Annotated in this window: 45 protein-coding genes and 1 tRNA gene (2 of these 46 cut by a window edge); 24 read left to right on the forward strand and 22 right to left on the reverse strand. The window is 35.1% G+C overall.

What is annotated here, in order from left to right:
* From tuf to IRZ80_RS06655, 12 genes are all read left to right on the forward strand, one after another.
* Window positions 1–152, forward strand: partial view of an elongation factor Tu gene (gene tuf / locus IRZ80_RS06600; RefSeq protein ID WP_194640762.1) — the final stretch only. Its footprint begins 1036 nt before the window's first position; only the last 152 of its 1188 coding nucleotides appear in the window; its start codon lies off the left edge, out of view; its stop codon occupies window positions 150–152.
* A gap of 53 nt (window positions 153–205) precedes the next feature.
* Window positions 206–276 (forward strand) — tRNA-Trp (locus IRZ80_RS06605).
* A gap of 18 nt (window positions 277–294) precedes the next feature.
* On the forward strand, window positions 295–492 hold the full coding sequence (secE, locus tag IRZ80_RS06610) for a preprotein translocase subunit SecE (protein ID WP_194640763.1): 198 nt from the start codon (window positions 295–297) through the stop codon (window positions 490–492).
* A 9-nt stretch (window positions 493–501) separates the two neighbouring features.
* Window positions 502–1053 carry a transcription termination/antitermination protein NusG gene (nusG, locus tag IRZ80_RS06615; RefSeq protein ID WP_194640764.1) on the forward strand — a complete coding sequence of 184 codons (552 nt, stop codon included), beginning with the start codon at window positions 502–504 and terminating at the stop codon, window positions 1051–1053.
* A 66-nt stretch (window positions 1054–1119) separates the two neighbouring features.
* Entirely contained in the window at window positions 1120–1557 is a 438-nt protein-coding gene (gene rplK / locus IRZ80_RS06620) for a 50S ribosomal protein L11 (RefSeq protein WP_115813558.1), read from the forward strand.
* A gap of 13 nt (window positions 1558–1570) precedes the next feature.
* Complete coding sequence (rplA, locus tag IRZ80_RS06625) at window positions 1571–2260, forward strand: 50S ribosomal protein L1 (protein ID WP_194640765.1); 690 nt, start codon at window positions 1571–1573, stop codon at window positions 2258–2260.
* A gap of 22 nt (window positions 2261–2282) precedes the next feature.
* Window positions 2283–2783: a 50S ribosomal protein L10 gene (gene rplJ, locus IRZ80_RS06630; protein WP_194640766.1), complete on the forward strand. Its 501-nt coding sequence runs from the start codon at window positions 2283–2285 to the stop codon at window positions 2781–2783.
* Between the two features lie 95 nt (window positions 2784–2878).
* Window positions 2879–3250, forward strand: coding sequence for a 50S ribosomal protein L7/L12 (gene rplL, locus IRZ80_RS06635; RefSeq protein ID WP_194640767.1), 372 nt, complete (start codon window positions 2879–2881; stop codon window positions 3248–3250).
* Window positions 3251–3529: 279 nt separating this feature from the next.
* Window positions 3530–7342 carry a DNA-directed RNA polymerase subunit beta gene (gene rpoB / locus IRZ80_RS06640; protein WP_194640768.1) on the forward strand — a complete coding sequence of 1271 codons (3813 nt, stop codon included), beginning with the start codon at window positions 3530–3532 and terminating at the stop codon, window positions 7340–7342.
* Window positions 7343–7638: 296 nt separating this feature from the next.
* Window positions 7639–11946, forward strand: a complete 4308-nt coding sequence (rpoC, locus tag IRZ80_RS06645; RefSeq protein ID WP_194640769.1) for a DNA-directed RNA polymerase subunit beta' — start codon at window positions 7639–7641, stop codon at window positions 11944–11946.
* A gap of 62 nt (window positions 11947–12008) precedes the next feature.
* Window positions 12009–12320: a DUF3467 domain-containing protein gene (locus tag IRZ80_RS06650; protein WP_194640770.1), complete on the forward strand. Its 312-nt coding sequence runs from the start codon at window positions 12009–12011 to the stop codon at window positions 12318–12320.
* Between the two features lie 203 nt (window positions 12321–12523).
* Window positions 12524–12898, forward strand: coding sequence for a hypothetical protein (locus IRZ80_RS06655; RefSeq protein ID WP_194640771.1), 375 nt, complete (start codon window positions 12524–12526; stop codon window positions 12896–12898).
* A gap of 84 nt (window positions 12899–12982) precedes the next feature.
* Here IRZ80_RS06655 and IRZ80_RS06660 read toward each other — a convergent pair whose 3' ends face one another.
* Window positions 12983–14572, reverse strand: a complete 1590-nt coding sequence (locus IRZ80_RS06660) for a peptide chain release factor 3 (protein ID WP_194640772.1) — start codon at window positions 14570–14572, stop codon at window positions 12983–12985.
* A 625-nt stretch (window positions 14573–15197) separates the two neighbouring features.
* Between IRZ80_RS06660 and IRZ80_RS06665 the strand changes: the two genes are divergently transcribed.
* From IRZ80_RS06665 to IRZ80_RS06680, 4 genes are all read left to right on the forward strand, one after another.
* Window positions 15198–16631: a peptidylprolyl isomerase gene (locus tag IRZ80_RS06665; RefSeq protein WP_194640773.1), complete on the forward strand. Its 1434-nt coding sequence runs from the start codon at window positions 15198–15200 to the stop codon at window positions 16629–16631.
* Between the two features lie 79 nt (window positions 16632–16710).
* The gene (locus IRZ80_RS06670; protein WP_194640774.1) at window positions 16711–17664 is read left to right on the forward strand and encodes an AAA family ATPase; all 954 of its coding nucleotides are present in this window, start codon (window positions 16711–16713) and stop codon (window positions 17662–17664) included.
* A gap of 330 nt (window positions 17665–17994) precedes the next feature.
* Window positions 17995–20769, forward strand: a complete 2775-nt coding sequence (locus tag IRZ80_RS06675; RefSeq protein WP_194640775.1) for a bifunctional aconitate hydratase 2/2-methylisocitrate dehydratase — start codon at window positions 17995–17997, stop codon at window positions 20767–20769.
* A 126-nt stretch (window positions 20770–20895) separates the two neighbouring features.
* Complete coding sequence (locus IRZ80_RS06680; protein WP_194640776.1) at window positions 20896–23163, forward strand: aconitate hydratase; 2268 nt, start codon at window positions 20896–20898, stop codon at window positions 23161–23163.
* Window positions 23164–23692: 529 nt separating this feature from the next.
* Here IRZ80_RS06680 and IRZ80_RS06685 read toward each other — a convergent pair.
* The 3 genes from IRZ80_RS06685 to IRZ80_RS06695 all read right to left on the reverse strand — a co-directional run bounded on the left by IRZ80_RS06685 (window position 23693) and on the right by IRZ80_RS06695 (window position 26599).
* Entirely contained in the window at window positions 23693–25231 is a 1539-nt protein-coding gene (locus IRZ80_RS06685; protein WP_194640777.1) for a serine/threonine-protein kinase, read from the reverse strand.
* 152 nt (window positions 25232–25383) lie between these two features.
* Window positions 25384–25746 carry a transcriptional regulator gene (locus tag IRZ80_RS06690; RefSeq protein WP_194640778.1) on the reverse strand — a complete coding sequence of 121 codons (363 nt, stop codon included), beginning with the start codon at window positions 25744–25746 and terminating at the stop codon, window positions 25384–25386.
* A 355-nt stretch (window positions 25747–26101) separates the two neighbouring features.
* Window positions 26102–26599: a hypothetical protein gene (locus IRZ80_RS06695; protein ID WP_194640779.1), complete on the reverse strand. Its 498-nt coding sequence runs from the start codon at window positions 26597–26599 to the stop codon at window positions 26102–26104.
* 285 nt (window positions 26600–26884) lie between these two features.
* Here IRZ80_RS06695 and trhA point away from each other — a divergent pair, with 285 nt between their 5' ends.
* From trhA to IRZ80_RS06710, 3 genes are all read left to right on the forward strand, one after another.
* Complete coding sequence (gene trhA / locus IRZ80_RS06700; RefSeq protein WP_194640780.1) at window positions 26885–27517, forward strand: PAQR family membrane homeostasis protein TrhA; 633 nt, start codon at window positions 26885–26887, stop codon at window positions 27515–27517.
* Between the two features lie 214 nt (window positions 27518–27731).
* Window positions 27732–29141: a peptidoglycan endopeptidase gene (locus IRZ80_RS06705; RefSeq protein ID WP_228520826.1), complete on the forward strand. Its 1410-nt coding sequence runs from the start codon at window positions 27732–27734 to the stop codon at window positions 29139–29141.
* 340 nt (window positions 29142–29481) lie between these two features.
* Window positions 29482–30891 carry an APC family permease gene (locus IRZ80_RS06710; protein WP_194640781.1) on the forward strand — a complete coding sequence of 470 codons (1410 nt, stop codon included), beginning with the start codon at window positions 29482–29484 and terminating at the stop codon, window positions 30889–30891.
* Between the two features lie 224 nt (window positions 30892–31115).
* Here the strand turns inward: IRZ80_RS06710 and ald are convergent, their stop codons facing one another.
* The gene (gene ald / locus IRZ80_RS06715; protein WP_194640782.1) at window positions 31116–32240 is read right to left on the reverse strand and encodes an alanine dehydrogenase; all 1125 of its coding nucleotides are present in this window, start codon (window positions 32238–32240) and stop codon (window positions 31116–31118) included.
* Between the two features lie 211 nt (window positions 32241–32451).
* Between ald and IRZ80_RS06720 the strand changes: the two genes are divergently transcribed.
* Window positions 32452–32910, forward strand: coding sequence for an Lrp/AsnC family transcriptional regulator (locus tag IRZ80_RS06720; protein WP_115813425.1), 459 nt, complete (start codon window positions 32452–32454; stop codon window positions 32908–32910).
* 57 nt (window positions 32911–32967) lie between these two features.
* On the opposite strand, the gene IRZ80_RS06725 is transcribed toward IRZ80_RS06720, so the two are convergent.
* The 15 genes from IRZ80_RS06725 to IRZ80_RS06795 form a co-directional block, all read right to left on the reverse strand.
* Complete coding sequence (locus tag IRZ80_RS06725) at window positions 32968–33357, reverse strand: DUF1801 domain-containing protein (RefSeq protein WP_194640783.1); 390 nt, start codon at window positions 33355–33357, stop codon at window positions 32968–32970.
* A 320-nt stretch (window positions 33358–33677) separates the two neighbouring features.
* Entirely contained in the window at window positions 33678–35447 is a 1770-nt protein-coding gene (locus IRZ80_RS06730) for a DUF885 domain-containing protein (protein WP_194640784.1), read from the reverse strand.
* Window positions 35448–35484: 37 nt separating this feature from the next.
* Entirely contained in the window at window positions 35485–36798 is a 1314-nt protein-coding gene (locus IRZ80_RS06735) for an amidohydrolase family protein (RefSeq protein ID WP_194640785.1), read from the reverse strand.
* A 4-nt stretch (window positions 36799–36802) separates the two neighbouring features.
* Window positions 36803–39799 carry an amidohydrolase family protein gene (locus tag IRZ80_RS06740; protein WP_194640786.1) on the reverse strand — a complete coding sequence of 999 codons (2997 nt, stop codon included), beginning with the start codon at window positions 39797–39799 and terminating at the stop codon, window positions 36803–36805.
* A gap of 795 nt (window positions 39800–40594) precedes the next feature.
* On the reverse strand, window positions 40595–40957 hold the full coding sequence (locus IRZ80_RS06745) for a transcriptional regulator (RefSeq protein WP_194640787.1): 363 nt from the start codon (window positions 40955–40957) through the stop codon (window positions 40595–40597).
* Between the two features lie 381 nt (window positions 40958–41338).
* Complete coding sequence (locus IRZ80_RS06750; protein WP_194640788.1) at window positions 41339–41839, reverse strand: hypothetical protein; 501 nt, start codon at window positions 41837–41839, stop codon at window positions 41339–41341.
* 263 nt (window positions 41840–42102) lie between these two features.
* Window positions 42103–42552 (reverse strand): hypothetical protein, encoded by a 450-nt coding sequence (locus IRZ80_RS06755; RefSeq protein WP_194640789.1) that lies wholly within the window; start codon window positions 42550–42552, stop codon window positions 42103–42105.
* A gap of 434 nt (window positions 42553–42986) precedes the next feature.
* On the reverse strand, window positions 42987–43691 hold the full coding sequence (locus tag IRZ80_RS06760; RefSeq protein WP_194640790.1) for a DUF4386 domain-containing protein: 705 nt from the start codon (window positions 43689–43691) through the stop codon (window positions 42987–42989).
* Between the two features lie 184 nt (window positions 43692–43875).
* Window positions 43876–44445 (reverse strand): hypothetical protein, encoded by a 570-nt coding sequence (locus tag IRZ80_RS06765; RefSeq protein ID WP_194640791.1) that lies wholly within the window; start codon window positions 44443–44445, stop codon window positions 43876–43878.
* A 173-nt stretch (window positions 44446–44618) separates the two neighbouring features.
* Entirely contained in the window at window positions 44619–45059 is a 441-nt protein-coding gene (locus IRZ80_RS06770; RefSeq protein WP_194640792.1) for a hypothetical protein, read from the reverse strand.
* A gap of 221 nt (window positions 45060–45280) precedes the next feature.
* Window positions 45281–46147, reverse strand: coding sequence for a DUF2971 domain-containing protein (locus IRZ80_RS06775; RefSeq protein ID WP_194640793.1), 867 nt, complete (start codon window positions 46145–46147; stop codon window positions 45281–45283).
* Between the two features lie 297 nt (window positions 46148–46444).
* Window positions 46445–46690, reverse strand: coding sequence for a hypothetical protein (locus IRZ80_RS06780; protein WP_194640794.1), 246 nt, complete (start codon window positions 46688–46690; stop codon window positions 46445–46447).
* A 592-nt stretch (window positions 46691–47282) separates the two neighbouring features.
* Window positions 47283–48731 (reverse strand): glyceraldehyde-3-phosphate dehydrogenase, encoded by a 1449-nt coding sequence (locus IRZ80_RS06785; RefSeq protein ID WP_194640795.1) that lies wholly within the window; start codon window positions 48729–48731, stop codon window positions 47283–47285.
* A 195-nt stretch (window positions 48732–48926) separates the two neighbouring features.
* Window positions 48927–49169, reverse strand: a complete 243-nt coding sequence (locus tag IRZ80_RS06790; protein ID WP_194640904.1) for a hypothetical protein — start codon at window positions 49167–49169, stop codon at window positions 48927–48929.
* A gap of 132 nt (window positions 49170–49301) precedes the next feature.
* Complete coding sequence (locus IRZ80_RS06795; protein ID WP_194640796.1) at window positions 49302–50702, reverse strand: trypsin-like peptidase domain-containing protein; 1401 nt, start codon at window positions 50700–50702, stop codon at window positions 49302–49304.
* 138 nt (window positions 50703–50840) lie between these two features.
* On the opposite strand from IRZ80_RS06795, the gene dapF reads away from it, so the two are divergent.
* The 4 genes from dapF to IRZ80_RS06815 all read left to right on the forward strand — a co-directional run bounded on the left by dapF (window position 50841) and on the right by IRZ80_RS06815 (window position 54647).
* A complete protein-coding gene (gene dapF / locus IRZ80_RS06800) occupies window positions 50841–51626 on the forward strand; it encodes a diaminopimelate epimerase (protein WP_194640797.1) in 786 nt (261 codons plus the stop codon).
* Between the two features lie 192 nt (window positions 51627–51818).
* Window positions 51819–52373 carry a GNAT family N-acetyltransferase gene (locus IRZ80_RS06805; protein ID WP_194640798.1) on the forward strand — a complete coding sequence of 185 codons (555 nt, stop codon included), beginning with the start codon at window positions 51819–51821 and terminating at the stop codon, window positions 52371–52373.
* A gap of 17 nt (window positions 52374–52390) precedes the next feature.
* On the forward strand, window positions 52391–53431 hold the full coding sequence (gene mltG / locus IRZ80_RS06810) for an endolytic transglycosylase MltG (protein ID WP_194640799.1): 1041 nt from the start codon (window positions 52391–52393) through the stop codon (window positions 53429–53431).
* A 568-nt stretch (window positions 53432–53999) separates the two neighbouring features.
* Window positions 54000–54647: a peptidoglycan-binding protein LysM gene (locus IRZ80_RS06815; protein WP_194640800.1), complete on the forward strand. Its 648-nt coding sequence runs from the start codon at window positions 54000–54002 to the stop codon at window positions 54645–54647.
* 55 nt (window positions 54648–54702) lie between these two features.
* Here the strand turns inward: IRZ80_RS06815 and IRZ80_RS06820 are convergent, their stop codons facing one another.
* Together IRZ80_RS06820 and scpA are read right to left on the reverse strand one after the other, a co-directional pair.
* Entirely contained in the window at window positions 54703–55242 is a 540-nt protein-coding gene (locus tag IRZ80_RS06820; RefSeq protein WP_194640801.1) for a hypothetical protein, read from the reverse strand.
* A 483-nt stretch (window positions 55243–55725) separates the two neighbouring features.
* On the reverse strand, window positions 55726–57671 hold the 3' portion of the coding sequence (gene scpA / locus IRZ80_RS06825; RefSeq protein WP_194640802.1) for a methylmalonyl-CoA mutase. Its footprint extends 181 nt past the window's final position; 1946 of the gene's 2127 nt are visible here — the last part of the coding sequence; its start codon lies beyond the right edge, outside the window — the gene reads right to left on this strand; it ends in the stop codon at window positions 55726–55728.

Below are 57671 nucleotides of genomic sequence, written 5' to 3' on the forward strand. Positions count from 1 at the left end.
CAGAAGGTGTAGAGATGGTAATGCCAGGTGATAACTTAACTATCAATGTTACTTTATTAAGCCCAATCGCTATGAGCGTAGGTTTACGTTTCGCTATCCGTGAAGGTGGTAGAACAGTAGGTGCAGGTCAGGTAACTGAAATTGTAGCTTAATACTATATAAATTTACCAAGCCAGTGTCGTTTAGACGGCACTGGTTTATAACTACGGGCGTAGTTCAAGGGTAGAATAGCGGTCTCCAAAACCGTTGATGGGGGTTCGAATCCCTCCGCCCGTGCAAAATAAACTAATCACTATGACAAAAGTTGTTAATTACATATCGGAATCATTTGAGGAATTAAAATCAAATGTGACTTGGCCGGAATGGGCTGAGATACAGCGTCTTACTATTGTTGTAGCAGTGTTTTCCGTGGTATTTGCTTTGGCAACATGGGGAACTGATGAAGTGTGTGCAAAAACATTGGCTGTATTTTTTAACTGGATTAAAGCGTAATTTTTTGTAATGGCCGATAATAATATAAAAAAGTGGTATGTCGTTCGTGCGGTTAGCGGGCAAGAAAATAAAGTGAAAGCTTATATCGAAACAGAAATAGCTCGTTTAGGAATGAGTGATTATGTCTCGCAGGTTCTTGTGCCTACTGAAAAAGTAGTTACTGTAAAAGAAGGTAAAAAATTATCAAAAGATAAAGTTTATTTTCCAGGTTATGTTATGTTGGAAGCCAATCTTGTTGGGGAAATTCCTCATATTATTAAGTCTATCACAAGTGTTATTGGCTTTTTGGGTGAAACCAAAGGCGGTGAGCCGGTTCCATTAAGAATGTCAGAAGTGAATAGAATGTTAGGTAAAGTTGATGAGTTAGCTGTAAACACAGATACTCGTTCAATTCCTTTCAGCTTGGGTGAAACTATTAAAGTGATCGATGGTCCTTTTAATGGCTTTAATGGTACAGTTGAAAAAATAAATGAAGAAAAGCGTAAACTTGAAGTAATGGTGAAAATTTTCGGAAGAAAAACACCTTTGGAATTGAGTTTCATGCAGGTTGAAAAAGTATAATTTTTGTTACATCTATAATAACCACTGCAATCGCTTCCTATGATTGTGGTGTTAAATTTTTTAAAAATGGCTAAAGAAATTAGTAAGGTAGTTAAACTACAAGTTAAGGGAGGTGCTGCGAACCCGTCGCCACCGGTTGGACCTGCTTTAGGAGCTGCTGGGGTAAACATCATGGAGTTTTGTAAGCAGTTTAATGCTAGAACTCAGGATAAACCTGGCAAAATTTGTCCAGTGCAAATCACTGTGTACAAAGACAAATCATTTGATTTTGTTGTTAAGACTCCTCCAGCTGCAGTACAGTTAATGGAAGCAGCAAAGCTAAAGTCCGGATCAGGTGAACCAAATCGTAAAAAAGTAGCTAGCGTTACTTGGGATGTTATCAAGGCAATTGCTGAAGATAAAATGGTAGATTTAAATGCATTCACAATCGAATCTGCTATGAGCATGATTGCTGGAACAGCTAGATCTATGGGTATAACTGTATCAGGAGATTCTCCTTTTTAATTAAGAGAAAGACATGGCAAAATTGACAAAAAAGCAAAAAGAGGCTGCTTCAAAAATTGAAAAGAACAAATTATACTCTTTAAAAGATGCTGCTGCATTACTTAAAGTTGTTGCTTCTGCAAAATTTGATGAGTCTGTTGATATCGCAGTTCGTTTGGGTGTTGATCCAAGAAAAGCGAATCAAATGGTGAGAGGTGTAGTAACATTGCCTCACGGAACAGGTAAAGATGTAAAAGTATTGGCATTGGTTACTCCAGATAAAGAAGCGGAAGCTAAAGAAGCAGGAGCAGATCATGTTGGTCTTGATGATTACCTGCAAAAAATTAAAGACGGTTGGACAGATGTTGATGTAATTATCACTATGCCTGCTGTTATGGGTAAATTAGGTCCATTAGGCCGTATTTTAGGCCCTAGAGGTTTAATGCCAAACCCTAAAACAGGTACTGTAACTATGGATGTTGCAAAAGCTGTTGCAGAGGTAAAAGCTGGTAAAATTGACTTTAAAGTTGATAAAACTGGTATCGTTCATGCAGGAATTGGTAAAGTTTCTTTTGGAGCTGAGCAAATTGTTGACAACGCACACGAAATTATTCAAACATTAATCAAACTTAAACCAACTGCTGCTAAAGGTACATACATTAAAGGTATTCACCTTACAAGCACAATGAGTCCTGCTATTGCATTGGATCCAAAAGCAGTATAATTGGTAGTTAATAATTTTTAGTATGACTAGAGAAGAAAAATCAATCGCGATTGAAGATTTAACTGCACAGTTAGCTGGTACAAACATCATTTATGTATCTGATATTTCTGGATTAGACGCAGAAACAACTTCAAACTTGAGAAGAGCTTGTTTTAAAGCAGGTGTTAAATTAGAGGTAGTAAAAAACACTTTGCTTGCAAAAGCAATGGAAGCTTCAGATAATGACTATGGAGATTTACCTTCTGTTTTGGCAGGTAACAGTGCTATATTCATTGCTGATGTTGCAAATGCACCTGGAAAAATTATCAAAGATTTTAGAAAAAAATCAGCAAAACCTGTATTGAAAGGGGCTTATATCAATTCTGAAATTTACCTTGGTGATGACCAATTAGATGCATTAGCAACTATTAAATCTAAAGAAGAGCTTATCGGTGAAATCATTGGATTATTACAATCACCAGCTCAAAGAGTTATTTCTGCTTTACAAAACCAATTTGCTGGCAGCGAAGAGGCTGAAGCTTAATACTCAAAATGAGGAAATTTATTTCCTTGTTGCTTAAAATAGCGCACAATAAATAAATTATATTTTTACAAATCATTTTAAAAAAGATAGAAAAAATGGCAGATTTGAAACAATTCGCAGAGCAATTAGTTAACCTTACAGTTAAAGAAGTTAACGAATTAGCAACAATATTGAAAGATGAGTACGGTATCGAACCAGCTGCTGCAGCTGTAGTAGTTGCTGCTGGTGGTAGTGAAGGTGATGCTGTAGAAGCTCAAACAGAATTTACAGTTGTATTGAAAGAGGCTGGAGCTTCTAAATTAGCTGTTGTAAAATTAGTTAAAGAACTTACAGGTTTAGGTTTGAAAGAAGCTAAAGATGTAGTTGACGGTGCTCCAAGCAACGTTAAAGAAGGTGTAACTAAAGAAGAGGCTGAAGGTCTTAAAAAATCTTTAGAAGAAGCTGGTGCAGTTGTTGAGTTAAAATAACAAAACCCCAGTTTAAAAGTAGGTTTAGACCTTGGACAGAAACGTCCAACGGTCTAAACCATTTTTCGTATAATAAAATTATATCAAGTTTTATTATAAAATAGTTTAGAATACGAAAAAGTTTTTGATCAATACGAAGAAAGAAAATTTACAATGTTTTTTATTTGTTGGTTTTTAAAGATGTATTGATTACAAAAAGAAAGTATAGATTGTTTTATAAATTGAACAGTGTTTTTACACACAAAAATTACTTTTTTTTAATCAAAATTTTGTCCATTGATGATAACAAATCAGACTGAAAGATTGAATTTTGCCTCAACCAAAAACATACCTCAATATCCAGATTTCTTAGATGTTCAGGTTAAATCGTTTAAAGATTTTTTTCAATTAGAAACTAAATCAGACGAAAGAGGCGACGAAGGGTTGTACAATACCTTCATGGAAAACTTTCCAATTACAGACACAAGAAACAACTTTGTATTAGAATTCCTTGATTACTTTGTAGATCCGCCACGTTACACCATTCAAGAATGTATAGAAAGAGGTCTTACGTATAGTGTGCCTTTAAAAGCTAGGTTAAAACTATATTGTACCGATCCTGAACACGAAGATTTTGAAACTATTGTACAAGATGTTTATCTTGGAACAATACCTTACATGACACCAAGTGGTACTTTTGTTATCAATGGAGCAGAGCGAGTTGTGGTTTCACAATTACACCGTTCTCCAGGTGTTTTCTTTGGGCAGTCATTCCATGCAAATGGAACAAAATTATATTCTGCGAGAGTTATTCCTTTTAAGGGATCTTGGATAGAATTTTCTACCGATATCAACAGCGTAATGTACGCGTATATCGATAGAAAGAAAAAATTACCTGTTACAACTTTATTCCGTGCTATTGGTTTCGAAAGAGATAAGGACATCCTTGAAATTTTTGACCTTGCTGAAGAAATTAAAGTGTCAAAAACTGGTCTTAAAAAATATATTGGTAGAAAACTTGCTGCACGTGTTTTGAACACATGGCATGAAGATTTCGTTGATGAGGATACTGGAGAGGTGGTTTCAATCGAGCGTAATGAGATTATTCTTGATCGTGATACTATTATCGACAAAGATAATGTTGAAGAAATCATCGATTCAAACGTTAAATCTATTTTGTTGCACAAAGAAGATAATAACGCTGTTGATTATTCCATCATCCACAATACATTACAAAAAGATCCAACAAACTCTGAAAAAGAAGCTGTTGAGCATATCTACAGACAATTGCGTAACGCAGAACCGCCTGATGAAGAAACTGCTCGTGGTATTATTGATAAATTATTCTTCTCTGACCAACGTTATAACTTAGGTGAAGTAGGTCGTTACAGAATTAATAAAAAACTTGGTCTTGATACTCCAATGGAAAAGCAAGTGCTTACCAAAGAAGATATCATTACTATTGTTAAATATTTGATCGAATTGATCAACTCAAAAGCTGAGATTGATGATATCGACCACTTGTCAAACCGTCGTGTTAGAACAGTTGGAGAACAATTGTCTCAACAGTTTGGTGTTGGTTTGGCTCGTATGGCAAGAACCATTCGTGAGAGAATGAACGTTAGAGATAACGAGGTGTTTACACCAATTGATTTGATCAATGCTAAAACATTATCATCAGTTATCAACTCTTTCTTTGGGACAAACCAGTTATCTCAATTTATGGATCAAACGAATCCATTGGCTGAGATTACACACAAAAGAAGATTATCTGCACTTGGGCCAGGTGGACTTTCGAGAGAGAGAGCTGGATTTGAGGTTCGTGACGTTCACTATACGCACTACGGACGTTTATGTCCGATTGAAACTCCTGAGGGGCCAAACATTGGTTTGATTTCTTCTCTTGGTGTTTATGCTAAAGTAAACGGAATGGGTTTCATTGAAACACCTTACCGTAAAGTAAATAATGGTGTTGTAGATTTAGAGTCTACACCTATATATTTAAGTGCTGAAGAAGAAGAAGGAATGTTAATCGCTCAGGCGAACATTAAAATGGAAGATTCAGGTAAAATTACTGCCGAGAACGTAATTGCGCGTCAAGAAGGTGACTTTCCTGTAATTGATCCTTCTCAAGTGGATTATACAGACGTTGCGCCAAACCAGATTGCTTCGATTTCTGCATCTTTGATTCCTTTCTTGGAGCATGATGATGCGAACCGTGCATTGATGGGATCTAACATGATGCGTCAGGCCGTACCATTGATACGTCCTGAAGCTCCGATTGTTGGAACTGGTTTAGAGCGTCAAGTCGCTTCAGATTCTAGAGTATTGATTAATGCTGAAGGACATGGAGTTGTAGAATACGTTGATGCTAATATCATTACTATCAAATATGATCGTTCTGAGGAAGAAAGAATGGTAAGTTTTGATGCTGATGAAAAAACATACAACTTAATTAAATTTAGAAAAACCAATCAAGGAACAAGTATTAACCTTAAACCTATCGTAAGAAAAGGTGACAGAGTAATTCCTGGTCAAGTATTGTCTGAAGGATATGCTACTCAAAATGGAGAATTAGCTTTAGGTAGAAACCTTAAAGTTGCGTTTATGCCATGGAAAGGGTACAACTTCGAGGATGCGATTGTGATTTCTGAAAAAGTAGTTCGTGACGATATCTTTACCTCAATCCACGTAGACGATTACTCATTAGAGGTAAGAGATACTAAATTAGGTAACGAAGAGTTAACGAATGATATACCAAACGTTTCTGAAGAAGCTACTAAAGATTTGGATGAAAACGGTATGATCAGAATTGGAGCCGAGGTTAAGCCTGGTGATATTCTTATCGGTAAAATCACTCCAAAAGGAGAATCAGATCCTACTCCTGAAGAGAAATTGCTTCGTGCAATCTTTGGTGATAAAGCAGGTGATGTAAAAGATGCTTCATTGAAAGCTTCTCCTTCTTTACATGGTGTAGTTTTAGATAAAAAATTATTTGCAAGGGCGGTAAAAGACAAACGTAAACGTACTCAGGACAAAGATGCTTTAGGAGCTCTTGAAATGGAGTTCGAAGTGAAGTTTGTTGAGCTTAAGGATAGATTGATTGAGAAACTTTTTAATATCGTAAACGGAAAAACTTCTCAAGGTGTAATGAATGATTTGGGTGAAGAAGTTTTGCCAAAAGGTAAAAAATATACTCAAAAAATGCTTTATGCTGTTGAAGATTTTGCTCACTTAAGTAAAGGTCAATGGGTTGCTGATGATGCAACAAATACTATGGTTAATGATTTGATTCATAACTATAAAATCAAATTGAACGATTTACAAGGGGCTTTGCGTAGAGAGAAATTTACAATTACTGTTGGAGATGAATTGCCATCAGGAATCTTGAAATTAGCTAAAGTTTATATCGCTAAGAAACGTAAGTTGAAAGTAGGGGATAAAATGGCAGGTCGTCACGGTAACAAAGGTATTGTTGCTCGTATCGTACGTCATGAAGATATGCCTTTCTTGGAAGACGGAACACCAGTTGATATCGTGTTGAACCCGCTTGGGGTACCTTCGCGTATGAACATCGGGCAAATTTATGAGACAGTATTAGGATGGGCTGGTATGAATTTGGGTAGAAAATTTGCTACTCCAATTTTTGACGGTGCTTCTTTAGACGAGATCAATGCTTTGACTGATGAAGCTGGAGTGCCACGTTTTGGACATACTCACCTTTATGATGGAGGTACTGGAGAGCGTTTCCATCAGGCAGCAACCGTTGGAGTTATCTATATGCTGAAATTAGGACACATGGTTGATGATAAGATGCACGCACGTTCTATCGGTCCATACTCGTTAATTACACAACAGCCACTTGGAGGTAAAGCTCAATTTGGAGGTCAGCGTTTTGGAGAGATGGAGGTTTGGGCACTTGAGGCTTATGGAGCATCAAGTACGCTGCGTGAAATCTTGACTGTTAAATCTGATGATGTTATTGGTAGAGCCAAAACTTACGAAGCAATCGTAAAAGGTGAAACTATGCCGGAACCAGGATTACCTGAATCATTCAATGTATTAATGCATGAATTGAAAGGTCTTGGTCTTGACCTTCGCTTAGAAGAATAAATTATTCAAAGTAGAGACGTAGCATTGCTACGTCTCTATTTAAATTTCATAAGAGTTTTTAAGGATTTAGCCCCGTAACCCGTTCCGATTTTTTATAAAATTTCAAAAGATTTTATAACTAGCACTTCAAATTTGAGTTTGAAGTTTAGAGAAGTAATCCGAGGTAGTTTTTAAGTCGAAAGTTTAAAGGTACAAAGTCTAAAGTCATTCGTGGCTTTAAAAACTTTATGATATTTGACTTTAAGATTAAAAACAAGAATCAATTTTTAATTGCAAATAAATCAATAGTAAAAACTATGATAAATAACAGAAATAATAAAGAAAAGAATACTGTAAAAAGATTCGATAAAATTTCGATAGGATTAGCTTCTCCAGAATCTATCTTGAAAGAATCAAGAGGTGAAGTATTGAAACCTGAGACTATCAACTATAGAACTCACAAACCTGAGCGTGATGGGCTTTTCTGTGAAAGAATCTTCGGACCTGTAAAAGATTTCGAATGTGCTTGCGGAAAATATAAAAGAATACGTTACAAAGGTATCATCTGCGACCGTTGTGGTGTAGAAGTTACTGAGAAAAAAGTACGTCGTGATAGAGTTGGACATATCAACCTTGTTGTGCCAATTGCTCACATCTGGTACTTCCGTTCTCTTCCTAACAAAATTGGTTATATCCTTGGTCTTCCATCTAAGAAATTAGATATGATTATTTACTACGAAAGATACGTAGTAATCCAAGCTGGTATTGCTAAAAATGCAGATGGGGAATCAATACAAAGATTAGATTTCTTGACAGAAGAAGAATATTTGAACATTTTAGATACTCTTCCTGCTGATAATCAATATTTAGATGATTTTGATCCAAATAAATTTGTTGCCAAAATGGGAGCAGAGTGTATTATGGATTTATTAGCGCGTATTGATCTTGACGAATTATCATACGATTTAAGACATAAAGCTAATAACGAAACATCTAAACAGCGTAAAACTGAGGCGTTAAAGAGACTACAGGTTGTAGAATCTTTCCGTGAATCTACATTGAACAGAGAGAATCGTCCTGAGTGGATGATCATGAAAGTGATTCCAGTTATTCCACCAGAATTACGTCCTCTTGTGCCTCTTGATGGTGGTCGTTTTGCAACTTCGGATTTGAATGACTTATATCGTCGTGTAATCATCCGTAACAACCGTTTGAAAAGATTAATCGAGATTAAAGCTCCTGAAGTAATCCTTCGTAACGAAAAACGTATGCTGCAGGAATCTGTAGATTCACTTTTCGATAATACTCGTAAAGCTTCAGCAGTAAAAACGGAATCAAACAGACCATTAAAATCATTGTCTGATTCGTTAAAAGGTAAACAAGGACGTTTCCGTCAAAACTTACTTGGAAAACGTGTGGATTATTCTGCTCGTTCGGTAATTGTTGTTGGACCTGAGATGAAATTGTTTGAGTGCGGTCTGCCAAAAGATATGGCTGCTGAGTTATACAAACCTTTTGTCATCCGTAAATTGATAGAAAGAGGAATTGTAAAAACAGTAAAATCTGCTAAGAAAATAATTGATAAGAAAGAGCCTGTAGTTTGGGATATTCTTGAAAATGTAATCAAAGGACATCCAGTATTACTGAATCGTGCTCCTACTTTGCACAGATTAGGTATCCAAGCGTTCCAGCCAAAATTGATTGAAGGAAAAGCGATTCAATTGCACCCATTAGTATGTACGGCGTTCAACGCGGATTTTGACGGGGATCAGATGGCGGTTCACCTGCCATTAGGACCAGAGGCTATTTTGGAAGCTCAATTGTTAATGCTGGCTTCTCACAATATCTTGAACCCTGCAAATGGTGCGCCAATTACTGTACCATCTCAGGACATGGTTTTGGGTCTTTATTATATGACCAAAGAGCGTTTGTCAACACCTGAGAAGACTATTTTGGGAGAAGGAATTACATTCTATTCTGCTGAAGAGGTCAATATTGCATTGAACGAAGGAAGATTAGAATTGAATGCTCGTGTGAAAATTAGAGCAAAAGATTTTAACGAGGCTGGAGAGTTAGTGTATCAAATTATCCAGACAACCGCTGGACGTGTATTATTTAATGAAGTAGTACCTGAAGCAGCTGGATATATCAATGACGTATTGACTAAGAAAAACTTAAGAGATATTATCGGGCACGTATTGAGTTCGACTAGTGTACCTGAAACAGCAGCTTTCTTGGATGATATGAAAAACATGGGTTATAAATTTGCATTCAAAGGAGGATTATCATTCTCGCTTGGTGATATTAGAATCCCAGAACAAAAACCAAAATTGATTGCAGATGCCAGAGAGCAAGTGGAAGGTATTTCTGCTAACTATAATATGGGTCTTATTACCAATAACGAGCGTTACAACCAAGTTATTGACGTATGGACTTCAGCAAATGCTCAATTGACAGAGCTGGCAATGAAAAACATTAGAGAAGATCAGCAAGGTTTCAACTCTGTGTATATGATGCTTGACTCTGGGGCGAGGGGTTCTAAAGAACAGATTCGTCAGTTAACTGGTATGCGTGGTTTGATGGCTAAACCTAAAAAATCTACTGCTGGTGGTGGTGAAATTATTGAAAACCCGATTCTTTCTAACTTTAAAGAAGGTCTTTCGATTCTTGAGTACTTTATCTCTACTCACGGTGCTCGTAAAGGTCTTGCGGATACGGCTCTTAAAACGGCTGATGCCGGATACTTGACCAGAAGATTACATGACGTTTCTCAAGATGTTATTGTTAATCTTGAGGATTGCGGTACTCTTAGAGGTATTGAAGTTTCTGCATTGAAGAAAAATGAGGAGATCGTTGAATCATTAGGAGAAAGAATTTTAGGACGTGTTGCATTGCAGGACGTAATTAATCCATTAACAAGTGAGATTTTAGTACATGCTGGTGAGCAGATTACTGAAGCATTAGTGAAAGGTATCGAGGCTTCTCCAGTTGAGAAAGTTGAAGTACGTTCTCCATTGGTTTGTGAGGCTACTAAAGGTATCTGTGCTAAATGTTATGGTAGAAACTTGGCAACTGGTAAAATGACTCAAAGAGGAGAGGCTGTTGGTGTAATCGCTGCACAGTCAATTGGAGAGCCTGGTACACAGTTGACACTGCGTACTTTCCACGTTGGAGGGGTTGCAGGAGGTATTTCTGAAGAATCTAGTATTATCACTCGTTTTGCTGGTAAACTGGAAATTGAAGATTTAAAAACTGTAAAAGGTGAAGACGGAGAAGGTAATGCAGTTGATATTGTAGTTTCTCGTTCTACAGAGTTAAAATTAATTGACGAAAAAACAGGTATTTTATTAAGTACACATAATATTCCTTACGGTTCAAGTATTTTTGTTAATGATGGTGAATCAGTAGAAAAAGGAACTGTAATCTGTAAGTGGGATCCATATAACGGGGTTATTGTTTCTGAGTTTACGGGTAAAATTGCTTACGAAGATTTAGAGCAGGGGCAATCGTTCATGGTTGAGATCGATGAGCAGACTGGTTTCCAGGAAAAAGTAATCTCTGAGGCTAGAAATAAAAAATTAATTCCTACTTTATTGGTTTACGGTAAAGAAGGTGAATTAATCCGTTCTTATAACTTACCGGTAGGTGCCCACTTGATGGTTGAAAACGGAGAGAAAATTAAAGCTGGTAAAGTTTTAGTTAAAATTCCTCGCCGTTCTTCTAAATCTGGGGATATTACAGGAGGTTTACCTAGAATTACAGAGTTGTTAGAGGCTCGTAATCCTTCAAACCCAGCTGTAGTTTCTGAGATTGATGGTGTTGTTTCTTTCGGAAAAATTAAAAGAGGTAACCGTGAAATCGTTATTGAGTCTAAATTTGGTGACGTTAGAAAATATTTGGTTAAATTATCAAGCCAGATTTTAGTTCAGGAAAATGACTTCGTAAGAGCTGGGTCTCCATTGTCTGATGGTGCTATTACACCGGATGATATCTTGAGAATTCAAGGGCCATCTGCTGTTCAGCAGTATTTGGTAAATGAAATTCAGGAGGTATACCGTCTTCAAGGGGTAAAAATCAACGATAAGCACTTTGAAGTAGTAATACGTCAAATGATGCGTAAAGTTAGAGTTGAAGATCCAGGAGACACTTTGTTCTTAGAAGATCAATTAATTCATACTAAAGATTTTATCGTTGAAAATGATAAATTATATGGTATGAAAGTGGTTGAAGATGCTGGAGATTCAAGTGTTTTAAAACCAGGTCAGATTATAACACCGCGTCAGCTGCGTGATGAAAATTCATTATTGAAACGTACTGACAAAAATCTTGTTGCTGCACGTGACGTAATTACGGCTACTGCAACACCGGTTTTACAAGGTATTACTAGAGCTTCTCTTCAGACTAAATCATTTATTTCTGCTGCTTCTTTCCAAGAAACAACAAAAGTATTAAACGAAGCTGCTGTTGCAGGTAAAGTGGATTTATTAGAAGGATTGAAAGAGAATGTAATTGTTGGACATAGAATCCCTGCCGGTACTGGTATGAGAGAATATGATAATGCAATTGTAGGATCTAGAGAAGACTATAATGATATGATGGCAAATAAAGAAGAGTATATTTATTAATTCTTTCATCAATGTTCTCTCTCTGTGAATGCAGGGAGAGAGTGTTGAAAAATTTAAATTTTATGAGCAATCCTAACCAACAGCAAGAACAGATTAATATTGAATTGGATGAAAAAATAGCTGAAGGAATTTATTCAAATTTGGCAATAATTAACCATTCTTCATCGGAATTTGTATTAGATTTTGTTTGTATAATGCCAGGAGTTCCTAAAGCTAAAGTTAAATCAAGAATTGTTTTAACACCACAGCATGCTAAAAGACTGCTTAAGGCAATTGGTGAAAATGTTCATCGTTTTGAATTAGCTCATGGTGAAATAAAAGAAGGCGAGCAGGCTCCAATTCCATTAAATTTTGGTCCGGCAGGACAAGCCTAATTATATAAAAATGAAGACTTCAGAAATGGAGTCTTTTTTTTTGTGTTTTACATAAATGTTATGTTCTTATTAAGTTTTCCGATGTTTTATGTTATTAAACGACTATTTGAGTACTTGAACGACTATTTTTTTTTGTAGATGACTATTTATTTAGTTTTGCACCCTGAATATGTATAACAAATCATATTAGGAAGGTATTTGAGATGGGTAAAATTTTTAATGTTTTTCAAAATAACAAAAATAGTAGTTCTTTATTTATTATTGTTTTGATATCTTTTCTTTCTACAGGTTCTGTTTTTGGGCAGAAAGAAAGTTTAGAAATTCCTATTGTGGAAGTGCTGAATATTCATAATGATATTGTGATTGAAGACCCTGTGAAAGTGTCGTCTAATTCTCTCATGATGAACTCAAATGTAAATTTCATTTTGTGGTTCATGGGAACTAAGGAAGATGTGAGTAAACCTTTTTCGGATGATGGTATGTACTCTAAGAAAAGTTTTTTGACTTCGGGAAGACAGCCAAATCATTTATTGGTAAAAACGCTTTTGAAAAAAGCACTAAATATTAAATCTTGCTAGCGAGTATTTAAGGTTGAATTTAATTTGTATATATAAAAAACGCCAATTAAAAATTGGCGTTTTTTTTGTCTATTTTTTTATGATTTAATCAAATTCTGAAGTGAAAAATAGTTTTACACTTGGGTATTTGCTTTGTGTCATCTGAATGGTAAAATCAGAATCGGCAAGGAAAACCAATTGATTGTATTTGTCTTTTGCTAAAAATTTCTGTTTGATACGTTTGAATTCTTTAAATTCTTCGTTTTTAGCATCGTCTGGTTTTACCCAGCAGGCCTTGTGAACAGGAAAGTTTTCATAAGTACATTTTGCACCATATTCATGTTCTAGACGGTATTGAATAACTTCATATTGTAATGCACCAACTGTACCAATTACTTTTCGGTTATTCATTTCTAAAGTAAATAACTGGGCAACTCCTTCGTCCATTAATTGGTCAACTCCTTTATCCAGCTGTTTGGCTTTCATCGGGTCAGCATTGTTTATGTATCTAAAGTGTTCAGGAGAGAAACTTGGAATTCCTTTGAAACTCATTACTTCACCCTCGGTTAAAGTATCACCAATTTTGAAATTTCCGGTATCATGCAACCCGACAATATCACCTGGATAGGAGATATCTACGATTTCCTTTTTTTCAGCAAAAAAAGCATTTGGACTTGAGAATTTTAAATTCTTTTTTTGACGTACGTGATAATAAGGTTTGTTTCTTTCAAAAGTTCCAGAAACGATTTTTATAAAAGCTAATCGGTCTCTGTGTTTAGGATCCATATTCGCGTGGATTTTAAAAACAAATCCAGACATTTTTTCTTCTTTTGGATCTACCAATCTAGTTTCCGAATCTTTTGGTCTTGGCGATGGTGCAATGTTTACAAAGCAATCTAATAATTCTCTAACCCCAAAATTGTTTAAAGCAGATCCGAAAAAAACTGGCTGTAATTTTCCATCCAAATAATCCTGACGATCAAATTTTGGATATACTTCGTCAATTAATTCTAGTTCTTCACGCAAACGATCTGCAGGTTTAGGCCCGATTATTTTCTCTAATTCAGGACTTTGTACATCAGAGAACGCAATTGTTTCTTCAATATTTTTACGGCTGTCACCGCTAAATAAGTTAATATTCTGTTCCCAAAGATTGTAAATTCCTTGAAAGTCATATCCCATTCCGATAGGGAAGCTTAGGGGAGTAACTGTTAGTCCAAGTTTTTGTTCCACCTCGTCCATTAAGTCAAAAGCGTCTTTTCCCTCACGGTCTAATTTATTAATGAAAACAATAATTGGAATTTTTCGCATTCTGCAGACAGCAACCAGTTTTTCGGTCTGCTCTTCAACCCCTTTTGCGACGTCAATAACAACAATTACACTGTCAACTGCTGTTAAGGTTCTAAAAGTATCTTCGGCAAAATCCTTGTGGCCGGGAGTATCGAGAATGTTTATTTTTTTCTCTTTATAGTTGAAGGCTAATACGGACGTAGATACAGAAATTCCTCTCTGACGCTCAATTTCCATGAAGTCACTCGTAGCTCCTTTTTTTATTTTATTGTTTTTTACTGCACCAGCTTCTTGAATTGCTCCTCCAAAAAGCAGCAATTTTTCTGTCAGTGTGGTTTTTCCGGCATCGGGATGTGAGATAATCCCAAATGTGCGTCTTCTTTCTATTTCTTTTAAAAAACTCATATTTATATATCAATTGTCTGCAAAAGTACTATTTATATATGCTATTTAAAAAAAATATATAGTTATATGAAATGGATTAAATTTCTGGATATAATATAGATCTGAATTCGATTGTAATTGTAAATGATGGTAAGAAAGAATTATGTTTCTCTTTAATCCTGATTGAAACAATATCCTTTTTTTTAAACAAAGTTAAAGTTTAGAGTAAGAACTATTTTTTTTTTGAAATGCCAGTTGCTGATGCTTCTAAAAAATAGTAATTTGGATTAAAGTCTGCCATTGCTGTCAAATCTTTAGTTATGCTGTAGTAAGTTGTGCGTAGGTATTGGTTTGGGGAATTAAATTAGGGCTATAATTTTTTTGATTTTGCATAAATAATATAAGCAGGCTGTGGAACTTAATAATTTTTTGTTAATAGTACCGAGGAAACTTGTTTAATGCATTCGAATTGTTATTTTTGTTCGTTATATGTTGAGATAATTGTAAGTTTTTTGCCGAATTATTACGTTTTGATTTTTCGGACTTTAAAGTGAACAATTTCTTGTTTTTTAAAAGATTGTATTTAAGAGGAATGCATTTTTTTAAATAGATTTTTTTGAGATAATAATAATATAAAAAATAAAAAATGCCTTTAAAAATTGTACAAATGAAATCCATAACGACTAAAGTTATGCTGTCTTTTTTTCTTTTGTTTTTTTCTTTAACTTTTGTAAATGCTCAGGAGATTATAAAAGATACTGTTGTTCCTAAGACAGCAAAAGCACCTGTGGTTTCAACAAAAAAACTTAAAGTAGACGGAGTAGTTGCAACCGTTGGAGATTATATTATATTAGATTCTGATATTGACAAAGGGTTTTTGGAAATTAAAAGTCAAGGAGGATCTATCTCGGATGTAACAAGATGTCAGGTTTTGGGGACGTTATTGGAACAGAAATTGTATGCTCATCAAGCAGTTCAGGACAGTATTATAGTAAGTGATGCCGAAGTAAAAGGTATGATGGATGAAAGATTATCTTATATGCTTCAGCAGGTGGGGACAATGGATAAGCTGGTTCAGTATTATCAAAAGGATTCGGAAGAAGAATTTAGAACATATTTCTTTGATGTACTAAAAGAGCAGAAGCTTACTGGTGAAATGACGAAAAAGATAATCGATAAGGTTGAAATAACGCCTGAAGAAGTTCGTGAATTTTTTAAAAAAATACCTGTTGCTGATTTGCCGGTTTTTGGTGCGGAGTTAGAAGTAGCTCAAATTGTTGTAAAACCAAAGGTTACTGAAGAAGACAAGAAAAGAGTTATTGATAAACTGAATGGCTTTAGGAAAGAGTGTATGGAGGGAGCAAGTTTTGCTACCAAAGCTGTGCTGTATTCGGAAGACCCTGGTTCCAGTAAAAACGGAGGTTATTATAAAATGAACAGAAAAACTGCTTTTGTCAAGGAGTTTAAAGATGTTGCATTTAGTCTTGCTGAAGGTGAGATTTCAGAGCCTTTTGAGACTCAATACGGTTTCCATATTATTTATGTTGAAAAAATAAAGGGGCAGGAAATTGAATTGAGGCATATATTAATAGCTCCAACAGTTTCTCAGGAGTCTTTGAAAGAAGCTAAAGAGAAAATCACTTTAATTAGAAAGAAGATATTAGATAAGGAAATTCCTTTTGCGGAAGCAGCAAGAACGATGTCTGATGAAAAGGAAACAAGAGCGAATGGAGGAGCACTGGTAAATCCTAAGACTCAGGATACACATTTTGAGCTGACTAATATGGATCCTTCTATTTATAATCAGGTTTCCAATTTGAAGGATAATGAGATTTCTATGCCGTTCCTTGAAGATAAAGAAGGGAAAAAATATTATAAAATCATGATAGTGACCAATAGAATTGATTCGCACACTGCGGATTATGCTAAAGATTATATCAAAATTAAGGATTTGGCTTTGAAAGAAAAACAAATTAAAGCTATTGCAAAATGGTTTGATAACAAAATTAAGGATACTTATATAAAGATTGTGGATGAATATAAAGATTGTCCATTTACTAATAACTGGGTAAAAAAATAATTTTCATTAAATAAATAAAAAGAGTTAGTTTTATGTTTTCATAGTACTAACTCTTTTTTAATTAAAAAAAAATATAAAAATGTCGGATGTAACAGCGATACAAAATTTAGTTCAGAAGCGTAATGAATTAAAAAAAGAAATATCTAAAATTATTGTAGGCCAAGAAGCTGTTGTTGATCAGATTTTGCTATGTATTTTTTCAGGAGGACATGCCTTGTTAGTTGGAGTCCCTGGGCTTGCTAAGACTTTGCTGGTGAATACTTTGGCGCAGGCTTTAGGTCTGGATTTTAAAAGAATTCAATTTACTCCTGATTTAATGCCTTCAGATATATTAGGGAGTGAAATATTGGATGAAAACAGGCAGTTTAAATTTATTAAAGGGCCTATATTTTCAAATATTATTTTGGCTGATGAAATCAATAGAACGCCTCCAAAGACGCAGGCGGCTTTATTAGAAGCAATGCAGGAACGTTCGGTTACTATTGCTGGCGCAAACCATAAACTGAGTCTGCCTTATTTTGTTTTGGCTACACAAAACCCAATAGAACAGGAGGGAACTTATCCATTGCCTGAAGCACAGTTAGACCGATTTATGTTTGCGATAAAACTTGAGTATCCATCTTTTGAAGAAGAAGTGCAAGTTGTGAAAAGAACTACTGCAGATGTTGATACAAAGGTGAATGCATTATTTACTGCTCAGGAAATTATTGATTTTCAGCATTTGATCCGCCGTATTCCAGTTGCAGATAATGTAGTGGAATATGCAGTTGGGTTAGTAAGTAAAACACGTCCTGATAATAAACTGTCTAATGAATTTGTGAAAAATTATCTGGATTGGGGTGCGGGTCCAAGAGCTTCGCAGAATTTGATTTTGGCAGCCAAAGCAAATGCGGCTTTTCATGGTAAATTTTCTCCGGATATAGAAGATGTAAAAGCTGTTGCAGTTGGTATCCTGCGACATAGAATTATTAAAAACTATAAAGCAGATGCAGAAGGAATTTCTGAGGAAATGATAATTGGAAAGCTTGTTTAAAAGTAAAAAATAATAGATTATTGAAAAGTGCTGCATTCTAATGGGAATGTGGTACTTTTTGTTTAACAATAGTTTTTCTTTTTGTTAAAATCCATTTCTGAATTATTGAATTTGTAAAATTGACAGACTAAACATGTTTATTTCTTATTTTAACGCAGTGAAATCATTTATTTTGCAATAATTTTTTTTGAAAAATGGACATCTATTAAATTTCTTTAAATTATCATCTTTAATTATTAAATTTGCAGGACAAAAAAATAAAAAACACTTAATTATTATGGCTTTAATATTGAAATACTCAATAAAAGAGCCATTAACCTGACTTTAATTATGAATATTTATAGCGACTACATCAAGGAGATCGAAGAACGTAAAGTTCAGGGACTCCACCCAAAGCCAATTGACGATGCTGCATTGGTAAGTGAAATCATTGCACAAATCAAAGATTTAGATAATGCTAATCGAGAAGACTCTCTTAAATTTTTTATTTATAACACTTTGCCTGGAACTACTAGCGCAGCTGGTGAGAAAGCTAAGTTTTTAAAAGAAATTATTCTTGGTGAATCTGTAGTAGCGGAAATCACACCTGCTTTTGCATTTGAATTGTTGTCACATATGAAAGGCGGACCTTCAATTGAAGTACTGCTTGATTTGGCTTTAGGAAATGATGCTGCTATTGCAAAACAAGCTGCGGAAGTTCTTAAAACGCAGGTTTTCCTTTATGATGCAGATACAGATCGTTTAAAAGAGGCATTCAAAAACGGTAATACTATCGCTAAAGAAATTATAGAAAGTTACGCAAAAGCGGAATTCTTTACTAAACTTCCAGAAGTTGCTGAAGAAATTAAGGTGGTAACTTTTATCGCTGGTGAAGGTGATATTTCTACAGATTTACTTTCTCCAGGAAATCAGGCACACTCACGTTCAGATCGTGAATTACATGGTAAATGTATGATTACTCCTCAAGCACAGGAGGAAATTAAAGCACTTCAGGCACAGCACCCTGATAAATCGGTGATGCTGATTGCTGAAAAAGGTACAATGGGAGTTGGTTCTTCTCGTATGTCAGGAGTAAACAACGTGGCACTTTGGACAGGTAAACAAGCAAGCCCATACGTTCCATTTGTTAATTTTGCTCCGATTGTTGGAGGTACAAACGGTATTTCTCCAATTTTCTTAACAACAGTTGATGTTACCGGAGGTATCGGTCTTGATCTTAAAAACTGGGTTAAAAAAACAGATGCATCAGGGAATGTTGTTCGTAACGAAAGCGGAGAGCCGGTTTTAGAGCAGGCATATTCTGTAGCTACAGGAACTGTTTTAACAATCAATACAAAAACTAAAAAATTATACAATGGCGATAAAGAATTAATTGATATCGCTAAAGCTTTCACTCCTCAAAAAATGGAATTCATTAAAGCGGGCGGGTCTTATGCTATTGTATTTGGTAAAAAATTGCAAACATTCGCAGCGAAAGTTTTAGGTATTGATATTCCATTAGTATTTGCTCCATCAAAAGAGATTTCTCACGAAGGACAAGGTCTTACTGCGGTTGAAAAAATCTTTAACAGAAATGCGGTTGGAACAACTCCAGGTAAAATATTGCACGCAGGTTCTGATGTTCGTGTAGAAGTAAACATCGTAGGTTCTCAGGATACTACAGGTCTTATGACTTCTCAGGAATTAGAAGCTATGGCCGCTACAGTAATTTCGCCAATCGTTGATGGTGCTTACCAGTCAGGCTGTCACACTGCTTCAGTTTGGGATAAAAAAGCGCAGGCAAATATTCCTAAATTGATGAAATTCATGAACAACTTCGGTTTAATTACTGCACGTGATCCTAAAGGTGTTTATCACTCAATGACGGACGTAATCCATAAAGTTCTTAATGATATTACAATTGATGACTGGGCTATCATTATTGGTGGTGACTCTCATACGAGAATGTCAAAAGGTGTTGCTTTTGGTGCTGACTCAGGAACTGTTGCTCTTGCACTTGCTACTGGTGAAGCTTCTATGCCAATTCCGGATTCTGTAAAGGTGACTTTCAAGGGAGAAATGAAAGAATACATGGATTTCCGTGATGTGGTTCATGCTACTCAGGCTCAGATGCTGAAACAATTTGGTGGTGAGAACGTTTTCCAAGGAAGAATTATCGAGGTTCACATTGGAACTCTTACTGCTGATCAGGCATTTACATTTACTGACTGGTCTGCGGAAATGAAAGCAAAAGCATCTATCTGTATTTCTGAAGATGATACTTTGATTGAATCATTGGAAATTGCGAAAAGCAGAATTCAAATTATGATCGACAAAGGAATGGATAATCACAATCAAGTTCTTCAGGGATTGATTAATAAAGCAGATAAGAGAATTGCTGAGATTAAATCTGGTGAAAAACCAGCTTTAACTCCAGATGCAAATGCTAAATATTATGCTGAAGTTGTTGTTGATCTTGATGTGATTGCAGAGCCAATGATTGCTGATCCAGATGTAAATAATGCTGATGTTTCTAAAAGATATACTCACGATACAATCAGGCCTCTTTCTTTTTATGGAGGAGATAAAAAAGTAGATCTTGGATTTATTGGTTCTTGTATGGTTCACAAAGGTGATATGAAAATCCTTGCTCAGATGCTTAAAAATATTGAAGCTCAAAACGGTAAAGTAGAATTTAAAGCACCTCTTGTAGTAGCGCCTCCTACTTATAACATCGTTGATGAATTGAAAGCTGAAGGTGACTGGGAAGTTTTACAGAAATATTCAGGTTTCGAATTTGACGATAATGCACCGAAAGCTGCAGCACGTACTGAATACGAAAAAATGTTGTATTTAGAGCGTCCAGGCTGTAATCTTTGTATGGGTAACCAGGAAAAAGCAGCTAAAGGAGATACTGTAATGGCAACATCTACTCGTCTTTTCCAAGGAAGAGTTGTGGAAGATACTGATGCTAAAAAAGGAGAGTCTTTATTATCATCTACTCCAGTTGTAGTACTGTCAACAGTACTTGGAAGAACTCCAACAATTGAAGAATATATTGCTGCAGTTGACGGTATCAACTTGACTAAGTTTGCGCCTTCTCACAAGCAGTTAGTGAATAGTTAATATAATTTTTCTATCATAATTTAGAAGCCCGAGTCATAAACTCGGGCTTTTTGTTTAATAACTGCTCTATTTTTTGTAAATTGTAGGGTTTAAAATAAATTAATAATTAACAATACTGTAAATCTTATGGCTTTTGATATTGAAATGATTAAAAAAGTGTACGCAGATATGCCTTTACGTGTAGATGCGGCACGTGAGATAGTTGGCCGTCCGCTTACTTTAACGGAGAAAATTTTATACAGTCACCTTTGGGACGAAACTGCTAAACAGGCATACGGAAGAGGTATTGATTATGTTGATTTTGCTCCGGACAGAGTTGCCTGCCAAGATGCAACTGCTCAGATGGCATTACTTCAGTTTATGCATGCCGGTAAATCTAAAGCGGCAGTTCCTACAACGGTCCATTGTGACCACCTGATTCAGGCCAAAGTCGGTGCTTCTGCAGATTTAGCTGTGGCGAATACACAGTCGAAAGAAGTTTTTGATTTTCTGTCATCTGTTTCAAATAAATATGGAATCGGATTCTGGAAACCAGGGTCAGGAATTATTCATCAGATTGTTTTGGAAAATTATGCTTTTCCAGGAGGAATGATGATTGGTACGGATTCGCATACGGTAAATGCCGGCGGATTAGGGATGCTGGCTATTGGAGTGGGAGGTGCTGATGCTGTAGATGTAATGTCCGGAATGTCTTGGGAACTGAAATTTCCTAAATTAATTGGTGTAAAATTAACTGGAAAACTATCTGGCTGGACTGCTCCGAAAGATGTTATTCTTAAAGTAGCCGATATTCTAACTGTAAAAGGAGGTACAGGAGCTATTGTTGAATATTTTGGTGAAGGAGCTACAAATATGTCCTGTACAGGAAAAGGAACTATCTGTAATATGGGAGCCGAAATTGGTGCTACAACTTCTACATTTGGCTATGACGATTCCATGCGCAGGTATTTAGCAGCTACAAGCCGACAGGATGTTGTTGATGCTGCAGATAAAGTTGCTTCTTATTTGACCGCAGATCCAGAAGTATATGCTAATCCGTCACAGTATTTTGATCAGCTTATTGAAATTAATTTATCCGAATTGGAACCGCATATCAACGGGCCTTTCACACCAGACCGCGGAACACCAGTTTCTAAAATGAAAGCAGAAGCTGCTGCAAACGGCTGGCCAATAAAAGTAGAATGGGGATTAATTGGCTCCTGTACAAACTCCTCGTATGAAGATATGGCACGTGCAGCTTCAATTGTAAACCAAGCTGTTGAGCACGGAATCACTCCAAAAGCAGAGTTTGGTATCAATCCAGGGTCGGAACAGATTCGTTATACTATCGAAAGAGACGGTATCATCGCCACTTTCGAAAAATTGGGAACTAAAGTATTTACAAACGCCTGCGGACCTTGTATCGGGCAATGGGACAGAGCTGGCGCTGACAAAGGAGAGAAAAATACAATCGTACATTCATTCAACCGTAATTTCTCCAAAAGAGCTGACGGTAATCCAAATACACACGCTTTTGTAACATCGCCGGAAATGGTTGCTGCGTTGGCAATTTCAGGAAGATTGGATTTCAATCCGCTGACTGATACATTGATTAATGATAACGGTGATGAAGTGAAATTAATCGCTCCTTATGGTGACGAATTACCGAAAAGAGGTTTTGATGTTGAGGATGCAGGTTTTCAAGCCCCGGCCGAAGACGGATCGAATGTTCAGGTAAATGTAAGTCCGACTTCAGACCGTCTGCAGTTATTGGTTCCATTCGAAGCCTGGGATGGTAAAAATATTGCTGGAGCAAAATTATTGATTAAAGCTTTTGGAAAATGTACTACCGACCACATTTCTATGGCAGGACCATGGCTGCGTTTCCGCGGGCATTTGGATAATATTTCAAATAATATGCTGATTGGTGCGATCAATGCATTCAATCAGACTGCAAATTCAGTTAAAAACCAATTGACAGGTACTTATGAAGCTGTTCCTGCTGTGGCGCGTGCTTACAAAGCTGCCGGAATTCCTTCCGTTGTTGTGGGGGATCATAATTATGGAGAAGGTTCTTCTCGTGAACATGCTGCAATGGAGCCTCGTTTCTTGGGTATAAAAGCTGTTCTTGTTAAATCATTTGCCCGTATCCACGAAACAAACCTTAAAAAACAGGGATTGTTGGGATTGACATTTGCCAACGAAACTGATTATGACAAAATTCAGGAAGATGACACGATCAACTTCGTTGATTTGGTTGACTTTGCTCCTGGGAAACCATTGAGTTTGGAATTGGTTCACGCTGATGGAAGCAAAGAGGTAATCTTGGCAAACCATACTTATAATGCGAGTCAAATTGGTTGGTTCAAAGCTGGTTCAGCCTTAAACTTAATCGCTGCTGAGGCTAATGCGTAAGCGTTTAAAATCTTTATAGTAGAAACTCTCAAGGAAACTTGGGAGTTTTTTTATGAGAGGGTTTGAAAAATTTTGGTACGATTGCTCGGTTATATAAAAAACTGTTGTGTACGATAGCGGATTTACGATCATAAGTGTTCGGAAGATCGTAAACATATGATTTTATTCGTCCAAACATCCTCAAACTTGTCATTCCGACGTAGGAGGACACAAGCGATAGCGAACTGGCGAAGCAATCTTCGCAAGTAATTCCGCAATCAAAATCCCCAATCTTTGTCGAGCTTCTAACGGAGATTCCTCGTTCCTCGGAATGACAATATTACGTAAAACTGGACGTTTCTTGCCATTTTCAACTCTTTAGAAGACTTGCGATTTGCAACTGTACCCTCAAAGATTGATGTTTTTTGTCGTTTATGTTAATTTTATGGCTTATGATCGTGGGCACGGATTGTAAATCCAATCAATCGGGTGTGAGAGGCGCACTCCGTTCCTTAAGGGGCGGAGCCGTCTACTCGATTGGGCGATGTTTTTATTCTAATATTTTTTCAAGCATTTTGTCAACTCCTTCGGTTTCTAAAGTGGCCATATGCATATTTCTTATGTGCATCGCTCTTATACGACCAAATTCATATTCTTCATAAAATTCTGGAATTGAAATTGCATAATGAAGATTTAATGGACGATTGCGGGATAATCCAGAATCTTCAAACCAAACAACCCACCATTCACCGTATAAATCTTCTTGGTTTGCTTTTCTTAATAGTAAATTGTAACCCATATTTTTCATAGGAGAAAAACTTTGAGAAAGTACCATTTGACCTATCAAAACCACATTGTCTCTTTCAAGGTAAGTTGCTTGAGGAGCTTGCATTATAAAGCCATATTGTTTTTTTTGGTAATTTAAAGATGCCTCCTTATGATTTTTTATAGTCTGTTGAATATTTGAACTAGGGTAAAAGGAAATAGTAAAACTTTTCCCCATAAAGCTAATGGTCATTTGACTTGAATTTCTACTAACCTGTATCTTGGTTCTTTCTAAACTTTCATTAAGCTCATTGACTCTTGTGCTGAACTTATCAAATAGAGAATTAGTAGAATATTCTAAAAATTTAAGTTCAGAATCAATTTTTTCTTTTTCTTTTTGTCTTTCTAATTCTTTTATTTGAGTAGCAGAAATTTTTTGGTTCGCCTTATGTAACAAAGAATCAATTTTACTTTCACTTTTTTCTTCAGCTTTATCTACTAAATTTTCTAAAATATTAACAATATCTGACATTGACGAATATCTGTCACTAGGCCTTTTATTTGTCATTTTTGAAATCATTTCTATTAATCTAACAGGTAAATCAACTCTGAAATTTGAAATATTTGGCAAAGACTCGTATAAATGTTTATCTCTAAATTCTTGTTCAGTTTTTCCTATATACGGTTGTTTTAAGGTCAGAATTTCATAAAATATAATTCCAAGTGAGTAAATGTCCATTGCTGTTGTATTTGAATCAAACATCCAACATTCAGGAGCCATATATGGTAAAGTGCCATAACCTTTAAAACTTTTAGTTCTTGTCTTTGCATCAATAAGTTTTGCAAGACCAAAGTCACAAATTTGTAAATTTCCATCTTGGTCTAATAAAATATTCTCAGGTTTTAAATCCCTGTGAACAACCTTTAGATGAGCATTTTTTAAACCATTTGCTAGGTCAATCATTAAATGGATTGAATCTTTTAAACCAACTAATTCACTTCTTGACTTTAAAAAATCCCTTAAGCTACCATTAGTATTAAATGGCATTACGCAATAAATATATTTTACATTTTTACTGTCAAACTCACTGTAATATTCTGTCGAAATTATATTTTTATGATTAAGTGAAGTAGCAACTTCAAATTCAGAAACTAACAATTTATATTCTTCATCATTTTCTATTGGTACAATTTTAATTGCTTTTTTTGAATTATTTATCGAATCGCTTGCAGTATATATTTCTCCCATACCACCTTTTCGAAAAAAGTCAATTTCTATATATTGATTGTCTCCTTTTGGTCCTTTTAATGATTTAATATTCATTGTTTGTAGTTTTAAAATATTGCCCAACTTGTTTATATACTCATTTTTTTACTCATTTGTTGAGTTTAGCTATCTTTATTTGGCTAGCTTTGTGCAACAGTTGTCAGTTTTATGTTCCCAAATATAGTTGATTTAACTCAATTTAACTTAGGTTATTTTTTAATCAATTCCCTCAGGGTCTCCATCTGGATTTCCATTTTTTGGAGGAGCGCCTCTTTCTGGGCAAGTTCTTCTTTTAGGGCTTTTTCGCGAGTGGTTTCAAAACGATAGGGGAGGTATTCGCCCAAGTGTGCAATAAAATTGTAGTTCATAGCCATACTGAGTTTCCATATAATGGCAAACTGCAAGGACTCTTTCTTGAAATATTCGTTCAATCCCGTAGGGAGTATGCCTAGTGTTCTGGCAACATCGGCTTTCTTGATTTTATTCTCGATAATGTGATAATGGATAAAATTGCCAATCGCTGGGTAATGTTCCCCTTTTCCATTCTGGTATTTGTTGCTGGTCGATATCATCTTTTGTGTGTTTAAGGTTAGGAATACCTACTGTTTTTCTAATAAAGTAGTGCTAAACACTAATAGTGTTGGTTGGAACTACATGGTTTATTGGTTCAAACTACATATTCTATTGGTTCGAACTACATATACTATAGGTTTAAACTATATGCTTTATTGGTTCTAATACCATATAGTATAGGTGCAAACTAGCTGTTCTATTGGTTCGTCGAACCAATAAAGCAGGTTTGAACTACCTATATTGTTGGTTCGAACTACATACAATTGCTTTTGGATAACAAAAAAGAACGGCAAAAAAATCGCCTCTTTTATTTCAAAAGAGGCGATTGCGGTTATTTTTAAGCAAATTGTTTTGCTACACCGCAGGTAGTACGGGCGGTACCGTAACGGCATTTCCGCCGCTGGTTGCAAAACGTTTTTTGAGTTGATCGACGATGCTGTCTGCTCCCTGAACTCCGGCATCGGCTGCTGATCCAAAGGATTTGTACAGCGCCAGTGCTACACTGTAGGCCTCACTGCCTGCCAGCATTTTGGTGTCTTCGATGCGCTCACAAAGCTGGTTGGCCAAGCCCGAGATTTCATCCAGTTGTGTAAATAGCGTAAAATCATTTTGCATATTCGCCACCGAAAGATAAGACGGAACAAGTGTTGGGTTGTTTACTGCCGCATTAATGGCATCTTCGGTAAACGCTTTGTTGGCGACATCAACAGTGTTTAGTGATTTTCTTTCGTCGGCGGTTAAACCCACCAGAAACGGAAGATTGGTTAGAATAGTTTGGAAAGCGGCTTTGACTGCCGTTACCTGTGCTGCCGTAGCAGTGGCGTTTACGCGATTGTTAAGCAAATTTGACATAAAATAGTTTTTTAATGGTTATTGTACTAATAGTTTACAAAATCAAATCTAAACTATTCTTACTTTTTCAAATAGTTTTTTTCTGTCAATTTTTGTATATTTTGTTAAATGTGTAAGTAAAAAGTTATGTATATGAACAAGTTGATGGAATTTTATGGAAATACTGTTGCCGACTCGACAGAGGAGTTATCTGAGAACTAAATGGTAAAGCTTAAACTTCGGTATGCTTGAAATTAAATGATGAAATCGTATCTTTATTGAAATTAAAAGTGTAAAAGAAATACGATGTCAACCAGAATCCAAACCCGCAAAGAAGAATTAGCTAACGGAATTTCACACATTCTGGGGATACTATTTTGTTTAACAGGAATGCCTTTGCTTATTGCAAAAGCGTCTGAACACCACAATTTAATAACAGAATCGTCAGTTATAGTTTTCGGAATAGGAATGATGCTTGTGTATTTGTTTTCATCTTTGTATCATTTAGTACAAAAACAAAAATCGAAACAGTTGTTTAAAATAGCCGATCATATCAGTATTTACTATCTGATTGCAGGTACTTACTCGCCACTCATGGTTATTTATCTGAATAAGGAAACGGCGCTGCTATTTTTAGGAACAATGTGGTCGATAGTCTTGTTGGGGACATTTTTTAAGATTTTTTACATTGACCGTTTTAAGTTTATTTCTGTTGCATTGTATTTAATGATGGGCTGGATGATTGTTTTTGTTATAAAACCGTTATGGGGCGTAATTCCATTTTCGGTATTTATGTGGATTCTTGCAGGCGGATTGAGTTATACTGTGGGGGTGTTTTTTTATATCAAAGGGGACAAAAATTATTTTCACACTATTTGGCATTTCTTCGTGCTCATGGGGACAATATTTCATTACGCAGCGATTTTAGAAAGTTTATGAAAAGGTTAAAGTGTTTAATTTTGTGTTAATATTAACGATAAAAGGCTGATATTTTTATTTTTTTTAAGAATTTTAGCCTGTTTTTAGTTTTTGTTTCTGTTTAATAAGTTATATTTGTAATTCTTCAAAAAAAAGTTGAAAACCAGACACACAAATAGTATAACCCCCTCAAAAAATGTGTGTATTGTTGAAAATGAGGAATAAATAAAGAACGATGAAGTACTTAAGATTAATTGTTACAGCCTTTTTTTTATGCAGTATAAGCGTTTTTTCACAAGATAATAACATTCAGCATTCTATAGTAAAAGGGGAAACAATTTCTAGTATTGCTCAAAAATACAATGTTTCGATTGCTTCAATTTATAAGTTAAATCCCAAAGCTAAAAAAACACTGCATCTCAATCAGGTATTACTGATTCCAAATTCTGAATCGAAAAAAGAGAATGATCAGACAGTTTCCGATGCTGAAAAAACAACTCAGATTACTCATCAGGTACAGTCTAAAGAAACATTATACGGAATTACAAAACAATTTAAAACTACAACTGAGCTGCTCTACAAAGCAAATCCTAAATTAGAAACAGAAGGATTGAAAATAGGACAGACTATTAATATTCCATCAAATTTAACCAAGAAAGAAATAGCTGATTTGTCTAATTCAAAGACAGAAGAAACAGCTGAAAATACGGAATCTTTAACGCATATAGTGAAACCAAAAGAATCTTTGTATGCAATCGCAAAGAAGTACGGTATAACCTTGAAAGAACTGCAGAATGCCAATCCTAAAATAGGGAAGAAGGGCTTAAGTCTAGGTCAGGTAATTATGATTCCTAGTAATGGAAAATCGGCATCAAAAGAGTTAGCTGTAAAAGAAACTAAGTCTGAAACAGAAACACTTCCGGTTGCAGCGGCAGAAAAAAAAGAAATTGTTCCAGCTGAAAATAAAAATAAGGAGAAGAATACAATTGAAGAATCTCAAGTTCCAACTTCTGAAATCATTCATGAAGTTTTGACTAAAGAAACTAAATATGGAATTGCAAAAAAATATGGCATAACCGTAGCAGCATTAGAAAAACAGAATCCTGCCATTAAGCAAAAATTAGAAGTTGGTGCAAAATTAAGTATTCAGGTTCCTAATAACGCTGTCGAGAATCAAATAAAAAAAGAAGATGGAACTGCTTTAGTTCAATCTGAAAAACAAGCTGACACTACAACTACAGGGCTGACTATTGCAAATGAAGATCTGATTGCTCAAATCATTCAGTCAGCATCAGATAAGATAGGAACCAGATATAGAAGCGGAGGGACTACAACTGCAGGATTCGATTGTTCAGGTTTCATGTATTCTACTTTTGGTGCATTTGATATAAAACTGCCAAGATCTTCCATTGAACAATCTGCAATTGGTGAAAAGATTGATGATGAAAATGCACAGAAAGGAGATCTGATTTTCTTTAAAACGAATGGAAGACGACATATTAATCATGTGGGGATGGTTATAGAAGTTAATGAAGATGAAATAAAATTTATCCATTCTTCGACACATTCAGGAGTAATTATTTCTTCTACAAAAGAGCCGTATTATCACCGTAATTTTGCACAGGTGAACCGGATACTTAAATAGCTTTTAAAAATAAATTTATCAAAACTCTTAAGGAAACTTAAGGGTTTTTTGTTTTTAGGATTTAATCTTTTTCTGAGTATAGATCACGGCATTCGCATTTAAAAAAAGATAAACACGAATTTCACCAATTAACACTAATTCTTATCAAAATTGAAATCAAATTTTACAACTTTTTACAGTTTCGAATATTTTGTGTAATTAAACAGCAATCTTAATTTGTGCAGATTAGTGTAATTCGTGTCAGAAACTTTTAAAAGCGAATGCCCTGAGTATAGATACTAGTATTAGCCATTTTCAAAAAAAAGTATATCTTTAGCCAACCAAAAAATAAACCAAAAAAATGGAAGAAAACAAACCAGGAGAATTTAAAAGAGAACTCGGATTATTAGACGGAACTATGCTTGTCGTAGGGTCGATGATAGGTTCTGGGATATTTATTGTGAGTGCAGATATCGCAAGACAAGTTGGATCTGCGGGCTGGTTAATACTGATATGGCTTATTTCGGGCTTAATTACGATGATCGCTGCTGTTAGTTACGGAGAATTGAGTGCTATGTTTCCTAATGCTGGAGGGCAGTATGTTTACCTAAAAGAAGCTTACAATAAGTTAATCGCTTTTCTCTACGGCTGGAGTTTCTTTGCTGTAATTCAAACTGGAACTATTGCTGCTGTAGGTGTTGGGTTTTCTAAATTTTCAGCTTATTTATATCCGCCTTTAAGTGATGAAAATGTTTTGTATGAGCTGGGTGCTTTCAAACTGAATGCAGCACAAATCGTTTCGATAATAACCATTGTTTTGTTGACTTATGTAAATAGCCGCGGGGTGAAAAACAGCAAAATTCTTCAGACGGTTTTGACGATAATTAAAATTTTATCATTGTTTGGATTAATCATCTTCGGATTTATTTTGGCTGCCAAATCGGATATTTGGAATGCTAACTGGGCTGATACATGGGGTTCAAGAGCTTTTGATGCTGACAGTGAATCTTGGAGTTCTATTGGCGGAACAGCTTTGCTGACTGGAATTTCGGCAGCAATGGTTGGTTCTTTATTTTCAAGTGATGCTTGGGTGGGAGTAACTTTTATTGCAGGAGAAATTAAAAATCCAAAACGCAATGTTGGCTTAAGTTTGTTTTTAGGGACATTGATTGTAACTATTATTTACATATTGACGAATTTGATGTATCTGGCAGTTATTCCAATGCAGGAAATTGCCACAGCAAAATCTGACAGAGTTGCGGTCGTTGCTTCTCAATATACTTTTGGGGATATGGGGACAATTATAATTGCCCTGATGATTATGATTTCGACTTTTGCGTGTAATAACGGACTGATTATGGCAGGAGCCAGAGTGTATTACACAATGGCTAAAGATGGTTTGTTTTTAAAGAAAGCAGCCAATCTTAATGAGGCAAGCGTTCCAGCATGGGCTTTATGGGTGCAGTGTGTATGGGCATCGGTATTATGTTTGACTGGAAAATATGGTGATCTGCTTGATTTTGTAATTATCATCGTATTGATTTTTTACATACTTACAATTTACGGAATCTTTATTCTCAGAAAGAAAATGCCGGAGGCTGAAAGACCCTACAAAGCTTTTGGATATCCATTTTTACCGCTTGTATATATAGTTGTTGCTATTGCAATCTGTATCGGATTACTGCTTACTAAATTTTCTACCTGCGGATGGGGAGTATTGATTATGCTGACAGGTATTCCAGTGTATTATTTGACTAAACCTAAGGAATAGTATTCAGGTTTCAGAGAATAGATTGCTGTTTTTTATGATATAGGAATCCGTCTCTAGTGGCGGATTTTTTTGTTTTTGACTGTTTTTGCTGTTTCTTTTTACTATTTGTAAATTGCTGAATAAGTCTAATGTTTTCTGCTTCAAATTATAATCAGACTAAAAACAGAAAACCCGTTTTGTTCTTCAAAACGGGTTTTTCCTGCGTAGTAAGCACTTATTTAATATTAACAAACTGCGTTTTCTAATACTAACTCTTCATTAAAAGGAAGATTCCAAGCTTCGGCAACTCCTTTATAAAGGATTTTTCCGTTGGCAATGTTTAATCCTTTTTTTAGTTCTTCGTTTTCAGCACAGGCTTTCTGCCATCCTTTGTTTGCCAATTGTACAGCATAGGGCAAAGTAGCATTAGTAAGTGCAAGTGTCGAAGTATAAGGAACTGCGCCTGGCATATTTGCCACGCAGTAATGTACAATATCGTCAATAATGAAAGTTGGGTTTTCGTGAGTGGTAGGGGAGCACGTTTCAATACATCCTCCTTGATCCACGGCTACATCAACAAGAACGGTTCCCGGACGCATAGATTTTAGCATGTCGCGTTTAATTAAATGCGGTGCTTTTGCACCAGGAATCAATACAGCTCCAATGATTAAATCAGTATCTGTAATTGCTTTTTTAATGTTATAACTGTTAGACATTATAGTCGTAACATTAGCAGGCATAATATCATCTAATTGACGTAAACGAGGTAAGCTTATATCCATAATAGTGACTTGAGCTCCTAAACCTGCGGCCATCTTTGCAGCTTGAGTTCCTACTATACCTCCGCCTAGTACTAATACTTTTGCCGGAGGAACACCTGGAACACCGCCAAGAAGAATTCCTCTTCCTTTCAATGGTTTTTCAAGGTATTTTGCGCCTTCCTGAATAGACATGCGTCCTGCAACTTCAGACATTGGAACTAATAACGGCAAACTGCGGTCTGTTTTTTCAACAGTTTCATATGCCAGACAGATGGCCTGACGCTCAATCATTGCGTGAGTTAGCGGTTCTGATGATGCAAAGTGGAAGTATGTGAAAAGTAACTGGTCTTTTTTGATAAGAGGATATTCTGAAGCGATTGGCTCTTTTACTTTGATAATCATTTCGGCTATTGCATAAACCTCTTCAATCGTCGGTAAAATGACAGCACCTGCAGCAGTATATTCTTCATCGGCAAAACCGCTTCCTTCGCCTGCGGCTGCCTGAACATAAACGCTATGTCCGTTATTTATCATTTCAGCAGCACCTGCTGGAGTTAGGGCAACTCGATTTTCATTATTCTTAATTTCTTTAGGAACACCGATTATCATAACTTATGTTTTAAGTGGTTGATTTAATATTACATTACAAATTTAGGAGATAAAGAAAAATTTTGTTTAATGGATATTAAAATAAGAAAATATTATTTTTATTTAGTATTTTAGCATGAAATAATTCTTTATTTGATAGTTTTATGAATATTAAAAAGAAAATTTATCGGATTATTTTGTTATAAATTAATTTATAAAATTTGTTTTTGTTATGATTTTAGATGAAAATGACAGAAAAATACTTCGTCTCCTGCAGGAAGATGCACATTTGACATTAAAAGACATTTCGAATCAAATAAATCTTTCGCTCACCCCAGTTCATGACAGAGTTAAACGTCTTGAAAAAGAGGGTGTTATTGAACGTTATGTATCTATATTGAACAAGAAAAAACTAGGTAAAAACCTCACTGTTTATTGCCAGGTGACTTTGGTGAAACAGACGTTTGATATTTCGGATAGTTTTAATCGTGCAATATTAGATTTACCTGAGGTTGTTGAATGTAATTTTGTTTCGGGTAGTTTTGATTATATGCTCAAAATTGTGCTGCCAGACATGGAAAGTTATCATCATTTTCATCAGATGAAATTATCCATTTTGCCGGAAGTATCTTTGATAAACAGTTTTTTTATTATTTCAGAAGTGAAGAGTACAACGGTTTTGCCAATATGAAAAGTATCAATAGGAATGTCTTTTGGGATTTTAGAAAATCTTTTTGAGTTAGTTTTTTTATTTTAACCTTTCCAGATGTCCTTTACGTTTTATAATGTTTTTATAATCCCATTGAATTTCTCTTGATTTTTTCAGCCAGCGGGACAGATCATCTAAATTAACCTGGTCTGCGGAAGTATAGCGGATATCAGCAGCCTTAAATTTTCCTTCTTTTTGAAGTTTTTCTTCTTCAAAAGTATCACCGCTCCAAAATAAAAGCCGTAAGCTGTCTTTGAGTTTGCCGTAGCCTACAATTGGATTTCCGTCGATGAACCAAACTGGGATGGCATGCCAGATTTTATTTTCGGCTTCGGTTAGTTCGCTGTCAATAGCAGTGGCAATCAGGTCACAAATTGCTTTGTCAGTTTCAGTTTGTTTGTCGTTATATTCTTTAGTATCCTTATTCATTTTTAGAGTACAATTTATTTGGACATGCTATTTTTTCACTAGTTGGGAGAAATGGAAATTCTGACTGCATATTATTCTAATCTTTGTTTCGATTATTCAAATATAATAAAAAAAATGTTTTGGAATATTGAATTATATGTATTTGATAATGTGGTATATATGTAAATTGTTTTGCGATAATTTTACTGGTTTATTGTGGGGTATTGTTTAACAGGAAGACTGTTTTTTGATTGCAGATGCAACTGAAATAAAAATAAACCTCGCTCTAAATATTTAAAGCGAGGTCATTTTGTGTAATTGTCTAAATGTTTATTTAATAACTATTTTAACATTCGTTCACGAATATATTTTACAGGAGAACTGCCAAAACTTAGGAATGTCTCATGAAAATCTTTTAAGCTGTATTTATTGCCCATTTTCTTTTGATAATCATCTCTAAGCTGTTGAATGGCTGTAGAACCACTATAGTAAGAGCAAAGCTGCACCTGAGAAACCGTAGCACGATGATATTTTTCCTCAACCTGCTGCTCGGTTTGAAAACATTCTTTTGATAACAGTTTTACGATATCTTCTTTTGATTTGTTTAAACATTGAATATCATAATCGATGATAACGTTACCCAATTCTCGAAGTTTCCAGACTCCCAATGCTAATTCAATTTCTGGCTGATGATTACCCCAGCCTTCATCAATCATCATTGTTTCACAATATACTGCCCAACCTTCAATCATAGCACCATTTTGGAAAACAGAACGTAATACATCTGGAGATTTTTTGTTATTGTAAATTCCCTGTAAGCAATGTCCTGGAACCGCTTCATGTATGGATAATATCTGCGAAGAGTAGGAATTGGTTTCGCGCAAAGCACTTTCGGCCTTTGCTGGAGTATATTGAGTCAGGTCGTCTATATTGTAATATGTTGTTCCTTTTTTTTGATAAGGAGGAATAAATTCAGCATTAGCCAAAGCAAAACCTCTGGCATATTCTGGCATGTATCTCACCTTGATTGGAGGAGAAACAGTATCAAAGTCGAATAATTTTTTTTCAATGATAAACTTTTTCAATTGAGTTACTTGGTCTTTCAGTGATTTATAAAAATTAGCAGGAGTAGGATGGTTAAGCTGCATTTTGCTCAAAACCATCCTGATTACTTCTAAACTGTCTTTTGGTTTGGTTTGAGCTGGATAATATTTTGTCCATACTTTACTTGCAGTAACATACATTTTGTTATGATAGAATTTTTTGGCAGCAATCGCTTTTGCATAAATCTGTTCTGGAGTAAAATCAGTTGCTAAATCGTATTTGAATTTTTCAGCAAACAGTTTTTTACCGATGCGGTAATCTTTGAATTTAAAATTTTTATCAGCACCTATTTTTTCCAAACCGCTCATATAACCTTTCATTGCAGTGGTTGCTTTAATGATGTTTTTTTGCAAACTTTCTTTTTCGGTTACAGTCAAATGGGAAGCTGCAATAGAATCTGTGAGTGATTTGCCAAATACTCCTAATCCGCCTTTGTTTTGGCTGACAGCCATTTCCAAATGTTCTTTGGTTGGTTGTTTTAAATTCTCTAAGGCAGCTTTGTAGAAAGCATCAGAGTTTTCCAGATACTTGGTTAGTATTCTCAATCGCTCATCTAGTGATGCATACGGCTGGTTAATGATGTAATCACAAGAGCCGCTGATATTATAGACAGAAGCATCCCATTCCTGTTGTTTAAAAACGGTAGTGTACCAAATATCGCTTTCCAATTGATTCTTGATGATATTACTGCTGATTTTATTATTATCGCTCAGCTGATTATAGTCCAAAGAAGCTAAATCGGCTAACCATTTTTTTGAGAAAGAAACATTATCTGCAAAAGTGGCAGCATTAGGCACCACCAATTTGTCATAATATTTGCCATAACCTACACCTATAGAGCCTGAAGGATATTGTTTCCAATAAGCATCTAAAAAATCAGTTTCAAAAGCCGTAAAGTTCTTATCTGTCGTATTACCGTTATTTTCTTTTTTATTCGAATTGCAGCTGACTAGAGTACTGGCTATACCCAGCATAATAAGAATAAGTTTGGTGAATTTTATTTTCATAAATGTCGTTGTTTAATTAATGTATTTTAGAATTCAATTACAGTTGATTGTATTTTCCTTTGAATTTTTTGTTTAAAGCACTTTGATGTGTCTCTAAACTGATTGCTCTCCCTTGAATAAATGCTTGCGTCAATTTATTGGTTCTCATATCCAAAGCATCACCTTCTGAAATAAATAAAGTAGCATCTTTACCCAATTCCAATGTTCCGCATAAAGTATCAATTCCTAAAATTTTTGCGGTATTGGATGTTATTAACTCTAAAGCTGTTTCTTTATCCAAACCGTAGGCGGCACAAGTACCGGCAAGAAAAGGTAAATTTCGGGTATTCATTCTTTCGTGATCACCACTATTTTCCAAGCCAACCAAAATTCCTTTGTCTGTTAATATTTTTGCCAATTTATAAGGCAGATCAATATCATTATCAGCTTTCTCAGGCATATCATGTACACGTCTTAAAAGAACACTAATATTGTTTTTTTGAAGTAAATCACTGGTTTTATAAGCTTCATAGCCGCCTACAATAACCATTTTGGGAATTCCATTGCTTTTTGCTAATTGAACTGCATCAATAATTTGTTTTTCTTCATCTGCATGGATATATAATGTCTGAGATCCATTAAATAAGCCCTTTGCAGCCTCTAAAATCTGATTTTTCTCTTTGGGTGTATCTAAAGAATATGCTTTTGAATTGGATAAAAACGAATTAATTTCTTGTATTTGATTTTTATAATCTTTGTTAGGTTCACTAACTCCAGGCTCAAACCAGCTGCCGCTTTTTTTGTAACTGGCTGGGAACTCAAGGTGTATTCCGTCATTTTCTTTTAGTATGGCATCTCTCCAGCTCCAGGCATCCAGCTGAACAATAGATGAAGTACCGGATATGCGTCCGCCTCTTGGGGTAATCTGAGCTAATAATATTCCATTTGGACGAACAGTCTCAATCACTTTTGATTCGGAATTATAAGCGATAATACTTCTCACATGAGGATTAAACTGGCCAATTTCATCTTCATCATCGGATGATTTCACGGCATCAATTTCTACTAGTCCCAGAGTGGAGTTTGGAGCAATAAATCCTGGATAAACGTGTTTTCCGCTGGCATCAATAGTAGTGTCATAAGCGTCTTTTGCTATGCGTATGGCAGTAGCATCAGCAACTAAAATAAGTTTTCCGTCTTTAAATCCAATTGCACTGTTTTCTATGACTTTTCCATTACCTAAATGGGCGGTGGCATTGAGTATTAATATGGATTTTGTTTGTTTTGGTGCTGGTATCTGTTGTGCTTTTGTAGTTATTGATAAAAGAAATACCAATAATACGGTCACTTTATAGGTGTGTTTTATTTTCATGTTTTTATTGTTCTAATGTATCACAATCGTATAATTTTTTGTCTGTCTTTTTTGGCTCTTGAGTGATCATTCCTTTGTTTTTTTCCAATAGCAGTTGTGCAATTAATTCATTTCTCTCATTGGAATTTGCGATACGTTGAGCCTCGTCTTTTTGCAGATCATAATAAACTGCACCTTCGATGATTGTTTTTTCTGCTTTGGCATAAATAGAAAGAGGATTGTTGTTCCATAATACAACATCGGCATCCTTGCCAACTTTGATACTTCCTATTTTGTCATCTAGATGCAATAATTTAGCTGGATTCAAAGTGACGAATTTCCAAGCTTCTTCTTCGGAAATATTACCATATTTAACGGCTTTGGCCGCTTCCTGATTCAATCGTCTTGACATTTCAGCATCATCCGAGTTGTAGGCTACAACTATTCCCTGATTGTGAAGAATTGGTCCATTATAAGGAATAGCATCGTTTACTTCAAATTTATATGCCCACCAGTCGGCAAATGTAGAGGCTCCTACGCCGTGTTCTTTCATTTTATCGGCAACTTTATAGCCTTCCAGAATATGAGTGAACGTATTTATCCTAAAATCGAATTTCTCTGCTGTCTGCATCAGCATTAAAATCTCAGATTGAACATAGGAATGACAGGTAACAAAACGTTCCTTATTTAGGATTTCGACTAGGGTTTGCATTTCTAAGTCAACTCTAGGTGCTTTGTTTTTATCTTTTTTGGAGCTTGCATTGTAATTTTTCCATGCAGCTTCATATTCTCTGGCTCTTTGAAAATAATCTGTAAAAACCTGTTCTACACCCATCCTGGATTGAGGAAATCTTGTTGGATTGTCTATTCCCCAATTTGATTGTTTTACATTTTCTCCCAAAGCAAATTTGATAAATTTAGGCTGGTCTTTGTACAGCATTTCATCTGCGGATAATCCCCATTTCCATTTTACAATAGCGGAACGGCCTCCAATAGGATTTGCTGAACCGTGCAATAATTGGGAAGTAGTAACGCCTCCGGCTAAATCTCTATAAATATTTATATCTTCAGAGTTTACTACATCCTGAATGGTCACTTCGGCAGTAGCGTTCTGTCCTGCCTCATTTACACCCGAAGAAATGGCAATATGCGAGTGTTCATCAATAATACCTGAGGTTAAATGTTTGCCTTTTGAGTCAATCGTAGCTGCAGAAGCATCAGATAAATTCTTTCCTATAGCGGCTATTTTTCCATTCTTTATTAAAACATCAGTTTCTTCAAGAATTCCTTCTTTTTCATTGGTCCAAACTGTGGCGTTTTTGAATAATAATGTCTGTTGTGTTGGTTTTTGTACATTTCCAAAGACAGTGTTTGGATACGTTACCGGAATAATATGATTTGGTTTGTCCACTTTTGCAGAATCCTTTTTAATAACAAAAGGAGACGTTTTTACCGCAGACCAAGTACTTTCATTCCCGTCGGCCATGATTGCTTTTCCAGAAAGTGCAGCAGTATTCTCGATAAATCCGGTTAATCGGGTAAAATTTGGATTGACCGTATCTTTTGATTTTATTAAAGCTGTTATCCAGTTGTCTGCAACTGTGAGTTTCGTACTTACTTTCTTAGCATCAGTAGTTGTGATTTCAGTTTTTGGATCAGCCAGTTCTCCTTCAACTTTCATTTTGTATTTTTCATTGGCAATGGTCAGGTCATAATTGCCGCGGATGTCATTTGGAATAATTTCGGTTACAGTATATCTGGTGCCCTGTACCCAGTTTTCGTGAATAATAGTTTTCTCATCAAATACTTCGCCTGAGGTGATAATGAAATTGGCCTGGCTTCCATTTTTTAAACTCCCTATCTCATCGCTTTTTCCTAAAAGGGAAGCAGGAATAGTTGTTAAGGATTCTAATGCTTTGGTTTTGTCCAAACCATATTTTATTGCTTTTAGTAAGTTGGGTCTAAAATCGTCTGTTTTTTTTAATTTGTCTGTGGTTATGGTAAATACAATACCATTATCTGATAATGTTTTTAGGTTTGTAGGGGCCTGATTCCAAAAGCGGAAATCGTATAATTCCATCTGGCTGGCCAGATAAGGATTGGATACATCATAAGCTTCAGGGAAATTAATTGGAATAATGAATTTAGAGCCTGTTTTTTTGATTTCGTCAATTCTTTCAAACTCATTTCCGGCTCCTTTTAAAATGTAATTGATGCCAAATTCTTTTCCGATTTTTGCAGCGCGAAGACTGTTTAATTTGTCTCCGGCATCAAAAATCTGAACCAGTTTTTGATTTTCAATCATAGCTTCAAGCGATATATCTTTGGTGGCTGAATTGCCATTTTTATACCAATTCATATCCAGATACATCTGACGAAGTAATGCCATACTTCCCATTAATGAAGTTGGATAGGCCTGGTTTGTTAATGCACTTTTTGTAAAAGCAAGCTGGTTGCTTATTTTGCCGGACAGTACACGGTTAGTGCTTACAGTACTGTTCAAAGCGATTAAAGCTCCAGATCCCTGGGCAATACCATCAGGGAAATGGGTGAGTACAACTCCAAAACCTGCTTTCAAAAATTCTTCAGCTTTTGATTGATCGTATTTATATGTTTCATACGCATTTATTTCAGAACGGATACTTTCGTTCCAATAGTACCCCACTCTTTTGGTATTGTACAAAGGACCATCGCTATTGTTAAAATTTCTTTTGGGTTTTTCGATACCAAAATTTGTGTAAATATCGATAAAGGAAGGGTAAATGAATTTTCCTTTAAGATCAATTACGGTACAGTTTTTTGGGATTGTAAGAGTATTTCCAGTTCCAGCAATCTTTCCGTTCTGAATCAGCAGGGTTCCTTTTTCAATGATTTGAGTAGGGGAGACATAAATTTTGGCATTTGTAAAAGCGGTGTAATTGTTGTTTTTATTTTGTACACTTTCACTGTTTGGGAAATAGTCTTGAGCATGAATTTTGGGTAAAAAAACACTCAAAAATAATAATAGCAGAGTTCTTCTCATTTTGATTTGGTTTATACCAACTAAATTAGAATATTTATTTGATTAATCTTGAAAAAAAGCAGAAGTATTACGTATTTATTTGTGTTTTAACAGTTGTTTGCTGTATTGTAGTGATGATTTAATAATGAAATGGCGTTTTTATTTATTGTACAAAGTGTGCTAAATACTGTAAAAGTTTAATACCATGTATTTTTTTGCCACTGATTACACAGATTCTCACAGATTTCAGTACTATTTTTTTTAAAAATCTGTGTAAATCTTTTTAATCTGTCACGGCATTCGCATTTAAAAAAAGATAAACACGAATTTCACCAATTAACACTAATTCTTATCAAAATTGAAATCAAATTTTACAACTTTTACAGTTTCGAATATTTTGTGTAATTAAATAGCAATCTTAATTCGTGCAAATTAGTGTAATTCGTGTCAGAAACTTTTAAAAGCGAATGCCGTGTTAATCTGTGGCAAATTCGATTTGTTTGGTATTAATTAACGATAGTCATATTATTTTTTACGATTGTCCGCAAATAATACCATGTTTTTTTTTACCGCTTATTACACAGATTATCAAAGATTTCATTACTGTTTTTTTTAAAAATCTGTGTAAATCTTTTTAATCTGTGGCTAATTCAATCTGTTTGTTATTAATTAACGATAGTCATATTATTTTTTAATATTTCCATACTATCTGCCAGCTGTTATCATTGCCTCAGGCTTTATCTACGCTAATATAAAATCATTCCATAGTATTTGTATACATACTCCCGATACGGATTTGACAATATTTATTAGCTATTACTTCATCACTATTTTTTCATAAATCGCCAGCAGCACTTCCATTTTATTTATCAATTCATTTTTTTCGGCTAGCTGTGCTTTGAGCTTCTTTTCGGCTTGGGTTTCAAATGGAATCTGCAGGTATTCACTCATTTGAGCCAGAAAATTATGATTCACCGCTTTACTCAGTTTCCACAAAATGCCCAGTTGCAATGAATCCTGTTTAAAATATTTGTATAAGGTGGTTGGCAATATGTTCATGTCTTTGGCAACCTGCGTTTTGTTCAGTTTATTACTGCTGAGGTGATATTTGATCATATTACCATTGATTGGATAATGCTCTTCGTTAATAGCTTGATATTTTGGTTTGTTTGATGTCATAAGTAAACAAATAGGGGTATTATTATTTTTGTTGTTGTTAGTGGTATTAAGTACTATTATAACTTGCTATATAAACAAGTGTGACTGTTTCTAAAGGATGTTTTAACTTGTTTAATAAACAAGTTATGCTGGTTTCAATGAATGGTATAACTTGTTTTATGAACAAGTTACATTGTTTTTAAAAGCTAATATCACTGGTTTATAATGCAAGTTTTAATAGTTCTAAGGGCTAGTTTAACTTTTTCTTTAAACAGGTTTAACTTGCTTCAAATGTTATTGTGGATGGAAATAAGAACTGTTTTTTTCAATAAATGAGTACGATTGTAGTTATAAAAAAACTTCGTGGGATTCACGAAGTTTTGTGATACTAAGTTTTCAGTTCTATGCTGCAGGTACTGGCTGGCTGGTTGGAGCGGCTCCTTTGTTTCCTTGATTAGCGAATCGCTGTTTCAGCTGATTTACAATAGGATCTGTACCTGCAACACCGGCCTCCGAAGCTGAGCCAAAAAGTTTATACAGCATAAGTGCCGAGGAATAGGCTTCGCTGCCCGCCAAAAGCTGGGTGTCTCCCAGTTTTTCCTGCAATTGATTAACAAGCCCAATGATTTCGTCCAATTGTCCAAACAGTGTTAAGTCGTTTACCATATTTGGCACCGAAATATACGATGGCAATAAGCTGTTATTGTTAACTCCTGCTGCAATGGCATCTTCGGTAAAAGCTTTGTTGTTTACATCTATAGTTGGTAACGCGATGCGTTCCTCGGTAGTTAATCCTACCAAAAAAGGTAAATTGGTATTGATTGTTTGAAGGGCTGTTTTTACAGCTGTAATCTGTGCCGCCGTTGCAGTAATGTTTAAGCGGTTGTTTGTTAAGTTTGACATATTATTTCTGTTAAAATTTAAATACTAATGTAGTAATTATTTACAAAAAAATATGTTTGTGCTAAAAAACTTACTTATATATTATTGAATTTGATTTTTATAAGCCAAAAGAGACTCGTAATAATTGCTAAAGAGAGGTTATTTGTTATAATGACCTGCGCTATTTTGAGGACACGAAATGCAATGCCGCCTATATGTAACGAGAAAATTAATTCATATCCGATCGATCGGATTGTGAACTGCTTTTAGAGGTTCGACTTTTTTTAATTTCCTCTTTTATTTTTTTCGTTAATTCTTTTTTCAATGTTATCCTCAACAATCATAATATCGTCAAATATTTTCCATCCCTTATTGGTTAGAATTGCCTCTATTTCTAGATAATATTTCTCATTATCATTTGAATCGATTAATTCTACTAATATTGCTGAATAACTATTGCCAGTATTATTTTCAGTTTCATAAATTATTTTATTAATTGTAGCAGTATTCCATTTAGGGTTTTTCTTGCCCCTACAATATTCGCCTGCCAAATCTTCATAACGGCCTTCAATGTTTTTTTGTTCCTCTATTTGTGATAATTTTGCCTCTTCATTGAGACTTTTTTTAAATTTAATTTTGCTATAACTTCTTTGTACTTTAATCGCATTTTCATATTCAGATATAGAAGGTACTAGATTGATTAAAGTATTTACGTCAGATTGTTGTAAGGACAATACAACTTTTTTTGCTAATTTATCTCTGTCAAGTTTTTGTCCGTATTAACAATTTATCGATGAAATGTATAGTGGTAATAATAAAAATATTAAAACTGAGTTTTTCATTTGTTTTATTAAATTATTGAGCTTACGAGATTCTAACTAAGTTGACCGCTACGTCAGTCTGTGAATAAACTCAAAAAAAGGCTTTTAGAATTGTCTGTGTGCGAATTTTTTTTCCGACAGGTATCCGAATAGTTTCTCTTTTTGACTTAGTTTTTTCACAGCCTGATGTCTCGCTGCTTCTCATAAGTTGCGAGCCTCGGAACTGCGTATTTTCTGCTAAGATAAGTTTTCTTGCGAAAGATAAACGCGTACGGCTTGCATAAAATTAGCAATAGCGCAAAGGCTGTTAGCAGTTCAAGCTTCTTTATGAGGTCTATTTTTCTAGTTTAATTTTTATTCGATTGTTTATACTTTGAAGTGTCTATGCCTTTTATTAGCAGCCACAAACACAATGACAATTCGCCAATAAAAATTGGTATGGCAAGATATACAAACATTGGATTTTCGAATCCTTTGGAAAGAAACATTGTGAAACTATTAATTAAGTAACACAAACCAGCTATTGCATAAAGCACTCCCAATATTTTGGGCAGTAAATTTGATTTGAAAATTAGAAAACCGATTATCAAACAGTAAAAGCCAAAAAACACTAATCCAATTCCGTAACCTTGTGCTTGAATATTTAAAGATAACAAAGAAAGTGTGGCTAGCTGATTAGGATGGAACGTGTTAAGATAAGTTTCGTTACTTAAAATTAAAAGCGGAGAAATTTGATTTAGAAGATTAACAGCAATAATTGCAGTTTGGATAATTACAAAAGCCAATGCAATTTGTACCAATAATTTATTTACACGTTTGAAAAAATAATAAATGATTAATATGGTTGGTAAACCGACTGCAAAGTTGACAATGTCTGCTGCGAAACCCCAACGAAATAGCATTTCGTGAGTCTGAATGTTTTGAGCAGTAGCCAAAGCATCATTCGGAACTTTTAACGCTTGCCTTACAAACACTTCGGAAAATAATCCTGTTGCAATTACAATTAAATAGCATAAGCCTGCTATACGAGCTAAATTTTTATCTGAAATCATTTTTTTGTCTTAAAAATTGTGTTAGATTCATGAATTTTCCTGCTTCTGCTTAGCCTGACCGCTAACGTTCTGGTATTACAGCGTGTTTGGGGTTAAATTAAGCCTTATTTTCGGATTTGCCAAATCATTAGATACAAGACCATTTTGAAATTATGCCAATTGTTCAAATCTCTTGTAGCAAGTGTTACCTGCTGGCTTTCTTCGTTGTTCCGTCATCGTTTATATATTTAAATTGATGTTCTTGATTAATAATTTTCCCACCTGTTTGCAAAAAACTTCCAAATAATCCTCGCCAATCTTCAATATCATTTTCTTCACTTGTGTCCCAACGAATTTGCCCATACATTTCATTGTCAGTAGTTTTGTCTAACACTACGCCAAATTCACCGTTTGATAAAACTTTTGTTCCCTTTACAAAGTCTCGATTTCTTTTCCACTTGTCAGTTATACGAAAGATATTTTTTCCCAATTCTTCCTCTTTCTGTCCAAATATATCCCATTCTTTTGTCGGTGCAAACCATTCCCAAATCCTTGTGAAGTCTGCTACATTATCTCCCTTTACTTCATATAATTCTTCAGTAAAATCGTTTTTGAATTTCAGAAATTTGTCATCGCTTTTATAATTTTCAATATCTCCCAAAATTCTTTCGGCTTTGTGTAAGTCGTTAAACAACTCAAACAATTCCCATTTTTTCCAATAGTCAAATTTAGAAAGTTTGTCAGGATTTCGCTTTTGAAAAAATCTTTTGAACATAATGTTTCTTTTAAGCTTGCAGGTAACGTTTGGCTAGTAGGCGATGGTCGGGCTTAAGTAAGCGTAATATTTCAGTTAATTACTATTTTTCCAAGTACAAAACTATTTTTAAATTAAGTCTAATTCCCGACTATTGCTTACTAGCGGTTAGCGATAGGTTCTTGTCTGCAGAGTTAACAACCACATTCTCCATAAAACGTCTTTGTGATTGTTTTTCCATTTTTGTCTGTCAATTTAATTGTTCCGCTTTTTAACCATGTTTCGTCACCGCTTTGTTTTCCATCTTTAGATTCAATTGTCATTTCGTAATTCTCGCTTTTATATTTCGCTTTTAAGTTTGATGAATCAATCTCCTTAAAGTCAGTCTGCGAGAATTTTGTCAGAACGCCATTGATTTTTAAAAAAGAAGTCTGAGCGAAATCATTCATATAGATATATTCGCCTTTTTTAAATTCTGTCGAGTCATTAGAAAAATAACAAGAACAGCCATCTATTTCTGGAGGAAAAGTCGAAAACGTATCAATAGTTAAAGTTTTTCTTTCAGATATTTTATTTTCCGCTTGACTTACATTTTTGTTGGAATTATTTTGTCTGCACGCGAATAATGTTAGCATAACTAATATTAGAAATATTGAAAGAGATTTAGTTTTATATGTCATTATTTTTTTTGTTGTGTCGTTCAGCAAACTTATCGCCAACGTCCCCTTGCTACAAGAGGTTTGGGATTAAATTAAGCCTTGTTTTCGGATTTGCCTAAACTTCCCAAATACAAGACCTTTTTTAAATTAAGCCAAATGCCCAAATCTCTTGTAGCAAGTGTTATGTGCAGTTCTTTTTATCTATATGATGCTGTTGAATTTCTTAACTTAACGTTAGGAATTCCTAAAGTCTCTAAATAAACAGCAATTGCTGTCAATCTTGAATCATTTTTGGGTCCCAAAATGACTTCCTTAATAGGATTATCTCCATTTTTATTTATGAAGTTAAAATCTATATATGGAATAGGTAAATTTTTAGCCATTCTAAATTTAACTTCTTGTCCATCATAATCTTCACCAAAATAAGTACCACCTTTATCTACAAGTTTTAAATACGTATTACTTTCTTCAAATGTTAAAATATGTATTAATCTCACTTCTTTTTCCTCTTTAAAGGCTGGGTTTTTAAATGAAGTTAAATCAGCACTTAATAAAGCACATATTTCGAAAAAATCTTTACCATATCTTTCATCTTCTTTAGCTTCGCTTTCAAATTTATATATTTTTCTTAATATATCTATGATTTCTGCAATTTGCTTCTTCTCATCATATAAAACTTTTAAAGGTGTGCTGGGTAAGCCTAAAATATGTCTAGCATCAAATCCAATACAGTAGCCATTACCATCATCTGCATAAGCTCGCCATTGACTTAGGACATCTCCCTCCAACGAAAAACAGCTTGCAAGAAAATTAAAACTTAAGCTTGAACCACTTATAATTTCATCAACTTTGTTTAAGAATTCTTCGGTAACTTCATCAAAAATCTCATTTGCGGCTTTTTGCCATATTTGATATCCCCAATGAATCTCTAAAAAATCATTCATTGAAAATAAATCACTAAATCTAACTGTATTATTTGTGCAAATTGAATGAAAAGTTTCTGCTGAACAATAATGATATATTAAATCATTTTTTCGCGGTCTAAAATATCTTTTTATTAGCATTTATGTCTGGTTTAGGTAGAATTGCACATAACGTTCCCTTGCTACAAGAGGTTTGGGATTAAATTAAGCCTTATTTTCGGATTTGCCTAAACATTCCAAATACAAGACCATTTTTAAATTATGCCAATTGCCCAAATCTCTTGTAGCAAGTGTTAGGCGACGTAACAATATGTGCAAAATTTATCCGCATCGATCTTTTAGAAGTTCCTCTTAATTTTTTTTCTCGTGTTTATAAACAGTATTTCGGTTAATGCTAACTTCACTAAAAAGATTGAAGCGTTTATTGTGCCATCTCATTTAGTTTTCTTTAGGGTAAAAAAAATAGCCCTTCGAGAGGGCTATTATATAATGATGGTTTTCAGAGGATACTAACTGATTTTTTGTTCTTAGTGTTTCTTTATTTTCTGTAATCTTTAATTGTTTTTCTTCCATTTTCGCCTCCATTTCTTTACTTGTATTATTTATTTTTGCATTATTGTATTCTGTTTGGCTCGTTTTAATTAGCTCTTTTGTTGCATTGTAAGAGTGATGCGCATACATCATTGTTAAATAAGAATAAAACACTATAATTAAGAACATATTCAGTTTTCTCAATCTCTGGGCCCAGTTGCCTGAATGATTGAAATACAAAGGTACTAAATAACTAATTTATTTGCAAGTTTTATACTAACAATTTATGTTGGTTAAGCTACATTTACCTTTCCTTGAAAAAATATAGTCAGTATTATTCTCTGTTTATATTTTCTGAAGAACTCTCACTGGTTTTTTAGTTATGTCGCCTAACTCATAAATATACGCTATACAGTTACATATAACTACCCAAAAAAATAAGCAGCTTGACGCAACTACAATAGCGTATTATATTTTGTGAAAATAATAAAAATAGTTAAGCAATGAATAAAAGGTTTTTATTAATAAGTTACTTTTTATTTTAAAGTTCCTACCGCGTCACGCCCAAAGTAATTGTATACTGCAGATTTTAGAGTAAAGGATTCAAGTTTTAGAAAATAAAAAAAATCCGCCAAGTTACTGGAACGAGACGGATTTCGATAGCACACAGGCTGGGATGATTTTATTATCTAAAAAACTAAAATTAAAAACTAAAAGAGCAGTTCCCAGCCTGCAATTGGTTTGGCTAGTAATAAGTGAATCGTCTTACTTTGGCAATGTATTTAGCAAGCCGGATGACCTGATGGCTGTAGCCGTATTCGTTGTCATACCAAATATAAAGGACTATGTTTTTTCCGTCTTTCGAAACGATGGTGGCGCTGCTGTCGTAGATAGATGGCGCTGAGGTTCCCACTATATCCGACGATACTAATTCGTTATTCAGCGAATATTTGATCTGCTCTACCAATTCGCCTTCCAGGGCGTATTTTTTCATGATGGCGTTGATGGCTTCTACTGAAGTTTCGGTGTTTACTTCCAGATTCAGCACCACCAAAGAACCGTTCGGAACCGGAACACGTATCGCGTTTGAGGTTAGTTTACCTTCCAATGATGGTAAGGCTTTGGCAACTGCGGAACCGGCACCTGTTTCGGTAATAACCATGTTTAGTGCGGCTGCTCTGCCACGGCGGTATTTGTTGTGCATATTATCGACAAGATTTTGGTCGTTTGTGTAGGCGTGAATCGTTTCTAAGTGTCCTTTTGTAACGCCCAGAGTATCTTCAATTGCTTTTAGAATTGGAGTAATGGCGTTGGTTGTGCAGGAAGCAGCAGAGAAAATGTCGATTTCATCTGGATTGTATTCGTTTTGATTGACACCGTGAACGATGTTTGGGATTCCTTTTCCAGGAGCAGTAAGCAATACTTTGGCAACTCCTTTGGAAGCCAGGTGACGGCTCAGAGCTTCTTTGGTTGTGAAAGCACCTGTGTTATCAATGACAAGGGCTTTGTCAATTCCGTAGTGGGTATAGTCAATTTCTTCGGGAGTGTTTGCGGTAATGACATGAACGGTTGTGCCGTTGATGATCAGGGCATTGTTGGCTGCATCGGCAATAACCGATCCTTGAAAATCGCCGTGAATGGAGTCGTAACGCAATAGCGAAGCTCTTTTCTCTAAACTGTTTGCATCGTTTTTGTCTCTGGTTACAATGGCTCTCAGGCGCAACTGCTGTCCTTTGCCAGTTCGGGACATGAGTTCCCGCGCTAATAATCGTCCGATACGGCCAAAACCATAAAGGACAACATCTTTTGGTTTTATTTCTTTGGATGATTTTGCCTTTTTTAATTTATGTAAAACAAAATGTCTGACATCTGGGTATTTTTCGTCTTCTAGCCGGTATTCGTAAGTCAGTTTACCAATGTCTAATTTGGACGGGGGTAAATCTAAAGTCAAAATTACATTAGCGATTTCTACAGAATCGGAAACTGAAATGGGTTTGCCTACAAATTTAGCTGCGTATTCATGCAGGTTGATAATCTCGCTTACATTTCGGTCTATTAACTCATTGCGGAACAAAACCAGTTCTATGGATTTTTCATACCATAAATCGCTGATGATTTTAATTAATTCTATTCCTGAACGTCTTCTGTCGGCTTGTAACAAAACCTCTTTTTCGTATAAATCCATGTTAGTCATATTGAAAAATTTGTATTTGCTGAATTGATTTTTAATAATAAAAACAATGATAATTGTTGTAAATTTTTAAAATTTGGTGCAAAAATACTTATTTCAATCGATTTCGTAACTTTTTTTATTGATTTTTTCAAATAAAAAAGCCAGCATGCAAATGCAGGCTGGCATATTGTTGTTTTGAGATTGATTCTGAAAAGTTTATTTGAGATAAAGTCCTATTATCATTAATGCAAGTGCGAAAAAGATTCCAACTACCCATTTTATAATGTCAACCTTTGTTTCAGCTAAATCTTTTTTTGATGCAATGTTTGAAATTTCACTTTCAATATTTTCTTTGATTGAAGTTTTTACGAACAATACAAGTTCTTCAGCTTCTTTTTCGCCAAGTTTGCTTTTCAAAGCGTTAAATAAATGAATTTCAGATATTGAAGAAGTTGCCATAGTTGTTGAATTTTATATCAAATATAATTCAATTAATGCCTATTTCAAAATAGATTTAGGATATTAATTATTTTTGATTAAAAAGCCGGCATGTAATTGCAGGCCGGCCTTTAGATTTAGTGTTTTAACTTTTTAGATGATGATTCTCATGATCTCACCATTTTTATTTATCATTTCAATGCGGATGCTTTGTTTTTCGTCCTTATTGTTCAAAATTTTAGAAACAGTTTCCACGTTGGTCGCTTTAACGTTGTTAATGCTCAAGATGATGTTTCCGACAAGTTCTTCGCTGTATTGTTCCAAATTTTCATTGGTGATGTCTTTAATTTTTACACCATAATTCAGTTTGAACCTTTTTTTGTCGTCAGCATTGATATTCTCGAGTTCGATTCCTTTAAATTCAGTATTGAAGTTTTCGTTTTTGCTCAAAACAACTGGTACAACCATATTTTTTCCGTTTCGGATAATAGTTACCTGCACTTTGTCATTTGGTCTTTTGGTGTTTACATAACCGGAAAGGTCTGCATAAGTAGCAATGTCCTGATTATCCAGTTTGATAATAATATCACCTTTTTGTAAATTAGCTTTCTCAGCTCCCGAATTTTTAGATACTCTGTTAATGTAAAAACCTTGTGTTTGCGTAACGCCTAATTCTTGAGAAACCGTTCCATTCAGTTCTCCGCCTTCTACACCAAGAATTCCCCTTTGTACATTTCCAAACTCCATAATATCTTCGATAATTTTTCGTGCATTATTAGAAGGAATGGCAAAAGAGTAACCTACATACGAACCCGTCATTGACGAAATCATCGTGTTGATTCCAATTAATTCCCCACGGGTATTTACCAATGCGCCACCGCTGTTTCCAGGGTTAACGGCAGCATCAGTCTGAATGAAAGACTGAATACCTCTAGTGTCCAGGTTTCGTGCCTTGGCCGAAACAATTCCAGCTGTAACAGTTGAAGTCAAGTTGTACGGATTACCAACAGCCAATACCCATTCGCCCACTTTAACCGAATCGGAATTAGCAAATGTGGAATACGGCAGTTTTTCATCGGCATCGATTTTTAACAGTGCAATGTCCATTTTAGAATCGGTTCCAATGAGTTTTGCTTTGTATGTTTTCTTGTTGTTCAGCGTGATTTCAATATCCGAAGCGTCTTTCACAACGTGATTGTTGGTTACAATATAGCCGTCCTCAGAAATAATAACTCCAGATCCGGTTCCAACCTGCTCCTGCTGCTGTTGTCCGCCGTAACCGTAAAAATATTCCATTATAGGGTTGGAAACAGTTCTTACTGAAACATTTTTTACGTGTACTACGGTGTGAATGGCTTTATCAGCAGCAACTGTAAAATCTACATTTTCTGCACCTAAACTCGTCTGTCTTGCATAGAATTCAGGGGCAGTTGTCGTAATTCCGTTTTTGTTTGAAGAAAAATAACCATTGTTGTCAAATAATAATTTATAAGCGCCAAGGGTTGTTGCGCCACTCAACAAGGATACTAGGAATAAATTAGAAATTTGTTTCATTTTGCTTTATGTTTTATTAGTTATTTAATTACGAATTTATGGCAATTTTTTTTTCGCACAATATGGTTTAACGCTCTTTAACAATGATTAACAATTCATTAATAGTTTGTACTTTTGTGAGACTAAAATTGAAATAAAATGCAATTAGAATTCTATAAATATCAAGGTGCTGGAAACGATTTTGTTATGATTGACAATCGTTCCGGTTTTTTTCCAAAAGACAATACACAATTGGTAGCTCATCTGTGTGACAGACGATTTGGAATAGGAGGGGACGGACTTATTCTGCTTGAAAATGATTCCGAAACTGATTTTAAAATGGTGTATTACAATTCAGACGGGAATCAAAGTTCAATGTGCGGGAATGGCGGACGCTGTTTGGTCGCTTTCGCTAAAGATATGCACGTGATTGAAAACGAAACTACTTTTATTGCAACAGACGGCCTGCACCATGCGTCATTTGAAGATAAACTGGTTTCACTGCAGATGATTGATGTTCCTGCAATTGATATCAAAGCCGATTATTCGTTCCTGAATACTGGTTCTCCGCATCATGTGCAGATGGTTGAAGACTTGGAACATTATAATGTAAAAGATAATGGGGCAGCAATCCGTTATGGCGAATTGTACGGCAAAGCAGGCAGCAATATCAATTTTGTAAAAAAAATAGATGATACCACTTTCAGGCTGCGCACTTATGAAAGAGGAGTTGAAGATGAAACGTTAGCCTGCGGAACAGGTGCTACAGCTGTTGCCATTGCGATGAATGCCACAGGACAAACCGAAGCTACTTCTATAAATGTAAATGTTGAAGGAGGAAAACTAGTTGTTTCATTTGATAAAAATCAAAATGGGTTTACCAATGTTTTCTTAAAAGGACCTGCAGAATTTGTGTTTAAAGGAAGTATAGATGTAAGAATTTAGATATACGATATACGAGGTGGGATATACGGTTTCCAACTGAGAACTTTAATTTTTGAAATTTTAATATCTATTTGGAAGTTTCGAAATTGTATTTATATGTAAATTTCATAACTTATAATTCCTATCTCGTAAATAGTATCTCTTAATTCGTAAATTCCATATCGTATATCCAACTTCGTAAATCGTATATAAATGAAAACATTAAAAGGCGACACTATTTACATCCGAGCACTTGAACCCAGTGATCTGGAGTTTATTTATGCGATAGAAAACGATCAGAGTATCTGGGAAGTAAGTAATACTCATACACCTTACAGCCGTTTTTTGGTAAAACAGTATCTGGAAAACGCACATCAGGATATTTATGAAGCCAAACAGTTAAGATTGGCAATTTGTCAGGATGAAGATTTTCCAGCTTTGGGGTTAATCGATCTATTTGATTTTGATCCAAAAAATAACAGAGCAGGTGTAGGGATTGTAATTCATGACAATGCAAACCGAAATCAGAACATTGGCTCGGAAGCTTTGGACCTGCTTATTCATTACTCTTTTTATAATCTTAATCTGCATCAGTTATATGCAAATATTGGGTGCGAAAATGAAGCTAGTATTGCACTTTTTACTAAATTTGGTTTTCAAAAAATCGGTGTAAAGAAAGATTGGACTCTGGTAAATGGAGTTTACAAGGATGAAGCCATTTTTCAGCTAATCAATAATCAGGCGGGTGACAGCGAACTGTCTCAGTAATTTTTAATTTTTTAATTTTGAATCCAAAAAAAATAATATCACTAGCTGCAGTTGCAATAATTTCAGGCTTAATCGTTTATGGAGCCTTTTTAATGTATCAGGTATTTAGCGGCAACACAAAATTTGAAGAAAATGAGGTATATGTATATGTACCCACAGATTCGGATTATGAACAGGTAAAGAAAATTATCAGCCCTTATGTAAAAAATATTGATCGTTTTGAAATGGTAGCCAATAAGGCAAGTTATCCAGAGAATGTAAAACCAGGACGTTTTTTATTCAAAAAAGGAATGAGCAGCTACGATTTGGTCAAAGCGATGAGACATAACGATCCGGTAAATCTGGCTTTCAACAATCAGGAACGATTGGAAGATCTGGCAGGACGCGTAGGCTCTCAATTAGAACCAGACAGCCTGGAATTGCTGAATACGTTCAAAGACTCCATTTTTTTGAAAGAAAACGGTTTTAATGAAGAGAACGTTTTTGTCATGTTTATACCAAATACCTACGAATTTTATTGGAATACTCCGGCAGTGAAGTTTCGCGATAAAATGATTAAGGAATATAATAAGTTTTGGAACAAAGAACGTACCGCCAAAGCCGAAGCTCAAGGACTTACTCCAATTCAGGCAACAATATTGGCTTCGATAGTGCATAAGGAATCGGTAAAAAAAGATGAACGTCCTAGAATTGCAGGAGTTTATCTGAACCGATTGAAACTGGGAATGCCTTTGCAGGCTGATCCAACCGTGATTTTTGCAATGAAAAAGAGGTCAAATGATTTTAATCAAGTAATAAAAAGAGTTTTTTATAATGATTTAATTATGAAGCATCCTTACAACACATATGTGAATATCGGTCTTCCTCCAGGACCAATTGCTATGCCTGATATTACGGCACTTGAAGCAGTTTTAAACCCTGAAAAAAACAATTATATCTATTTCTGCGCCAGCGTTGACCGTTTTGGGTATCATGAATTTGCTGCGACTTTGGCGGAGCATAATAAAAATGCCGAAAAATATTCAAAATGGATTAATAGTCAGGGCGTACAGCGCTAGATTTATTATAACTTAAATTTTAAAAAAAGCTTTAAAATTGTTGAAAGACGATTTTGAAGCTTTTTCGTTTTCAAATTCTCTCTTTTGCGAAATTTATTTTATCAAAAAAGCAGTTGTGAAAACGTAACTGATTGTATGAAAACTTCATTTTCTGATTTAGAAAAATAAGATCTTTTTCGTGCTGTAATTTTTGTTTATGTGGACAGCTGAGCCCTTTGCAGTCATGCTCTAGAATAGATTTATTGATTGAAAATTCTTTCTTTTTTAGCTAAAACGATATCGTAAAATGAGAATTTAGTACTATTTTGTGTCTAATTTTTCGTTTTCACGACGTTTTTACTTTTTATAAATAGGAATAAACTTATTTAATTTGACTGATTTTTTGTTGTTTTAATACTTTTTTTGAAATTTTGTTAACAGCAGAACGTCCGCAGACCTAGTTACTTACGGAGTTTTTGCAAGAGCAGTTGATAAGTTTAAAGGGTTGATTTTCAGCTTTATTTTTTTAAGTCGTATCTTTGGGCATAGAAATTTCAATAACGTGACAGGTTTTGAAGAAAACTACTTTATGATAAAAAAATGGTATTTTTACACAACTTTAATTGTTGTAGTGGCTTTTTTAAGCTTAGGTTTTAAACCATCCAAATTAGAATCTACCCCATGGTTTCTAATTAACGAATCAGATGATACATCCTACTTGCTACCATCATTAAATGTGACAGATTATACCAATTCTGAAATTCCCTATACTGGAACTTTCTTTATTGGCTATAAAGAAGCAATCGCCTTCAAAGAGTCACAAGGTAAATACAAAAAAATTAATTCTCTAGGTTATTTAGGAAAATACCAATTTGGTATTGAAACTTTAAAAACTATCGGTATCCACGATAGCGCAGCTTTCATTAATAGCCCAAAAATGCAGGAAAAAGCTTTTATAGCATTGCTGTCCAAAAACAAATGGGAACTCAGAAATGTTATTGAAAGATATGAAGGAACCGTTTTGAATGGTACTCGTATTACTGAGTCAGGAATTTTGGCAGCAGCACATCTTGCCGGTGTCGGTTCTGTAAAAAAGTATTTCAGATACAAAGGAAAAAGATGTTTTAGAGATGCTTATGGAACTTCGTTAAGCAGTTATTTGCAGCGGTTTGGAGGTTATGATACTTCCTTTATTGTCGCAAAAAGTAATGCGAAGGTCTTGTCAAAAATTCATTAAATTTTAAATTATTAATAGGCGGTTTGAAATCAATTTCAGAACCGCCTATTAAATTTTAATCTGCATCTGCAATAATGTCACCATTAGGATGTACTTTTAATTTAAGAACTTCATTGTTTTTTTTGAGTTTTAAATTGTACTCTTTTTTTGTAATATCTCCGTTTTGCTGAGTGTAGAGATATTTGTCGTTTACAATCTGCCAGCCGGGATATGCTTTGTAAACGGAATAAATAACTAGAGGGGGAAGCATGGTGTTATTATATTTTTCAACCACACTAGTGAGTTTTCCTTTGCCATCATATGTGGCAGTCAAGATACCTTTTTTTACTTCCAGCATAACAAGATAGCTATCGAAGCCATCAAAATCTTTGCCTAAATTATAGGCAATAAATTCACTTTGAAGCTGTCTAATACTTGGGTCTGGATTTTTATCTGGGAGGTAATATGAAAAATCTTTTCCAGCACTTTTGATTACAACTTCGGGAAGATCTATAGTATTTATTGTTCCTTCATTGTTATCTTCAGTCGTTTTATTTTGTGAATAAGAGGGGAGGTGTATTCCAAAAATAAATGCAATAATGATGAGTGTTTTCATAATATTTTTTTTGAATTAAAATTATATCTGAAAATTTGGTTTCAAAACAAATAGTAAGGCTTCTTTAGTATTACTTCCCCTTTTTGTTTTTTAATTTGTTTCTAACGCTGACTTTAAAAGTAATTTAATTATAAAATACTGATTGTTAATCGATTGCTTTAAATTTGTTAATTTGTAAAGGCCTTTTATTCAGATTGATACTTCTAAATTTTAATGATAAAGCTATATATCCCAGTTTTTTGCATTATTTTATTAAAGTAAGATTATTTGGGATTAAAAAAGGGTACTGAAATTCGCGAGACAGATTTTGTTTGAATCTTTTTTTTGGATTTACTATCTAGTTTAAGTCTTTATTATATCCAGTAGTCCGATAGTATTTATTCAAGAGCAGATGTAAAAAGTAACGGCACAAAAGAAGCGGTAAGACTCAAAAGTTTAACTTTTAAATTTCACCGCTTCTTTTGTGTCGCTTTGGCAAAAAAATTAATCAATCAGAATTTCTAATATTTGTATGGCAGCTTCACTGATTTTGGTTCCAGGTCCAAAAACTGCAACAGCACCTGCGTCAAATAAAAACTGGTAATCCTGAGCTGGGATTACTCCGCCAACGATGACCATAATATCTTTTCTGCCGTATTTTTTTAATTCTTCGATTACCTGTGGTACTAATGTTTTATGTCCTGCCGCCAGTGAAGATACTCCAAGAATATGCACATCGTTTTCAACGGCTTGTTTGGCGGCTTCGGCAGGAGTTTGAAATAGTGGACCAATATCGACATCAAAACCTACATCGGCATAGCCAGTTGCAACTACTTTGGCACCTCGATCATGACCGTCCTGCCCCATTTTGGCAATCATTATTCTTGGGCGGCGGCCTTCCTGCTTGGCAAAGCTGTCTGCCAGCTGTTTTGCTTTTTCAAAGCTTTTATCGTCTTTCATTTCTTTGCTGTATACACCGCTAAAAGATTTAATCTGCGCTTTATATCTTCCGAAAACAGTTTCCAAAGCATCACTGATTTCTCCCAATGTACAGCGGTTTCTGGCAGCTTCAATTGCAATTTCCAATAAATTTCCCTGACCAGTTTGTGCACAGCTGGTTAATTTTTGTAGTGAAGCTTGAACTTTGCTAGAATCCCTGCATGCTTTTATTCTGCTTAATTGTTCTATTTGCTGCAGGCGTACCATTTGATTGTCTACATCTAGAATCTGTAATGGGTCTTCCTTTTCTAATCGGTATTTGTTAACACCTACAATTATATCCTGCCCGCTGTCTATTCGGGCCTGTTTACGGGCTGCTGCTTCTTCAATCCGGATTTTAGGGATTCCAGTTTCAATAGCTTTGGTCATTCCGCCTAATTCTTCCACTTCTTCAATGAGTTTCCAGGCTTTTTCTACAATTTCATTAGTTAAGCTTTCAATATAGTAGCTTCCTGCCCAAGGGTCTACTGTTTTGGTGATTTTAGTTTCTTCCTGCAGATAGATTTGGGTATTTCGGGCTATTCGGGCTGAGAAGTCTGTAGGTAAAGCTATTGCTTCGTCCAGAGCATTGGTATGTAAAGACTGTGTTCCTCCAAAAACTGCTGCCGTTGCTTCTATACAGGTACGGGCTACATTATTAAACGGATCTTGTTCTGTTAAACTCCAGCCGGATGTTTGGCAATGGGTTCTTAGTGCTAATGATTTTTCATCTTTTGGATTAAACTGTTTTAGAAGTTTTGCCCAAATCATCCTTCCTGCTCTCATCTTGGCAATTTCCATGAAATGGTTCATCCCGATCGCCCAGAAAAAGGACAAGCGTGGAGCAAAATCATCTATTTTCATTCCTGCTGCCAATCCTGTTCTAATGTATTCTAATCCATCGGCGAGTGTGTAAGCCAATTCAATATCAGCAGTAGCTCCAGCTTCCTGCATATGATACCCTGAGATGGAAATAGAATTGAATTTTGGCATTTTATCGCTTGCAAATTCAAATATATCAGCAATGATTTTCATTGAAGGTGCTGGCGGGTAGATGTAAGTATTACGTACCATAAATTCTTTCAGGATATCATTTTGAATAGTTCCCGAAAGCTGTTCTGGTTTTACATCTTGTTCTTCTGCAGCAACAATATAAAAAGCCATAATTGGCAGTACAGCACCATTCATCGTCATAGAAACAGACATCTCATGAAGCGGAATCTGATCAAACAATATTTTCATGTCTTCAACAGAGTCAATAGCTACTCCGGCTTTTCCAACATCGCCCACTACACGCTCATGATCAGAATCATATCCTCTATGTGTTGGCAGATCAAAAGCGATGGAAAGTCCTTTTTGTCCTGCCGCAAGATTTCTTCTGTAAAATGCATTGCTTTCCTGTGCCGTAGAAAATCCTGCATACTGACGGATTGTCCAAGGTTTTCGAACATACATTGAAGTATAAGGACCGC

This window comes from Flavobacterium sp. HJJ (assembly GCF_015351475.1).
GTDB classification, from domain to species: domain Bacteria; phylum Bacteroidota; class Bacteroidia; order Flavobacteriales; family Flavobacteriaceae; genus Flavobacterium; species Flavobacterium marginilacus.

Excerpts from the sequence above, each read along its gene's own strand:
- secE (WP_194640763.1), top strand. The coding sequence starts at position 295 with ATGACAAAAGTTGTTAATTACATATCGGAATCATTTGAGGAATTAAAA.
- nusG (WP_194640764.1), top strand. The coding sequence starts at position 502 with ATGGCCGATAATAATATAAAAAAGTGGTATGTCGTTCGTGCGGTTAGC.
- rplK (WP_115813558.1), top strand. The coding sequence starts at position 1,120 with ATGGCTAAAGAAATTAGTAAGGTAGTTAAACTACAAGTTAAGGGAGGT.
- rplA (WP_194640765.1), top strand. The coding sequence starts at position 1,571 with ATGGCAAAATTGACAAAAAAGCAAAAAGAGGCTGCTTCAAAAATTGAA.
- rplJ (WP_194640766.1), top strand. The coding sequence starts at position 2,283 with ATGACTAGAGAAGAAAAATCAATCGCGATTGAAGATTTAACTGCACAG.
- rplL (WP_194640767.1), top strand. The coding sequence starts at position 2,879 with ATGGCAGATTTGAAACAATTCGCAGAGCAATTAGTTAACCTTACAGTT.
- rpoB (WP_194640768.1), top strand. The coding sequence starts at position 3,530 with ATGATAACAAATCAGACTGAAAGATTGAATTTTGCCTCAACCAAAAAC.
- rpoC (WP_194640769.1), top strand. The coding sequence starts at position 7,639 with ATGATAAATAACAGAAATAATAAAGAAAAGAATACTGTAAAAAGATTC.
- IRZ80_RS06650 (WP_194640770.1), top strand. The coding sequence starts at position 12,009 with ATGAGCAATCCTAACCAACAGCAAGAACAGATTAATATTGAATTGGAT.
- IRZ80_RS06655 (WP_194640771.1), top strand. The coding sequence starts at position 12,524 with ATGGGTAAAATTTTTAATGTTTTTCAAAATAACAAAAATAGTAGTTCT.
- IRZ80_RS06660 (WP_194640772.1), bottom strand. The coding sequence starts at position 14,572 with ATGAGTTTTTTAAAAGAAATAGAAAGAAGACGCACATTTGGGATTATC.
- IRZ80_RS06665 (WP_194640773.1), top strand. The coding sequence starts at position 15,198 with ATGCCTTTAAAAATTGTACAAATGAAATCCATAACGACTAAAGTTATG.
- IRZ80_RS06670 (WP_194640774.1), top strand. The coding sequence starts at position 16,711 with ATGTCGGATGTAACAGCGATACAAAATTTAGTTCAGAAGCGTAATGAA.
- IRZ80_RS06675 (WP_194640775.1), top strand. The coding sequence starts at position 17,995 with ATGAATATTTATAGCGACTACATCAAGGAGATCGAAGAACGTAAAGTT.
- IRZ80_RS06680 (WP_194640776.1), top strand. The coding sequence starts at position 20,896 with ATGGCTTTTGATATTGAAATGATTAAAAAAGTGTACGCAGATATGCCT.
- IRZ80_RS06685 (WP_194640777.1), bottom strand. The coding sequence starts at position 25,231 with ATGAATATTAAATCATTAAAAGGACCAAAAGGAGACAATCAATATATA.
- IRZ80_RS06690 (WP_194640778.1), bottom strand. The coding sequence starts at position 25,746 with ATGATATCGACCAGCAACAAATACCAGAATGGAAAAGGGGAACATTAC.
- IRZ80_RS06695 (WP_194640779.1), bottom strand. The coding sequence starts at position 26,599 with ATGTCAAATTTGCTTAACAATCGCGTAAACGCCACTGCTACGGCAGCA.
- trhA (WP_194640780.1), top strand. The coding sequence starts at position 26,885 with ATGTCAACCAGAATCCAAACCCGCAAAGAAGAATTAGCTAACGGAATT.
- IRZ80_RS06705 (WP_228520826.1), top strand. The coding sequence starts at position 27,732 with ATGAAGTACTTAAGATTAATTGTTACAGCCTTTTTTTTATGCAGTATA.
- IRZ80_RS06710 (WP_194640781.1), top strand. The coding sequence starts at position 29,482 with ATGGAAGAAAACAAACCAGGAGAATTTAAAAGAGAACTCGGATTATTA.
- ald (WP_194640782.1), bottom strand. The coding sequence starts at position 32,240 with ATGATAATCGGTGTTCCTAAAGAAATTAAGAATAATGAAAATCGAGTT.
- IRZ80_RS06720 (WP_115813425.1), top strand. The coding sequence starts at position 32,452 with ATGATTTTAGATGAAAATGACAGAAAAATACTTCGTCTCCTGCAGGAA.
- IRZ80_RS06725 (WP_194640783.1), bottom strand. The coding sequence starts at position 33,357 with ATGAATAAGGATACTAAAGAATATAACGACAAACAAACTGAAACTGAC.
- IRZ80_RS06730 (WP_194640784.1), bottom strand. The coding sequence starts at position 35,447 with ATGAAAATAAAATTCACCAAACTTATTCTTATTATGCTGGGTATAGCC.
- IRZ80_RS06735 (WP_194640785.1), bottom strand. The coding sequence starts at position 36,798 with ATGAAAATAAAACACACCTATAAAGTGACCGTATTATTGGTATTTCTT.
- IRZ80_RS06740 (WP_194640786.1), bottom strand. The coding sequence starts at position 39,799 with ATGAGAAGAACTCTGCTATTATTATTTTTGAGTGTTTTTTTACCCAAA.
- IRZ80_RS06745 (WP_194640787.1), bottom strand. The coding sequence starts at position 40,957 with ATGACATCAAACAAACCAAAATATCAAGCTATTAACGAAGAGCATTAT.
- IRZ80_RS06750 (WP_194640788.1), bottom strand. The coding sequence starts at position 41,839 with ATGTCAAACTTAACAAACAACCGCTTAAACATTACTGCAACGGCGGCA.
- IRZ80_RS06760 (WP_194640790.1), bottom strand. The coding sequence starts at position 43,691 with ATGATTTCAGATAAAAATTTAGCTCGTATAGCAGGCTTATGCTATTTA.
- IRZ80_RS06765 (WP_194640791.1), bottom strand. The coding sequence starts at position 44,445 with ATGTTCAAAAGATTTTTTCAAAAGCGAAATCCTGACAAACTTTCTAAA.
- IRZ80_RS06770 (WP_194640792.1), bottom strand. The coding sequence starts at position 45,059 with ATGCTAACATTATTCGCGTGCAGACAAAATAATTCCAACAAAAATGTA.
- IRZ80_RS06775 (WP_194640793.1), bottom strand. The coding sequence starts at position 46,147 with ATGCTAATAAAAAGATATTTTAGACCGCGAAAAAATGATTTAATATAT.
- IRZ80_RS06780 (WP_194640794.1), bottom strand. The coding sequence starts at position 46,690 with ATGATGTATGCGCATCACTCTTACAATGCAACAAAAGAGCTAATTAAA.
- IRZ80_RS06785 (WP_194640795.1), bottom strand. The coding sequence starts at position 48,731 with ATGACTAACATGGATTTATACGAAAAAGAGGTTTTGTTACAAGCCGAC.
- IRZ80_RS06790 (WP_194640904.1), bottom strand. The coding sequence starts at position 49,169 with ATGGCAACTTCTTCAATATCTGAAATTCATTTATTTAACGCTTTGAAA.
- IRZ80_RS06795 (WP_194640796.1), bottom strand. The coding sequence starts at position 50,702 with ATGAAACAAATTTCTAATTTATTCCTAGTATCCTTGTTGAGTGGCGCA.
- dapF (WP_194640797.1), top strand. The coding sequence starts at position 50,841 with ATGCAATTAGAATTCTATAAATATCAAGGTGCTGGAAACGATTTTGTT.
- IRZ80_RS06805 (WP_194640798.1), top strand. The coding sequence starts at position 51,819 with ATGAAAACATTAAAAGGCGACACTATTTACATCCGAGCACTTGAACCC.
- IRZ80_RS06815 (WP_194640800.1), top strand. The coding sequence starts at position 54,000 with ATGATAAAAAAATGGTATTTTTACACAACTTTAATTGTTGTAGTGGCT.
- IRZ80_RS06820 (WP_194640801.1), bottom strand. The coding sequence starts at position 55,242 with ATGAAAACACTCATCATTATTGCATTTATTTTTGGAATACACCTCCCC.